General features: G+C 62.7%; 52 protein-coding genes, 1 tRNA gene and 1 pseudogene (1 of these 54 cut by a window edge). 35 read left to right on the top strand and 19 right to left on the bottom strand.

The window, feature by feature from the left end; genetic code table 11:
• Positions 1-33: 33 nt before the first annotated feature.
• The 3 genes from R0V12_RS04860 to R0V12_RS04850 all read right to left on the bottom strand — a co-directional run bounded on the left by R0V12_RS04860 (position 34) and on the right by R0V12_RS04850 (position 2,211).
• A complete protein-coding gene (locus R0V12_RS04860) occupies positions 34-705 on the bottom strand; it encodes a hypothetical protein (protein WP_320072953.1) in 672 nt (223 codons plus the stop codon).
• 426 nt (positions 706-1,131) lie between these two features.
• Positions 1,132-1,425, bottom strand: a complete 294-nt coding sequence (locus R0V12_RS04855) for a hypothetical protein (RefSeq protein WP_320072952.1) — start codon at positions 1,423-1,425, stop codon at positions 1,132-1,134.
• A gap of 60 nt (positions 1,426-1,485) precedes the next feature.
• Positions 1,486-2,211, bottom strand: a complete 726-nt coding sequence (locus R0V12_RS04850) for a hypothetical protein (RefSeq protein ID WP_320072951.1) — start codon at positions 2,209-2,211, stop codon at positions 1,486-1,488.
• Between R0V12_RS04850 and R0V12_RS04845 the strand changes: the two genes are divergently transcribed.
• The 7 genes from R0V12_RS04845 to R0V12_RS04815 all read left to right on the top strand — a co-directional run bounded on the left by R0V12_RS04845 (position 2,212) and on the right by R0V12_RS04815 (position 8,009).
• Positions 2,212-3,183, top strand: a complete 972-nt coding sequence (locus R0V12_RS04845) for an acyltransferase family protein (protein WP_256008339.1) — start codon at positions 2,212-2,214, stop codon at positions 3,181-3,183.
• Between the two features lie 64 nt (positions 3,184-3,247).
• Positions 3,248-4,432 carry an ABC transporter substrate-binding protein gene (locus tag R0V12_RS04840; RefSeq protein ID WP_311475549.1) on the top strand — a complete coding sequence of 395 codons (1,185 nt, stop codon included), beginning with the start codon at positions 3,248-3,250 and terminating at the stop codon, positions 4,430-4,432.
• Positions 4,433-4,439: 7 nt separating this feature from the next.
• Positions 4,440-5,489: a FecCD family ABC transporter permease gene (locus tag R0V12_RS04835; protein ID WP_071573041.1), complete on the top strand. Its 1,050-nt coding sequence runs from the start codon at positions 4,440-4,442 to the stop codon at positions 5,487-5,489.
• Positions 5,490-5,491: 2 nt separating this feature from the next.
• Positions 5,492-6,217 carry an ABC transporter ATP-binding protein gene (locus R0V12_RS04830; RefSeq protein ID WP_070975618.1) on the top strand — a complete coding sequence of 242 codons (726 nt, stop codon included), beginning with the start codon at positions 5,492-5,494 and terminating at the stop codon, positions 6,215-6,217.
• A gap of 222 nt (positions 6,218-6,439) precedes the next feature.
• Positions 6,440-6,775: a hypothetical protein gene (locus R0V12_RS04825; protein WP_311475550.1), complete on the top strand. Its 336-nt coding sequence runs from the start codon at positions 6,440-6,442 to the stop codon at positions 6,773-6,775.
• Positions 6,741-7,529 carry a trypsin-like serine peptidase gene (locus R0V12_RS04820; RefSeq protein WP_311475551.1) on the top strand — a complete coding sequence of 263 codons (789 nt, stop codon included), beginning with the start codon at positions 6,741-6,743 and terminating at the stop codon, positions 7,527-7,529. Before R0V12_RS04825 ends, R0V12_RS04820 begins: the two co-directional genes overlap by 35 nt.
• Positions 7,530-7,538: 9 nt before the next feature.
• On the top strand, positions 7,539-8,009 hold the full coding sequence (locus R0V12_RS04815) for a hypothetical protein (RefSeq protein ID WP_083433200.1): 471 nt from the start codon (positions 7,539-7,541) through the stop codon (positions 8,007-8,009).
• A gap of 242 nt (positions 8,010-8,251) precedes the next feature.
• Here R0V12_RS04815 and R0V12_RS04810 read toward each other — a convergent pair whose 3' ends face one another.
• From R0V12_RS04810 to R0V12_RS04800, 3 genes are all read right to left on the bottom strand, one after another.
• The gene (locus R0V12_RS04810) at positions 8,252-8,524 is read right to left on the bottom strand and encodes a hypothetical protein (RefSeq protein WP_070361796.1); all 273 of its coding nucleotides are present in this window, start codon (positions 8,522-8,524) and stop codon (positions 8,252-8,254) included.
• A gap of 498 nt (positions 8,525-9,022) precedes the next feature.
• A complete protein-coding gene (locus tag R0V12_RS04805) occupies positions 9,023-11,941 on the bottom strand; it encodes an alpha-(1->3)-arabinofuranosyltransferase domain-containing protein (RefSeq protein ID WP_320072950.1) in 2,919 nt (972 codons plus the stop codon).
• 22 nt (positions 11,942-11,963) lie between these two features.
• Positions 11,964-12,140, bottom strand: a complete 177-nt coding sequence (locus tag R0V12_RS04800) for a DUF2613 family protein (RefSeq protein ID WP_071565697.1) — start codon at positions 12,138-12,140, stop codon at positions 11,964-11,966.
• Between R0V12_RS04800 and R0V12_RS04795 the strand changes: the two genes are divergently transcribed.
• The 7 genes from R0V12_RS04795 to R0V12_RS04765 all read left to right on the top strand — a co-directional run bounded on the left by R0V12_RS04795 (position 12,141) and on the right by R0V12_RS04765 (position 22,098).
• The gene (locus R0V12_RS04795; protein WP_320072949.1) at positions 12,141-13,325 is read left to right on the top strand and encodes a glycoside hydrolase family 3 N-terminal domain-containing protein; all 1,185 of its coding nucleotides are present in this window, start codon (positions 12,141-12,143) and stop codon (positions 13,323-13,325) included.
• Positions 13,276-14,997, top strand: a complete 1,722-nt coding sequence (locus tag R0V12_RS04790) for a VanW family protein (RefSeq protein ID WP_399526509.1) — start codon at positions 13,276-13,278, stop codon at positions 14,995-14,997. The genes R0V12_RS04795 and R0V12_RS04790 overlap by 50 nt, the downstream gene beginning before the upstream one ends.
• 870 nt (positions 14,998-15,867) lie before the next feature.
• The gene (locus R0V12_RS04785) at positions 15,868-17,655 is read left to right on the top strand and encodes an ABC transporter ATP-binding protein (protein ID WP_070361799.1); all 1,788 of its coding nucleotides are present in this window, start codon (positions 15,868-15,870) and stop codon (positions 17,653-17,655) included.
• Complete coding sequence (locus R0V12_RS04780; protein WP_320072948.1) at positions 17,652-19,400, top strand: ABC transporter ATP-binding protein; 1,749 nt, start codon at positions 17,652-17,654, stop codon at positions 19,398-19,400. The genes R0V12_RS04785 and R0V12_RS04780 overlap by 4 nt, the downstream gene beginning before the upstream one ends.
• Positions 19,401-19,434: 34 nt before the next feature.
• Positions 19,435-20,031, top strand: coding sequence for an MptD family putative ECF transporter S component (locus R0V12_RS04775; protein ID WP_070361801.1), 597 nt, complete (start codon positions 19,435-19,437; stop codon positions 20,029-20,031).
• On the top strand, positions 20,024-20,710 hold the full coding sequence (locus tag R0V12_RS04770) for an energy-coupling factor transporter transmembrane component T family protein (RefSeq protein WP_256005628.1): 687 nt from the start codon (positions 20,024-20,026) through the stop codon (positions 20,708-20,710). The genes R0V12_RS04775 and R0V12_RS04770 overlap by 8 nt, the downstream gene beginning before the upstream one ends.
• Positions 20,707-22,098, top strand: a complete 1,392-nt coding sequence (locus R0V12_RS04765) for an ABC transporter ATP-binding protein (RefSeq protein WP_320072947.1) — start codon at positions 20,707-20,709, stop codon at positions 22,096-22,098. Before R0V12_RS04770 ends, R0V12_RS04765 begins: the two co-directional genes overlap by 4 nt.
• A gap of 151 nt (positions 22,099-22,249) precedes the next feature.
• On the opposite strand, the gene R0V12_RS04760 is transcribed toward R0V12_RS04765, so the two are convergent.
• Positions 22,250-22,320, bottom strand: a tRNA-Gly gene (locus tag R0V12_RS04760).
• Between the two features lie 57 nt (positions 22,321-22,377).
• Complete coding sequence (locus tag R0V12_RS04755; protein WP_320072946.1) at positions 22,378-23,277, bottom strand: esterase/lipase family protein; 900 nt, start codon at positions 23,275-23,277, stop codon at positions 22,378-22,380.
• A gap of 44 nt (positions 23,278-23,321) precedes the next feature.
• Between R0V12_RS04755 and dcd the strand changes: the two genes are divergently transcribed.
• Together dcd and R0V12_RS04745 are read left to right on the top strand one after the other, a co-directional pair.
• On the top strand, positions 23,322-23,885 hold the full coding sequence (dcd, locus tag R0V12_RS04750) for a dCTP deaminase (protein ID WP_070479603.1): 564 nt from the start codon (positions 23,322-23,324) through the stop codon (positions 23,883-23,885).
• 11 nt (positions 23,886-23,896) lie between these two features.
• The gene (locus tag R0V12_RS04745; RefSeq protein WP_320072945.1) at positions 23,897-25,165 is read left to right on the top strand and encodes a UDP-glucose dehydrogenase family protein; all 1,269 of its coding nucleotides are present in this window, start codon (positions 23,897-23,899) and stop codon (positions 25,163-25,165) included.
• On the opposite strand, the gene R0V12_RS04740 is transcribed toward R0V12_RS04745, so the two are convergent.
• The 6 genes from R0V12_RS04740 to R0V12_RS04715 all read right to left on the bottom strand — a co-directional run bounded on the left by R0V12_RS04740 (position 25,162) and on the right by R0V12_RS04715 (position 32,012).
• Positions 25,162-26,448, bottom strand: a complete 1,287-nt coding sequence (locus tag R0V12_RS04740) for a pyridoxal phosphate-dependent aminotransferase (RefSeq protein WP_320072944.1) — start codon at positions 26,446-26,448, stop codon at positions 25,162-25,164. The genes R0V12_RS04745 and R0V12_RS04740 overlap by 4 nt on opposite strands.
• Positions 26,449-26,470: 22 nt before the next feature.
• Positions 26,471-27,121, bottom strand: a complete 651-nt coding sequence (locus R0V12_RS04735) for a DUF1707 SHOCT-like domain-containing protein (RefSeq protein ID WP_256005620.1) — start codon at positions 27,119-27,121, stop codon at positions 26,471-26,473.
• A 139-nt stretch (positions 27,122-27,260) separates the two neighbouring features.
• Positions 27,261-28,484 carry a Na/Pi symporter gene (locus R0V12_RS04730; RefSeq protein ID WP_240492779.1) on the bottom strand — a complete coding sequence of 408 codons (1,224 nt, stop codon included), beginning with the start codon at positions 28,482-28,484 and terminating at the stop codon, positions 27,261-27,263.
• Positions 28,485-28,614: 130 nt separating this feature from the next.
• The gene (locus tag R0V12_RS04725; RefSeq protein WP_071573057.1) at positions 28,615-29,325 is read right to left on the bottom strand and encodes a chymotrypsin family serine protease; all 711 of its coding nucleotides are present in this window, start codon (positions 29,323-29,325) and stop codon (positions 28,615-28,617) included.
• Positions 29,326-29,335: 10 nt separating this feature from the next.
• Positions 29,336-30,691, bottom strand: a complete 1,356-nt coding sequence (locus R0V12_RS04720; protein ID WP_413774864.1) for an FAD-dependent oxidoreductase — start codon at positions 30,689-30,691, stop codon at positions 29,336-29,338.
• Between the two features lie 58 nt (positions 30,692-30,749).
• Entirely contained in the window at positions 30,750-32,012 is a 1,263-nt protein-coding gene (locus tag R0V12_RS04715) for an AI-2E family transporter (protein ID WP_320072943.1), read from the bottom strand.
• Between the two features lie 241 nt (positions 32,013-32,253).
• On the opposite strand from R0V12_RS04715, the gene dnaK reads away from it, so the two are divergent.
• The 6 genes from dnaK (at position 32,254) to R0V12_RS04685 (ending at position 38,961) form a co-directional block, all read left to right on the top strand.
• A complete protein-coding gene (gene dnaK, locus R0V12_RS04710) occupies positions 32,254-34,083 on the top strand; it encodes a molecular chaperone DnaK (protein WP_320072942.1) in 1,830 nt (609 codons plus the stop codon).
• 30 nt (positions 34,084-34,113) lie between these two features.
• Positions 34,114-34,701: a nucleotide exchange factor GrpE gene (grpE, locus tag R0V12_RS04705; protein WP_320072941.1), complete on the top strand. Its 588-nt coding sequence runs from the start codon at positions 34,114-34,116 to the stop codon at positions 34,699-34,701.
• Positions 34,702-34,804: 103 nt separating this feature from the next.
• Positions 34,805-36,010, top strand: a complete 1,206-nt coding sequence (dnaJ, locus tag R0V12_RS04700; protein ID WP_070479591.1) for a molecular chaperone DnaJ — start codon at positions 34,805-34,807, stop codon at positions 36,008-36,010.
• Between the two features lie 2 nt (positions 36,011-36,012).
• Positions 36,013-36,411, top strand: a complete 399-nt coding sequence (locus tag R0V12_RS04695) for a heat shock protein transcriptional repressor HspR (protein ID WP_070361811.1) — start codon at positions 36,013-36,015, stop codon at positions 36,409-36,411.
• Between the two features lie 685 nt (positions 36,412-37,096).
• Positions 37,097-38,041, top strand: a complete 945-nt coding sequence (locus R0V12_RS04690) for a type IV toxin-antitoxin system AbiEi family antitoxin domain-containing protein (RefSeq protein ID WP_320072940.1) — start codon at positions 37,097-37,099, stop codon at positions 38,039-38,041.
• Positions 38,041-38,961, top strand: a complete 921-nt coding sequence (locus R0V12_RS04685) for a nucleotidyl transferase AbiEii/AbiGii toxin family protein (RefSeq protein ID WP_084028531.1) — start codon at positions 38,041-38,043, stop codon at positions 38,959-38,961. Before R0V12_RS04690 ends, R0V12_RS04685 begins: the two co-directional genes overlap by 1 nt.
• Before the next feature lie 697 nt (positions 38,962-39,658).
• Here R0V12_RS04685 and R0V12_RS04680 read toward each other — a convergent pair.
• The 3 genes from R0V12_RS04680 to R0V12_RS04670 are packed head-to-tail and all read right to left on the bottom strand — an operon-like array spanning position 39,659 to position 42,892.
• Complete coding sequence (locus R0V12_RS04680; protein WP_070361814.1) at positions 39,659-41,422, bottom strand: pyruvate dehydrogenase; 1,764 nt, start codon at positions 41,420-41,422, stop codon at positions 39,659-39,661.
• 47 nt (positions 41,423-41,469) lie between these two features.
• Positions 41,470-42,654, bottom strand: a complete 1,185-nt coding sequence (locus R0V12_RS04675; RefSeq protein ID WP_256005610.1) for an alpha/beta hydrolase — start codon at positions 42,652-42,654, stop codon at positions 41,470-41,472.
• The gene (locus tag R0V12_RS04670; RefSeq protein WP_070479585.1) at positions 42,647-42,892 is read right to left on the bottom strand and encodes a hypothetical protein; all 246 of its coding nucleotides are present in this window, start codon (positions 42,890-42,892) and stop codon (positions 42,647-42,649) included. Before R0V12_RS04670 ends, R0V12_RS04675 begins: the two co-directional genes overlap by 8 nt.
• 89 nt (positions 42,893-42,981) lie before the next feature.
• Here R0V12_RS04670 and R0V12_RS04665 point away from each other — a divergent pair.
• Positions 42,982-43,650 (top strand): annotated as a pseudogene (locus R0V12_RS04665) (nitrilase-related carbon-nitrogen hydrolase); the annotation flags it as partial.
• A gap of 129 nt (positions 43,651-43,779) precedes the next feature.
• On the opposite strand, the gene R0V12_RS04660 reads toward R0V12_RS04665, so the two are convergent.
• Complete coding sequence (locus tag R0V12_RS04660) at positions 43,780-44,880, bottom strand: ferredoxin reductase domain-containing protein (protein ID WP_320073029.1); 1,101 nt, start codon at positions 44,878-44,880, stop codon at positions 43,780-43,782.
• 79 nt (positions 44,881-44,959) lie between these two features.
• Between R0V12_RS04660 and R0V12_RS04655 the strand changes: the two genes are divergently transcribed.
• The 12 genes from R0V12_RS04655 (at position 44,960) to R0V12_RS04600 (ending at position 57,349) form a co-directional block, all read left to right on the top strand.
• A complete protein-coding gene (locus R0V12_RS04655; RefSeq protein WP_070479579.1) occupies positions 44,960-46,312 on the top strand; it encodes a sodium/glutamate symporter in 1,353 nt (450 codons plus the stop codon).
• Between the two features lie 263 nt (positions 46,313-46,575).
• Positions 46,576-49,134 carry an ATP-dependent chaperone ClpB gene (gene clpB, locus R0V12_RS04650; RefSeq protein ID WP_320072939.1) on the top strand — a complete coding sequence of 853 codons (2,559 nt, stop codon included), beginning with the start codon at positions 46,576-46,578 and terminating at the stop codon, positions 49,132-49,134.
• A gap of 22 nt (positions 49,135-49,156) precedes the next feature.
• On the top strand, positions 49,157-49,570 hold the full coding sequence (locus tag R0V12_RS04645) for a DUF4265 domain-containing protein (protein WP_320072938.1): 414 nt from the start codon (positions 49,157-49,159) through the stop codon (positions 49,568-49,570).
• Between the two features lie 23 nt (positions 49,571-49,593).
• On the top strand, positions 49,594-50,436 hold the full coding sequence (locus tag R0V12_RS04640) for a sulfurtransferase (RefSeq protein WP_256000819.1): 843 nt from the start codon (positions 49,594-49,596) through the stop codon (positions 50,434-50,436).
• A gap of 12 nt (positions 50,437-50,448) precedes the next feature.
• Complete coding sequence (locus R0V12_RS04635) at positions 50,449-51,606, top strand: type III secretion system chaperone family protein (protein ID WP_240492780.1); 1,158 nt, start codon at positions 50,449-50,451, stop codon at positions 51,604-51,606.
• A complete protein-coding gene (pyrE, locus tag R0V12_RS04630; protein WP_256005602.1) occupies positions 51,596-52,129 on the top strand; it encodes an orotate phosphoribosyltransferase in 534 nt (177 codons plus the stop codon). Before R0V12_RS04635 ends, pyrE begins: the two co-directional genes overlap by 11 nt.
• Positions 52,116-52,781: a TrmH family RNA methyltransferase gene (locus R0V12_RS04625; protein WP_070361824.1), complete on the top strand. Its 666-nt coding sequence runs from the start codon at positions 52,116-52,118 to the stop codon at positions 52,779-52,781. The genes pyrE and R0V12_RS04625 overlap by 14 nt, the downstream gene beginning before the upstream one ends.
• Before the next feature lie 12 nt (positions 52,782-52,793).
• Positions 52,794-54,005, top strand: coding sequence for a glycoside hydrolase family 76 protein (locus tag R0V12_RS04620; protein WP_070479572.1), 1,212 nt, complete (start codon positions 52,794-52,796; stop codon positions 54,003-54,005).
• A gap of 51 nt (positions 54,006-54,056) precedes the next feature.
• Positions 54,057-55,091: a class II fructose-bisphosphate aldolase gene (fbaA, locus tag R0V12_RS04615; RefSeq protein ID WP_413774863.1), complete on the top strand. Its 1,035-nt coding sequence runs from the start codon at positions 54,057-54,059 to the stop codon at positions 55,089-55,091.
• Between the two features lie 412 nt (positions 55,092-55,503).
• The gene (relB, locus tag R0V12_RS04610) at positions 55,504-55,740 is read left to right on the top strand and encodes a type II toxin-antitoxin system RelB family antitoxin (RefSeq protein WP_070361826.1); all 237 of its coding nucleotides are present in this window, start codon (positions 55,504-55,506) and stop codon (positions 55,738-55,740) included.
• Complete coding sequence (locus tag R0V12_RS04605; RefSeq protein WP_070975596.1) at positions 55,724-55,987, top strand: type II toxin-antitoxin system RelE family toxin; 264 nt, start codon at positions 55,724-55,726, stop codon at positions 55,985-55,987. Before relB ends, R0V12_RS04605 begins: the two co-directional genes overlap by 17 nt.
• Before the next feature lie 189 nt (positions 55,988-56,176).
• Entirely contained in the window at positions 56,177-57,349 is a 1,173-nt protein-coding gene (locus R0V12_RS04600; protein WP_070361827.1) for an FUSC family protein, read from the top strand.
• Here R0V12_RS04600 and R0V12_RS04595 read toward each other — a convergent pair.
• Positions 57,346-57,671, bottom strand: partial view of a hypothetical protein gene (locus R0V12_RS04595; protein ID WP_320072937.1) — the final stretch only. It continues 559 nt past the right edge of the window; the window shows 326 of its 885 coding nt (coding positions 560-885); its start codon lies off the right edge, out of view; it ends in the stop codon at positions 57,346-57,348. The genes R0V12_RS04600 and R0V12_RS04595 overlap by 4 nt on opposite strands.

Genomic DNA, 57,671 nt, shown 5'->3' with positions numbered 1-57,671 from the left:
ACTGCAAATGCTCCAATAATGGGCGTGCCCCAACTATCTAATATGCCTGGTCAATACCGCAATCAAGGGCGAGACGCACCACAAACCGAACAGTCCGAGGCCAAGCGGCGGCAGGCCGACGGGCGCGGCCCCCGTGTTTACCGAGCGGCCATCTGGGTACACCACCACGCCGACGCCCATCGAGGCGGCAAGCCCCACATCCGCGTTAAGGGCGGACCAGCGTGGGGACGGCGGGTCGACTTCCACGTCGCCAACGCGCAGCGCGCCGGACTCGACGACGTTCATGATTTTGGGGGCGGGGTCGACGATGGTGGCGCCGTCGGCGCGTCGGGTGAGGGTGGGGCGGTCGACGAAGAAGACGTCGCGGCCCTGGTCGTCGACGTGCGGGATTGGGAGGGAGGAGGCCGGAACTGGGGTGAGGGCGGAGAGGGCGAAGGGGGCGTCGAGAAGCTGGAGGAGGGCGAAACTGCCCGCGAGCTGGGCGCGAAGCCCCGGCAGGTTGCCGGCGGCGGTGACGTAGGCGGGGATGGCGAGGATGAGGAGTTTGTGGGCGTCGCGAAGGAGGCCGCCGCCGGGAACGTGCTGGATGATGGGGGTGAGCCAGCCTGCCCACGACGCGAGCGCCAGTGCAAACCCGAGGCCCGCCAGCATGAGGAGGCGGCGCGGGACGTGGCGCCACGCCAGGCACAGTACGGCAAAAAGCAATACGCCGAAGATGGCGAAGCCGGAGGCGCGGGAGGCGGGTATGGCGTGGGCGTTCCAATCCCGCCCAGGCCGAGCAGTGCACCGAGGGTGCCGACGCTCCCCTCCGCACGCGGGGCGAACATGGCGGCGGCCTGCGCCGAGGATGTGCCCTGTCCGCCGCTAAAAGCGGCAACTGCACCGGCGACAATCCAGGGCGCGCAGGTCAGGGCGCTGAACAGCCAGCGCCGCGAGTGGAGGGCGGCCGCGATGGCGCCGGTTGGGGTCAGCGAACACACCCACTGGGCAGCGATGCTGCCGCGCGCGCCAAGTGCCACCAGCGGCAGCAGCCAGGCGGCCACCGCCACCGACCACTGCCCCTGCAACAGGCGCTCGACGACGAACGGGTTCCACACCGCGACCGTGATCGCCGCGAACCGGCCCCAGCCGTTACGCCCGAATCCGCCAGCCCGCCCAAGCGGCAGCGGCGGCGGCGCCGACCACGAGCGCGCGCATCGCCAGCACTGGGAAGGGGAGGACAGCGAGCAGCGCGTCCTGGGGGACGTTGCGGGCGGGCAAGTCCCCGAAGCCGAGGGCGGCGCGGGTCAGCGCCATGTCCGGCAGGACGAGCATGTCCCGGTAGGCGAGCGCCTCGCCCGGCGCGAGGAACGGCCAGGTCACGCCGAGGACCAGGGCCGCCGCGTAGGCGAACAGCAGCCAGGAGAGCAGACGCCCCTTAATCACGGCGGCGCCGCACCAGTAGGACGAAGGCGTAGAAGAGCGCGAGCGCGCTCACCAGGCGGGTTACAAACGCCATGACCTGGAGGGATTTGAGGATGTGGACGTCGTGAAGTGCGGCGGAGGCCGCGGTGGCCTTGGACTCGTCGCTGAGCGTGTAGAGGCCCTGCAGCGGGCCGCGCGTGATGGTCCACGACTCGTCGAGGAGGCGGCCGGTGCGGCGCTCGACGTCGATGGTGCGCTCGGCGTGGTACTCGGGCACGTCGATGGTGGCGGTGTACCTGTAGGTTTCCAGGCGGCGACCCAGCCGGCGCCGAGGTAGTCGAGAGGGACGACGAGGTCCGCAAGCGGGTCGTAGAACGGGTAGGAGCGGCGCTCCGGGTTGTACGGCAGAACGTAGCCGAGTCCCTGGCGCCCGCTGGTGGGGTAGGCGGAGGCTGGGTTGACCTCAAAGGAGTCCTCGGCGATGACGGCGCCGTCGTCGCGGACGGTGGCGGACATCGTCAGCGCCTTCTTCTTCGGGTGCTCCTCCGAGGGACCCTCCGTGATGAGGAGGGTGCGGGTGAGGGCGGAGGGGCCGTCGAAAAGGAGGGTGCTTTCGGTGGGGGCGAGCACCCGCTGGTGGTTGATGATGAGCGGGGACAGGAAGTTCAGCGCCACGCACACCGCGATGATGGCGGCGCAGATGCCCAGGCGCCGTTTGCTTACAATGTCCACATCAGAAACATTAACGTACTCCCGGAACTGGCGGGCCTGCGCGGTATCGCGGCGCTCGGCATTGTGGTGACGCACGTGGCGTTCCAGACGGCCACTGACTCGCCGGTGCTCGCGCGCTTCGACTACTTCGTGGCCGTCTTCTTCGCGCTGTCGGCGTTTTTGCTGGCGCGCGGCGAGCCCCGCCCGGCGCGCGAGTACTACTGGCGTCGCGTCGCCCGCATTGTGCCTGCGTACCTAGTGTCCGTGGCGATCATCGTGGTGACGTTGCCACCGCTCGCGGGGGTGCGTGCTGGCCCGCTTCTGGCCAACCTGACGCTTACGCAGCTCTATGTTCCCGGCGGGCTTATCGACGGCCTCACCCAGCACTGGTCCCTCTGTGTCGAGGTGGCGTTCTACCTGGTCCTGCCTGCGTACCTGGTGTGCGGGCGCCGGGGCCGCGCCGTGGTGCTGGCGGTGGCGGTGGCGGCCGCCCTGGTGTGGCCGCACCTGATCCCCAGCCCGGAGCAGACGCCGGGGGAGCTGAACCTGCAGATTTGGCCGATCTCCTTTGCGCCGTGGTTCGCGGTGGGCTTGCTGTGTGCGGAGGTGGAGCGCGCCGGGCACACGTGGCGGCTGCAGGTGCCGGGGCTGCGCTGGGTGTTTCCGGCGTTGTCGTTGCCTGTCGCGTGGGCGGGCGGGGTGCTTGGGCCTGCGGGTTTGGAGCACCCGAGTGCTGCTGAGTTCAACGTCCGCGTGCTGCTCGGCGCGCTGTTCGCGGCGCTTTGGATCGTGCCGTTCGCGCTCGCGCCGCGCCTGCACGGCACCGCGCTGTGCACGCGCTCGGCGCAGCTGCTGGGCCGGTGGTCCTACTCGCTGTTTTTGTGGCACATGGCGGTGCTCTACTTCGTGTTCCCAATCTTGGGGGTAGGGCTTTTCGACGCCCACTTCGTCCCCGTCCTCACCCTGACGGTGCTGTTGAGCCTGGTGGTGAGCTATCTGTCCTACTCGTGGGTGGAGGTGCCGGGGGCGAAGGGGGTGCACCAACTCCGCGCGGGAGTTGTTAGGTAAGGCTTGCCTGGCATATTGTTATTCCGCTCTATTGGAACAATCGTAATACGGCAAGGAAACCACTGTGAACATCCTGCGTAAAGCAATGACCGGCGCCGTCGCACTGTGCGCGGCCGCCTCACTCGCCGCGTGCTCGGGCGACAGCGCCGACACCACCCCATCCGCCGAGCCGACCCCGGCGGACAAGGCGCTGACCGTCACCGACGTCACCGGCCGCGAAGTCACCTTCGACCACGCGCCGGAGCGCATCGTCCTCGGCGAGGGCCGTGGCGTCTTCGCCACCGCGCTGCTCGGCGGGGACCCCTTCGACCACGTCGTGGCCTACGGCAACGACCTGACCAAGGCCGCCCCGGCGTTCAAGGACAAGGTCTTCGAAATCAGCGAGGGCGCCATGAAGGCGCAGGAGATCGGCAACATCGGCAAGGGCGACGTCTCCCTGGAGACCCTCATGGCGCAGGAGCCGGACGTCGTCGTGATGACGCTCGACCAGAAGAAAGTCGCCGAGGAATCCGGCCTCCTGGAAAAGATGGACCAGACCGGCATGAAGTACGTCTTCACCGACTTCCGCCAGTCCCCACTCGAGCACACCGTCAGCTCCGTGCAGCTGCTCGGCGACCTGCTGGGCAAGTCGGAACGCGCCAAGGAATACGGCGAGTTCTACGAATCGAAGGTCGAAGAGATCAAGGGTCGGGTCGAAGAGGCCGTCGCAAAGGACGGAGAGAAAGACGGCCTGATCTGGTCCGCCGCGGGCTTCGTTGACTGCTGCAGTACCCCCGGCAAGGCGAACCTCGGCCAGCTGCTCACCGCCGCGGGCGGCAACAACCTGGGCGAACAGCTCATCACCGCCGACTCTAAGCAGTTCAGCGCTGAGAAGATGATCGAGCTGCAGCCCGAAAACCTCATCGTCACCGGCGGCGAGTGGGCACGCAAGCCCGACCAGCCGGACACCTTCAGCCACGTCGAGCTCGGCTACCAGTCCAGCCCGCAGCGCGCCGCCGAAACCCTGAATAACCCGCTGGGCACTCCGGGCCTGGACCTGCTGCAGGCACCGAAGCAGGGCAAGTACTTCGCCGTCTACCACCAGTTCTACGACAACCCGTACAACGTGTTCGCACTTGAGGCGTTCGCGAAGTGGCTGCACCCAGAAGCCTTCGCTGACATGGACCCGGCAAAGGACTTCGAACAGTTCCACGCCGACTGGCTGCCATTCGACTACTCCGGCGCGTTCTTCGCCCAGGCACAGCAGTAGGGGAACCATGAACCAGCAAGATCAGGCGATCCGCGCCTACCACCAGCGAGGACGACGCAAACTCATCGCGATTAGCGCGCTGCTGCTCGTCGCGTTCATCAGCTTCGTCGTTGCCACGGTGGTCGGCCCGATCAACCTCAGCGCCTCCCAGCTTCTCGACGCCCTCCTCCACCCCAACACCGCACCCGAGCAAGCCTCCGTGGTGCTGTGGGACCTGCGCCTGCCGGCCTCGGTGATGGCGCTGCTCATCGGCGCGTCCCTGGGACTTGCGGGCGGGATGATGCAAACCATCCTGGACAACCCGCTCGCGGAGCCGTTCACGCTGGGCATCTCGGCGGCGGCCGCGTTCGGCGCCGCGATGTCGATCGTGCTGGGCATCAACCTGATCGCGCACCCCCAGTTCAACCTGGCGCTCGCCGCTGCGCTGGCCGCCCTGGTGGCGGTGGCCGTCGTCGCCGCAGCAGCCGTGTGGCGCGGCGCCGCCGCCGAAACCATGATCCTGCTCGGCATCGCCCTGTCCTTCTTCTTCCAGGCGCTGCTGTCGCTCATGCAGTACGGCGCAACGCTTGAGGCGCTGCAACAGATCGTCTTCTGGACGCTCGGCTCCATGCAGCGCGCCACCTGGCTCGCCGACGGCATCATCGGCGTCCTCCTTGCCGCCGCAATCCCGTTCGTGGTGTTCAACGCCTGGCGGCTCACCGCCCTCCGACTTGGCGACGCCCGCGCCGCCTCCCTCGGCATCAACGTCTCCCGCCTGCGCGTCACCACCCTGATCGTGGCATCCCTGCTGGCAGCAGCTTCGGTGGCCTTCGCCGGTGTCATCGGCTTCATCGGACTGGTCGGCCCCCACATCGCCCGCATGTTGGTCGGGGAGGACCAGAAGTTCTACCTCCCCGCCTCCGCCGCGGCCGGCGCGCTGCTGCTCACCGCCGCGCACGCCGTCTCCATCACCGTCAAACCAGGCCTGGTGATCCCGATCGGCATCATCACGGCCATCGTCGGCGTCCCATTCTTCGTCTTCCTGATCTTCTCCCGCTACCGCAAGGCAGGCCACTAACCATGATCGTCGCCACAGACCTCAACGTTGCCTACGGACGCACCCCTATCCTCCACGACATGACCTTTCGCCTGGGCACCCCCGGCGCCGTCACCGGCCTCCTCGGCCCCAACGCCGCCGGTAAGTCCACCCTGGTCAAAACTATCGCCGGGCTCAAAACCCCCACGTCCGGCACCGTCACCACCACCTGCGAGCCCCACGACGTCGGCTACGTCCCCCAAGACCTGCTGACCAGCGCGTCGCTGACCGCGTTCGAATCCATCGTCGTCGCCGCAAAAGCCGGAGGCGCCGTCACCAACCCACTCGAGGCCACCGCCGCGATGATGGACCGCCTCGGCATCCTCCATATCTCCGACCGGATGGTCTGCCACATGTCAGGCGGCCAGCGCCAACTCGTCGGCGTCGCCCAGATGCTGGTACGCGAACCCCAACTCCTCCTTCTCGACGAACCCACCTCCGCCCTCGACCTCCACCACCAAGTCAGCCTGCTCACCATCATCCGCAACATCGTCGCCGACACCGAACGCCAAGCCGTCGTCGCAATCCACGACCTCAACCTCGCCGCCCGCTACTGCGACGAACTCCTCGTCATGAAAGCCGGCCGCGTGGTCACGCACGGCGAACCCCTCGACGTACTCACCCCCGAACTCCTCGAAGAGGTCTACGGCATCGAAGCCCGGGTCCTGTACGACCCAGTCTCCGGCGCGCCCGTCATCTGCCCTGCGTAGGGGGTGGTAGGGGGTTGATCCGTTTTGGTATGGAACTGTTCTGGGTAGGCATTCAACAAGAGTCAGCGTAGGTGGGGTGCATATGTAACTTCGATGCCAGCCCCAGAGACAGATTGTGTTGCATATCACAGTATTGAAAAAGAGTAACATGCGTGATAATATCGACACCAATGTGTTTATCTCATACGAACGCAGCCTTCATCCCTACCTCAAGGAGCTGTCATGTATCTCAACTCCCATATCAGAAAGATCTTCAACCGGGCTACAGTCCTGGCATCATCGGCTTGTCTGGCCATGGCTGTGGCGCCAGTGGCAGTCCATGCTCAGGAATCATTCATCGGAGAAGAAGCTGAAACCACGGTCGGAGTAATTAACCCGAATGATCAGTCGACTAGATCAGTTTCCTCGGAGATGACACTGGATGAGTATTGGACACTGGATCGCATGTCGAGAGCCACTCCTGTTGATGCAACCCTCGACTTGCCATTTGCGGCGGACCGAGCAACGTCAAACAGCAAAGAGGTTGTCGTTTCCCCTGAAGTGCCAGAACGAACGTGAACAAGAAGCATCAGAACCTATTGAACCGTTCTCCTCATCTCAAACGGCCAGTGAGGCGCACTCTCGAATCGGCAATTCCGGTGCTGCGAATGGAAAAGTATTTTTCTCAAAGAAAGTCAATGGCCAATATGAAGATCACGTCTGCTCCGCATCTGCCGTAAACTCAGACAACAAAAGTACCGTAATTACTGCCGGTCACTGCGTTCATAGCGGGAGCGGAGGTGAGTTTCATAAAAACTGGGTATTCGTTCCAGAATATACGATCGGTGTTGCACCCCATGGGAGATTCAAGGCCAATTTTATGACCACAACTACTGACTGGGCCAACTATGGAGCTACACCTCGTGGGTTTGCTTCTGACTTCGGGTTTGTCACTGTCAACTCAGAAAGAGGGAAACGTCTCGTCGATGCGGTTGGAGGCCATGGACTGCGCTCCGGAAATGCAGGTTCGTTCAAAGCTGACATAATTGGATATCCCCGCAAACGTTTCCTGGGTTCCGCTATGTTTCGGTGTACGGTACCGGTGAAAAACGAAAATTGGTCGTCCTTCAATTTCTACATGTCATATGGGTGCAACTTTGGCGGTGGTGCATCCGGTGGCGCATGGCTAGAAGACTTCAACGGAACTCTGGGGCATATCCGCTCCGTGAGTTCGTTTGGTCCTGAAAACGGTGCGTCGTATCTCGGTTCGCCGATCATAACCTCCAAGATTTGGGACATGTTTGATTCAACGGCGAGTCGGCCAGTGAAGTAAGGAGTGAGAATGTCTGGCATACTATCTAAATTCGGCATAAACGCAGGTTTGAATGCGCAAACTGTACATTTGGTCGGCGTTATTTTAACTGTGTTTGCGATAGTGGGAAGTACCATAGGAATAGTCTCAGCCACACCTGTCGGCGACGAACTCAGCAGTGCAATGGGGATCGTCCACAAAACTCGACAAAAACCTTTCGACCGAGAGGCGCGCAACGATCTCAAAAATGAGCGTCAAGTCAAATGGGCAGGCTATCAAGTAATTAGTCCGACAGAAATTCGAGTGTTCTTCCCCGCCGGAACCGAAACTTGCTACGGATACCGCGCGGAGACATCGGAGACCGCGACATCAGTAAAAGTTAGAGTGTACGAAGGGAATATTCCAGGATCGCCTGATAAGTGCATCCTGATCGGTTCCACGGCCTCCATGAAGGTGACGTTGCAGTCGCCACTTGGGGCTCGCTTGCTCCAGAACTGGTAGATCACCCGCCTGTTGTGTGAGAGTTTTCCGACGTTTCTTTGGCCCGTGCCCTAATGGGAACGGGCCAATTTACGGGGTGGAGCCCAATAAATCTCAGATTCACCCCTCGTACTCCGCTATCGTCATCTAGCCTGCCTAGTCCGCGGTGGGCCCATCGCACGCTTGTAATCCCACGCTTTCAGCATCGTTGGGGCGTGATGGACTGAAGACGCGGTAAAGCTATCGCCTGCAACCCGAAGAATTCAGGCTGATTCACCCTTCTGCCAAGCAACGATTGCTTCAGAAAAAGAGAGATCTGGATTCTTCTCCCGATAGCTCTTTAACTCTGCTGCCGAAGGGATTGGCAGATCAGAAGCAATAACATCATCGAGTGCTGAGCGCCGATTATGCGACCGCAACCCCCACACGCCAATCGCCGCGACTACCGTCGCAAGCAGAAACTGGCCGGAAAGAAGCCCCAGTACCGCCGCGAATAGAGCCAAATATGATCCAATGATCGTCAGTTTCTCAGACATAACGACACCTTTCGCAATATCTCGGGCGTGCTATCTACTCAAAGCACTGGTCTTTGATTCCTGCAATTTTTGTCAGCTCTGCTGTGAGCACCGACTGCGATCATTCTAGTGATTGCTGCCGCACATCGCAGAGCGCTTGTATATGGAGTGACTTTGTCGCCTTGGGAAGTAGAAGCAGCGGGATGTCCCCGACACTGCGCTGAGGAGATGGCGCGCTGTCACTCGAATTCGTTCCGGGCGAGGTGTTAAAAGTGTGCGAGGCGAGGGGCGGCCGGGTGCGCACCAAATTCCTGCATGAGGTTTGCGCGACCTGGGGGTTTGCAAACGCACTCGCGGGAAACCCGGAATCTGGTGCGAAGAAGCAGCGGTCGTGGGAACTTTCTTCGTAGACAGACGACGCGACCTGGGGAAACGTCACGTCGGTCGACCGGAACCGGCCGAAAACCCAAAATTCCCGAGCGCGGGAACTTTTTCAGCAGGCGGCCGGGCAACCAAAATCTAGTCCGGCCAGGCGAGGCAGGCCACCGCGACGCACCCGGCCACGAGCATGAGGGCGGCGTCGCCGGCGTACCCGGCGGAAGGCCAGGGCGCGCGTGCCAGCCACAGTCCCATCACGGTGATGGCGCCGGCGGCAATGTAGCGTCTGGCCAGGAGGGTAAAGCGGCGCACCGCCCAGACTCCGATGGCGCTGACGATCCCGAGTACCGGGTTGATGCACAGCGCGGCTGCCAGCGGCAACGCTGCCACCATCCTGCCGGGGATGGGGCGGGCCGGAGTGCCAACAAACCGGCGTCGACACGCGAACCACAGCAACACCAGCGCGGTGACCAGGCTGAGCGCCGCCCCGCCGAATAGGCTGAGGCGGTAGGGGCGCTCGCCTGCGAAGGAGAACGTGAGGGTGCCACCGTGGCCTGCGGGGATGCGGAAGGCGAGCTGGCCGGCGTCGATGCGTTGGGCGGTGAGGGGTTCGCCGTCGAGGCTGGCTTGGAGCCCTGGGTTGAACGCGCGGGTGGTGATGAGCAGGCGGTCCTGGTCGGCGGGCACAACTGCGCCACCAATAACCGGCTCCCAAGAAACAGCAGGCGCAGGCCCGCGCCGCAGCGTGATCGTTTCGGCGTCCGTGACCAATTCGTGGCGCCCGGCGGGCAGGAAGACGGTGTTGGTGGCGGAGGAGCCGTCGATAAGGGCGGGGGAGGAGAGGTGCCATTCGGCGTCTTCGGCGGTGGTGAAGGCGCGCTGCAGTGTGGTGGTTTCGGGCATGAGGCGTTGGAAGAAGTAGGTGTCGGCTGTGCCGGGGACGTCGACGATGCGGTGGATGCCGGCGTCGATTTCGGTGATGCCGACGGGTTCGGTGAGCGTGAGGGTGGTTTCGCCGCGTACGCTGATGGTGCGGGGTTGGTCGGCGACGAGGCTGAGCGTGCGCTCGCCGGAAGCGTCCGTGACCTGCACTTTTGTGTTGGCGGTGGCGGTGATGGTGGCGGTGTCGGCGTTGGGGGTGAAGCGTAGCCACGGGTGGGGGTCTTGGGCGGCGGGCCACCAGGCGGTGTCGTCGAGGCCGTCGAATGCGGCGGTCAGTGACCGGGAGGCGCGGGCGCCGCCGAAGGCGGTGGCGTCGGCGGCGGAGGAAGAAGCTGAAGCGCTGCCTGCCATGGCTACGCCGACGGGTGTGCCCGCAGACGGGTAGTCTGGCACCCGGTTGCGCACGTCTTTGCCCTCCGAAGCGGTGGCCAGGTGCGCGGACTGCGCGCGCTGCACGGCGCCGTAGTTGCGCACCGCCAGCGCCGGGGTATCGGTCACGATGTCCGCATCGCCGCTGGTCAGGGTGGCGGGGAAGTAGCCGAACTCGCGCCACAACAGGGGCAGGGCCTCGCCGCCGGCGTCGACGCGGACGGGGGTGGCGCTGGTCAGCATCATGTCGCGCGTGGGCTCCAGCGCATAGATATCGACGTCCCCGAAGCGCACGGTCGGCTCGCCAAGATTAGGCACGCTTGTCGACGCCACCGCCTCCTCCAAATCGTGCCGGACCACGACGACGCCCACCCCGATGGCGCGCAGCGCCTCCGAGTCCACGGCGCGCACCTGGCCGTCGAGGCCCCGGATCGCCTCCGGGTCGACGAGGGGGATGGCGTCGCGCACGGCGAAGCGCGCCTGGCTGAGTGCCTGGATTGGTTCGTCGCGCGTCCAGCCCCAGGTCTGGCGGGCGAAGGGCGCGGCGGGGACGACGAGCGTGCGGGTGGCGGCGGCGTGTTCGTCGAGCCAGCGGGCCGCCGCGACCCAATCTGCGGATGGTTCCTGCCAGGTGCCCTGCGGCAACAGGCGTAGCGACCACGCCGGGGACACCGCGACCGCCACCAGCGTGACGGCGCCGACCAGCTGTGGGGTGCGCGCCCGGGACACCACCCACCCGGCCCCCAATACCAGCGGGAGGCGGACCAGTGGGTCGAACTTGTGCAGGTTGCGGAAGGCGGCGAGGGGGGCGTCGAAAAGTGAGGGGTGGGCGTGCGCGAAACACAGCATGCCGACGCCCACCGCGAAGACCGCGACGAGCGGGCCGCGGGCGGGCATGTCGCGCCGGGCCAGCCCCGCGATGCCGAGCGCCGCAACACCAGCCGTGATCAGCACGAACACCGGCTCGGTGACCAGAAGGTGCCCGGCGGCGCGCTCGGCGTCGACGAAGGGGGTCCAGCTGGTGGTGCCGCGCAGGACCTCGATCGGGTTGAGCCACGCGGTGGTCACTGAGGCGGACTCAATAAAGTCGGTGAACGGCGGGGAGTAGCGGCCGAGCACCACGAGCGGGCCGAGCCACCACGCGTTGACCAGTACCGCCCCCACCGGCCACAGTGCGGCGGCCCGCCACTGGCGCTGCGCGCACAGCACGAGCAGGGCGGGTAGGCAGGCTGCGATGGTGGCCGTCGCGTTGACCGCGCCCATGCACGCCACCGGCAGCAGCGCAGCGGCGAGCCGCGGCCCCCGGCGCTGCTCCCCGAGCAGCGGCAGCAGCGTCCACGGCACCAATGCCACAGGCCACGCCTCCGAAGAGATGGCGGTCAGCGTGGTCAGGATGCGCGGGCTGAACGCGTAGAGCGCCCCGGCCACCGCCGGGCCCGCCACCCCGCGCATCCCCAGCCGTCTGGCCAGCGCGTACGTCCCGGAGAACGCCAACCCGACCAGTAGCGTCCACCAGCAGCGCTGCAGCACCCAGGCGGGCAGCGGCAGCAGGAAGAACGCGCCCTGGGGGAAAAGGTAGCCGTACGCCTGGTTCTGCAGCTGCCCGAGCGTGAAGCGGTCCGTGTAGGCGTGCAGCGCCTGCGCGAGGAACCCGGCAGGGTTGGTAGTGAGGTCGAACTTGGTGTCCGCGGCGATCTGCCCCGGCGCCTGCGCCCACACAATCAGCGCGATGATGACCCACGCGACCAAGTGGGGAGTGCAGCTGCGGAGTTTAGCGCGCGCCATATTCCGGGCCGCCAAGCACGGCCTCGTCTGCCGGGACGGCGTTAGACACCGGCACGGAATTCTGCCCGGAGAACGCCGCTACCCCAATCACGCCCACCACGCCGAGCACAACACCGACGACGGCGCTAGCCACAACGGAAGGCAAGGTAGTACGGTTTGACATGTGCAAAAGCGTACCAGACGTGTATGGGGGCTCGCCGCGGTGACGGCGGGGCTCGTCGTCGTGCTTGCCGGGTGCGCGCCCGAGCCGGCCCACAAGGTGGCGACGCCCGCTCCGCTCCACGAACACATCCCACTCCTGCCCACCGACACGGTGCCGATCACCGAGATCGTCCCCAAAACGCCTGCTCAGCAGCGCGTCCCGGAGGACCTGCGGGCGCGCGTCGCATCCCTGATGGTCGTCGGAGTGAAGAACTACGACCAGGCCCGCGCGGCCCTCGACCAGGGCGTCGGCGGGCTCATCATCCCCAGCTGGGCCGACCCCAAGCTTCTCGACGACCCCGGCCACGACATCAATGCGCTGCGCGAGCAGTACCCGCGCGGGTTCACCGTCGCCATCGACTTCGAGGGTGGCCGCGTCCAGCGCCACACCGACGTCCTCGGGGACTTCCCCGCGCCGGGCCGCCTCGCCGCCGGCACACCCGCGGTGATCCAGGGCACCGGCTACGACATCGGCCGTTCACTTCGCGCCCACGGCATCAACGTGGACTACGCCCCCGTCGTCGACATCGACGCCGCCGACCTGCCCATCATCGGGGACCGCGCCTTCCACCCCGACCCCGCCGAAGTCGCCCGCATCGCCGCCCTCTTCTCCCAAGGCCTTCTCGACGCCGGCGTCACCCCCACCTTCAAACACTTCCCAGGGCACGGCCGCGCCTCCGGCGACACCCACAAGAAGCTCGCCACCACGCCACCCATCGGGGACCTGCACGCCTTGGACCTGGTCCCCTACGGCGAGCTCCTGCAGCGCTTCCCGCGCGCCAGCGTCATGGTCGGCCACATGATCGTGCCCGGCCTCGGCGCCGAAGGCGTGCCCAGCAGCCTCAACCCGGAGGCCTACCGCATCCTGCGCGAAGGCGACTACCCCGGCGGCGTCCCCTTCGAAGGCGTCGCCGTCACCGACGACCTCTCCGGCATGCGCGGCATCCTCGAATACGCCCCCACGCCCGACGCGGTCCGCCTCGCCATCAGCGCAGGTGCCGACCAAGCCCTCTGGTCCACCGGTCACGACATCGCGCGGATCATCGATGGTGTCGTAGCGGGCGTCGAAAAGGGCGAAATCCCCGAGACCCGCATCAATGAGGCCGCCACCCGCGTCCAACAACAACTCATTGACGTTGGGTTATAGCCCAAACTCGATTACCCTGGGGCGGGTGAATAGGGCAACAAAGATCTTCATCGGCTTCTCCGTGGGCGTGCTCGCGGTGCTGCTGGCCATCTACCTCGCCGACCTGGCGCTCAACCGCGGCCACGTGCCACGCGGCACCACCGTCGGCGGCGTCGCCATCGGTGGACTTACCCCGCAGGAGGCAGAAGCCGAGCTCAAAGCCCAACTTGGCGACGCCCCCTCACACCCCATCACCGTCACCTCCGGGCCAGAGCGCGCCGAGGTGGTGCCGCAGCGCGCCGGGCTCGGCATCGACTACTCGGCGACGGTGGAGGCGGCCGGGCTGCAGTCCGCAAGCCCGATTGAGCGCCTCAGCGGCCTGATCCGCGAGCACGAAGTGGCCGTCGTCCCCTCGGTCGACGACGCGAAACTCGCCCCCGAAATCACCCGCCTGCAAAAAGAACTGCACCGCGACCCAATCGACGCCGCCATCACCCTCGAAGGCGGCACCGCTCGCGAACGCACCCCCGAAGACGGCCAAGACGTGCCCGCCGATGCACTGCGCACCCAGCTGACCACCCACTGGCTCAACCCCGACGGCGTCACCGTTGAGCCAAAACCAATAGCGCCGCGCATCGGCGCATCTGCCCTGAAAGAAGCGATGGACGGCCCGGTCCACCGCGCCCTCTCCGGGCCACTCACCGTCAACGGCCGCGAAGACGTCACAGCAGTGATCCCCAAGGAACGCATCGGCGAAATCCTCCACTTCGATGAGGGGCTGAAACCCGTCGTCGACTACAAAGCAGCCGGCGCCATCCTCGGCGAACAGCTCGCCGAGTCCGAGGTAGAGGCCAAGAACGCCCGCGTGCTTACCAGCGGCGGCATCGAGCCCTCCGTCGACGGCATCAACGTCGACTGGGACGCCACCTTCAAACGTTTCGACGACCGCCTCCTCCACAACACCGACCGCACCTGGGACGCCACCTACAAAGACGTCCCCGCCACCTTCACCACCGCCGACGCCGAACAAGCCACCTTCAACGAAACCGTCGGCACCTTCACCACCGGCGGCTTTTCCGGCGCCTCCGGGGAAAACATCCGCATCGTTGCCAACACCGTCAACGGCGCCATCGTCAACCCCGGCGAAACGTTCTCCCTCAACGGCTACACCGGCCCCCGTGGCACCGCCCAGGGCTACGTCGAATCCGGCATCATCATCAACGGACGAGGCGGCACCGCCGTCGGCGGTGGCATCTCCCAGTTCGCCACCACCCTCTACAACGCTGCCTACTTCGCCGGCATGACCGACGTCGCATCCACCCCGCACTCCTACTACATCTCCCGCTACCCAGCCGGGCGCGAAGCCACCGTCTACGAAGGCGCCATCGACCTCGCCTTCCGCAACGACAGCAACCACCCCGTTAAAATTGTCACCAACTACGGCGGCGGCAACATCACCGTCAGCCTCCTCGGTGTCAAGACCGTCAACGTGCAGTCCATCAACGGCGGGCGCTGGGCCTATACCCAGCCGCAACCCCGCACCGTCACCGGCCCCGACTGCGCCCCATCCGGCGGCGCCCCCGGCTTCACCACCTCCGACACCCGCGTGATCACCGACCTCGCCGGCAACGAACTCAGCCGCGAAACCACCACCACGGTCTACGACCCGCAGCCCATCGTCCGCTGCGGGTAGGTGCCTGTTCCTCGTGCGCCAAATTCCCTCCCGCGAGGCGCGCTACCTGGGCGAAATGCTGGGACGCTCGCCGAAACGCCGGAATCTGGTGCGCGTCCCGTTGCGCCAGTGACAAAAGACGCATCTCTTATTGGCTATCCATTTTGTGACCTGCAGTTATGTCGACCCTACTTTTTCGGGTTGCGTCTTTTGTCACTCGCGTCTCCGCCCACCTCAAAAACGGCAAACGTAAACACCCCTGCAAAAGGGGTGTTAGTGGAGGCTTAGACGTCGAAAATGATAAAAGCCGCATGAGTCACTAAACCCCTGTTGAGCTGGGATTTAGCTGTTTTTGAGACTGCTCGCTACTTCGCTGGAGGTTCGGCGATCCGGCAGTCATCGCTGTAACGCCCACTGGGGGTGGCGTCCGTTTGAAGCCAAGGGGATCTGCGGGTGGGCTTGCGTTAGCGGGTATCTGGTTAGGGGGTGTCATCGCTTTCAGCTAGTGGTTGGAGGGCACGGAGTGTTTCAATACCGGCTTGATTGAGCGTTTCGAGAATTAACTCTGTGAGTGTTTCGTACTCTTGAGCAGTAGATGGACTTGCTTCAGGTTCGTGTTGGACAGTCCTGAAGTGCTTGATCGGTGCGAACCCATTTCGCGGGCGCAGCAAACTTCCAGCCCAAGAGCCTTCGTTCTTACAGATGTAGAGTGGAGCGCACTCATTGACCACGCCATCGTAGACGAGGATACGATCCGGTTGGTATTCCGCACCGGTGAACAGGTAAGCATGGCCTTGAAAGGGTGATGCTCGTATCGGTTGATGTGCACGGTTAGGTACACCTCCCAGAAAGTGAGTAAGGTTAGACTTACCTAATAAGGATGGTGTTTACGTGAACGATAGTGTAACGGATCAGGTTGTTGACGGTGAGTATGGGTCCGCGAAGGAAAAATCTGTCGCTGGCCAGAACGCGATCCGTCAGCTATCGCAGCCGGTGAAAGGCAAACTGTTTATCGCGCAGGTTTTGGCTTTTCTCTCAGGCGTGTTGGCTATTGCCCCGTATGTGGCTCTGGTGGAGCTTGGCAGAGAACTTATGCAAGACCAGGTGGACCCGGCGCGGGTGAACTGGATCGTCATGCTCCTCGTCAGCGCATACATGGCCCGGTTGACCTTATATTTTGTTGCATTGGGCGTGACGCATTTTATTGACCTGTCGTTGCGTAATCAGATGCGTCGGCAAATTGCCGCCCGAATGTCGACTGCTCCGCTGTCGTGGTTTACCCGCGAGGGTGAGGGGAAGATCCGCAAGACCATTCAGGATGATACGGCCACGGTGCATACAGTGATCGCGCACGGGCCGATTGAGAAACTGAACGCGATCGTATCCCCGCTCGCCTTGTTGGTGTATGCGTTTGTGGTGGATTGGCGGCTCGCTCTGCTGTCGATTGCGACGATTCCGATTTATGTGGGCATGTATGGCATGTCGATGCGTGGGATGAATGAGAAGACCGCACAAATGGACACCAAGCTCGCTCAGGTTTCGGCAACGATGGCCGAGTTCGTTGCCGGTATCTCAGTGGTGAAAGCATTCGGCAAGGTCGGCCAAGCACATAAAGCCTATTTAGATGCGGCTAACGAGTTTTCTAAGTTCTACCGGGCGTGGTGTATGCCGCTGGTGTCGATGTCGGTCGCCTCATTTTCGTGGGTGTCGATCCCGGTGTTGTTGATCGTGAACCTTGGCGGTGGCGCGTTGATGATGAACGCCGGTTGGGTGAGCATCTACGAGGTGATAACGACGACGTTGATCGCCTTGGTGCTGCCGGGAGCGTTGATGGCAGTCGCAACCATCGCCTGGTCGTACCAGCTCGCAGGGTCTGCGGCAGTGAGGCTGGTGAACGTCATGGAGCTACCAGCGTTGAGTCAGCCCGATGCGCCACAGACACCACACGGTCATGATATCGAGATTCGGGGTGTGTCGTATGCCTATGACGACACCCAGGCATTAGACGAGGTGAGCCTGAGCATTCCGGCAGGCACGGTGACCGCGCTGGTTGGCCCGTCGGGTGCGGGGAAGTCGACGTTGGCGAGTTTAATTGCCCGCTTCGATGACCCGGACGCTGGCACGATCACTATCGGCGGGGTTGATCTAAAGAGCATTTCCCAGGATTTGTTGTATTCGACGGTCGCGTTCGTCTTGCAAGATGCACAGCTTATTCGCGACACCATCCACAACAACATTGCCCTGGGCGCGCCAGACGCAACCTTGGATCAGGTGCGACAGGCGGCGAGAGCCGCGCAGATCGACGAGTTCATCATGAGCCTGCCAGATGGTTACGACACCGTGTTGGGGGAGGACACCCACGTTTCGGGCGGGCAGGCAGCCCGTATCGCGATCGCCCGGGCGCTCATGGTTGATGCCCCAGTGTTGGTGCTGGACGAGGCGACGGCGATGGCGGACCCGGAATCGGAATCGAAAATTCAACAAGCTCTCTCGACTCTTGCCAAAGGCAGAACCGTGATTGTGATCGCCCACCGGTTGGCCTCGATCAGGGGCGCGGATCAGATTGTCGTCATGGAACGCGGGCGCATTGCTGTGGTCGGTAAACACGACGAGCTGTTGGGTAATGCGCACTATCAGGCACTTCTTGCCCAAGGTGCATGTGAGGAGATGACACGATGAATCAACTATTGCTGCCACGCTTTAAGCGTTTGATGGAACCCGCCTCGTGGCGTGACCTCTCGGTCGGTCAAGCGTGGGGTGCGGTCTCAGGACTGTGTCACGGCTTTGCCCTGCTGATTCTGCTTCCCGCAGCAAGTGCCCTAGCGACCGGAATGCCGGTGTGGGGGTTATCGTTTTGGGGCTGGCTCATCGCCTTGGCGGTGATCTCGGTAGCGGGTGTAGGCATCGAGTTTTATGGCATGCGCACCGGCTATATTGGCGCGCTCGGGTTCATTCACGACGTCCACCACGCAATAGGTAACAAAGTAGCCCGCCTACCGTTGGGAGTGTTCGATTCGGGTAGCTCTGGCCGACTGTCGCGCATGGTCACCCAGGAAATGATGAACTTGGGCGAGTCGGCGGCGCACTTCATTTTCTCCCTCGTCCAAAAACTCTCAGCCGTGCTGGTGATCACTGTGGGAACCTGGTTCTGGGATTGGCGGCTGGGACTGACCTTGACGATCGCGTTCCCGATCATGCTCGCCTTCCTCCATATCTCCCGCGTGCTTCTTGATAAAGGTAAGCAGGTTTCCGAACCAGCTGAGTCAGAATTGGCGGCTCGCATGGTCGAATTCGCCACCTGCCAAGGCGCGCTGCGCTCCTGCCATGTCGCCGACGACTACCCGGCCCTTGATCGGGCATTCAAACAGGCTGACCGCAAAAGCCGCAAAGCATTGTGGATCGAAACATTAGCGAACCTGATTAATGGAATGTTCGTCCAAGCCCTCGTCGTGATAATGATCTGGCTGACCGCCCAACTCGCCCTCGGCGGGCAAATGAATGCGCTGAACGCCGTGGTCACAATCGGCATGTGCCTGCGGTTCACCACCATGCTCCAAGACATCGGTGGCTGCATGACCGGGCTGGAAGAACGCCGCCAGCAGATGAACCACGTCGACAAGGTCATGGATGCCCCCGAACTGTCCGAACCCGATGCCTCTACACCAGTGAGGGCACCTGGTGATGTTCGTTTCGAGGACGTCACCTTCAGCTACGATCCGGACACCCCGGTGCTGCACGATATGTCCTTCCATGTCCCGCAAGGCGGCATGTGTGCCCTGGTTGGTCCATCTGGGTGCGGGAAGACGACGATCGCCCGGATGGTTGCACGTTTCTGGGATGTGCAGTCCGGCAGCGTGCGCGTTGGCGGAGTGGACGTGCGCGAGCAGACCACCGAAGATTTGATGCGCCAGATATCTCTGGTCTTCCAAGACGTCTACTTATTCAACGACACTCTCGAAGCCAACATTCGCCTTGGCAATCCCGAAGCTACTGATGAAGAAATCAGGTGGGCCGCTGAGCTGTCGGGCGTGACGGAAATTGTCAACCGCCTCCCAGACGGCTGGAATTCATTGGCGGGTGCTGGCGGGCGTGCACTGTCAGGTGGGGAACGCCAACGAGTGTCCATCGCTCGCGCCTTGGTGAAGAAAGCCCCGATCGTGCTGTTCGATGAGGCCACCAGCGCGTTGGACGCGGAAAATGAAGCCAACATTGTTGCGGCGATGAACGAGCTGCGTAAGCACTCCACACTAATTGTCATCGCCCACAAACTTGAAACCATTCGCCAAGCTGACCAAATCATTGTGCTCTCCCACGATGGGCGTATCGCCCAGCGCGGGTGCCACGACGAGCTGGTCAACCAGCCGGGTCAATACCGCGATTTCTGGCAAGAACGCATCAACGCAGCTGGATGGCAACTCGTCTAAACACAGCACGTATAAGCACATGAAAGGAAAAACTATGTCTACGCCTACATCCTCGCGCCTCAACACGCGCGACTTCATCAACATTGGCGTCTTCACCGCCTTGATGTTCGTCATCGTGTTTGCATTCGGAATGCTCGGGTTCATCCCCGCCGCCATGTATGCCGGCTTCTTGCTTTCTATTCTCGTTAACGGCATCGTCTTTGCGCTGTTCACAGCACGCACTCCGAAGATGGGGGCATTGACAATCATGCTGATTATCATCGAAATCCTCTTCTTCGTGACCGGCCACTGGGTAGGGGGAATCGCGGTGGCCGCTGTATTCGGCCTGCTCGCCGACCTAGTCATTACCAAGGGGCCGAAGAGCGTGAAGGTTCGCGTTCCGCTGGCATACGCACTGTTTATTCTGCCGATCTATGTTTCCCCGTGGATGCCGCTATTTATGGACCAAGACGCATATATGTCGCAGATCGCCGAACAAATGGGCGCCGAGTATGCCGCGAAGATGGCGCAGGTTGTCACGATTCCGATTCTGTTGGGCTTCTTCGTTGTGATGCTCATCGTGGGCTGGCTTGCTGGTCTGTTGGGAACCAGGGTGGCGCGTAAGCACTTTGAACGGGCCGGTCTTGTCTAAACTTCCCGACCCGCGCACGATTATCGTAGCGCTCGTCATCGTCTCCACCACGATCTACAGTGCCTACTCGCCGTGGTTCGTGTGTGCTCTGGGCGGATTCGCCGCCGTGATGCTGGCGAGCGCTGCGATCAACCCCAACACGCTCGTGCGCCCGAGCTGGGTGGCCGTCTACCTGGCCACGTTTGCGGTCCTCGGCGGGCTCGTCTTCGTGATACCACTGGTGTGGAAGTCAACGGTCAGCGCGTTCCTCGTGCTGTTTTTGCAGTGGATGTGGCGATTCAGTGTCAGCGCAGGAATGGGAGCCTACGCGATCGGCGTGATCCGACCCGCCACCTTGCAAAAAGCACTCGCCAGCTCACGAATCCCAACCTGTTTCACGATCCCAATCTCGGTTGCCTTACGTGTGCTGCCTGTGATCGGCCACGAGGTTAAAGCGATCTCAGATGCGATGAAACTACGCGGCATGTCCGCGCTTTCCCTGCGCGCGGCCCAGTACTTCACAATCCCGCTGCTATCGACCGTGGTACGCAGTGGGGACGAACTGGCATCGGCCGCCCTCGTGCGCGGACTGGGCGGAACCGCAAAGCCCACCTCAGTCACGGTCGTGAAATTCCGTGTGATCGACGCAGTCATTCTGCTCATCGTTATCGGTTTCGCGATATGGAGAATCGTCCTATGACAATAGCCCAAGCCACCGGCGTCACCTTCACCTATCGGGGAGCAGACCACCCCTCAATCAATGACGCAACCATCACCATCACACCCGGAACCGTCACCTTGCTGTGTGGCGCTTCAGGGTCGGGGAAGACCACCGCGTTACGGCTGTTTAACGGGCTCATCCCACACTTTCACGACGGCGACCTTACCGGAAGCGTCACAGTCGACGACATTGACGTGGCACGAGTAGATCTATCAGAGCTTGCCCACCACTGTTCGACAGTGTTTCAAAACCCACGCACCCAGTTCTACACCACTCACGTGCGCCAAGAACTCGCCTTCGGCCCAGAAAATCTCGGCCGCGCCCCGCAGGAGATCTGTGCCCGCATTGACGAGGTTGCAGCCGAGTTAGGTATCGCCGACCTGTTGGAATCCCGCGTCACACAGCTGTCGGGCGGGCAGATGCAACGCGTGGCCTGCGCCGTCGCCATGTGCAACAACACGTCGCTGATCGTCTTTGACGAGCCGACCGCGAACCTATCAGCTGATCTTATCGGCCAACTCGCCACACTCATCGCCAGGCTCAAAGCTGATGGACACACGATCATCATTGCTGAACACCGGCTGAGTTTTCTTTCCGGGATCGCTGACCGTGTCTACTACTTCGATAAAGGCAACATCGTCCTCACCGCAACCGGCGAAGAGTTCTACGCTACCTCGGATGAGGAGCGCAAACAGCTTGGACTGCGATCCCTAGTAACTGTGCCTATGCCACAACTTCCGGAACCGGCAGGGGAGGGGCTGGAGATCAGCAACCTCACCTTTGCCTACCGCCACGGAAACACAGTCCTCAATATTAACCACGTGTTGTTTCCGGCAGGGAAAATCACAGCGCTCCTCGGCCCGTGCGGTTCAGGGAAATCAACCCTGGCACGCATTGTTTGCGGACTAGAAAAAGCCAAACACGCATCCATCACACTCAATGGACAAAAATTCCCCAGCCGTGACGCCTACCTTGTGATGCAAGACCCTACCCGACAGTTGTTCTCAGATACCGTCATCGACGAAGTCACGCTCGGCACGACCAAAGCCGAAAAGCAACACATCGATGCCCACGCGATCCTTGAAGAACTCGACCTTGCCGACCACGAGGCTGACCATCCCCAAGCACTCTCTGGCGGGCAGCGCCAACGCCTGGTTATTGCTACAGCGCTTGCTGCGAACAAGAAAGTTTACATCTTCGACGAACCCACGTCCGGTGTTGGCTACAAGCACCTTGTCGCGATTTCCCGAGTAATGCGTAAACTCGCTGACACTGGTGCCGTCGTCATTGTCATCACCCACGACGCTGAACTCGTTACCGAGGTCGCCGACCATAGCGTCCGCCTTGACCAGATCAACGCCTGCTAACGCAAACGCTCGCTCAGCCGAAAGAGAGGAAAGCGCTTCCGCAGGTCAGAGCTAATGCGCTATACACTCGCTAACGCAAGCGATTTTCTTGACCCCCTTGGGGCGTACGCGCTAACGCAAACGCCTACTTATCATTTTCGACGTCATAGTGAGCCGGCGACGGGAATCGAACCCGCACTCTCAGCTTGGGAAGCTGATGTTCTACCACTAAACTACGCCGGCAGCGCATGTAATGCAGCAGTGGGTAATTTTAGCACCACGCTGCTGCTTTACCAAACGCTAGCGGTCGGCGCCGGCGACCTCCGGGAGCGCGCTGAGTGAGCAGGCGCGCTGGTTGGGAGTGCGGTCGTCGGCGGTGCGCTCGAGTCCCCATCTGGTGAGGGCTGCGACGGTGAGGTCGGATTGCATGTTGGGGTGCAAGACTCGGCCTGAGTTCGGGCAGGATGCTTCGATGTTGATGTTGGCGACGTCCGCTCCGTCGACGGCCTGCAGGATTGAAGTGCTGTTTGGGGTGGCGGTGGTGTCGGATGGTGAGTAGAGCGAGGTGTATACGATTCCGGCTTGGGTGTCGGGAAGCGTGTTGAGCGCTTGGATGACGGGGGAGTCGTTGAGTTGTTGGACTGCGCCTGGTCCTGCAAAGAACGCTGCGAGACGCGGGAATGCGCGGGCGATGGGGGAGAGGATTTTGCCGGTGCCGTTGAGGTCGGTGCCGTGGAAGGTGGCGCCAACGGTGACTGCGCGCCGGACGTTGTCGCCACCGCCGAGCTCGGCGATGTACTTCTTCACCAGCAGGCCGCCTTGGGAGTGTGCGACGAGGTCGACCTGGTCGGCACCGGTTGCTTCCTTGACACGTTCGACGTTGCGCGCGAGTTCGCGCGCGGAGCTGTTGATGTCGGCGTTGCCGTAGGAACCGGGGAAGAGGGAGGGCAGTCCGCTGCCACGGCCGTAGTTGAAGCCCCATACGCAGTAGCCTGCGGCTTTGAGGGCGACGGCGTTTTGGGCCCACTTTTCGGTGTTTGCGGAGGTGCCGTGTACATAGAGCACGGGTGTTGTTTTGTCGGCGGCGGGGACGCAAGAGGCGTCGTTAAAGATGTCGCTGGTGTCGGTCGTGGCGGCGGAGGCCACTGGCGCACTGGCGAGTGCGGCGGTCAGGAGAATAGTCGAGAGGATTCGGTGCATGCGTTTACTTTAGCCCCGCGTGAAAGCAGGCTAGACTTGGCGCCGTGCTTCTTTCAGACCATGACATTCGTGACGCCGTTGATTCGGGACGCCTCGGTATTGCGCCGTATGACGCTGCGTTGGTGCAGCCGTCGTCGGTGGATGTGCGTTTGGATCGGTTCTTCCGCGTGTTCAATAACTCGCGCTATACCCATATTGATCCGCGTGAGGAGATGCCGAATCTGACCACGCTGGTTGAGGTCCCCGAGGGCGAGGGGTTTGTGCTGCACCCGGGCGAGTTTGTGTTGGCGTCGACGTTGGAGAAGTTTACGTTGCCGGCGGATTTGGCTGGGCGTCTGGAGGGCAAGAGCTCCCTGGGCAGGCTTGGCCTGTTGACGCACTCGACGGCCGGGTTTATCGATCCGGGGTTTTCGGGCTACATCACGCTTGAGTTATCGAATGTGGCGAATTTGCCGATTGTGTTGTGGCCGGAGATGAAGGTCGGCCAGTTGGCGTTGTTCGCGATGACGTCGCCTGCGGAGGTGCCGTACGGCAGTGGCGCGTTGGGTTCGAAGTATCAGGGGCAGCGGGGTCCGACGCCGTCGAAGGCGTATTTGAACTTCCGGTAGGGGCCTCGCGTATGCGGTTGTCGGTGGTCGGCGTGGGGTATTTGGGGGCGACGCACGCTGCGTGCATGGCTGAGCTGGGCCACGAGGTGCTGGCGGTGGACACGGATGCGCGCAAGGTTGCGGCCCTGCAGTCGGGGAGGGCGCCGTTGTTCGAGCCCGGCCTCGACACATTGCTGCAGCGCCACACGGCGTCGGGTCGCCTGCGCTTCACGACGGATCTGCGCGAGGTGGCGGGGTTCGCGCGGGTGCATTTTTTGGCCGTCGGCACGCCGCAGGTTGCTGGAGGGCTTGCCGCGGACACTTCATTTCTTGACGACGCCACCTCCCACCTCTCCGCAATCCTTGAGGGGGAGCACCTGGTGGTGGGGAAGTCGACGGTGCCGGTGGGCACGGCGCGCTGCCTGCAGGAGCGCTTCCCGGATTCGGTGGAGGTGGCGTGGAACCCGGAGTTTCTGCGTGAGGGCCACGCGGTGAAGGACACGTTGGCACCGGACCGGATCGTGGTGGGGCAGCGCCCGGGTGGGCGCGCGGAGCAGGTGCTGCGGGAGGTGTACGCCACTCCTATTGAGCAGGGCTCACCAATGTTGGTGACGGATTTTCCCACCGCTGAGCTGGTCAAGGTGGCGGCGAATGCGTTTCTGGCCACGAAGATTTCTTTCATCAACGCGGTCGCCGAGGTCTGCGACGCCGCAGGCGCGGACGTCACCCAGCTTGCGGACGCGATCGGGATGGACGCGCGCATCGGGCGCCAGTTCCTGAACGCCGGGCTCGGCTTCGGCGGCGGTTGCCTACCGAAGGACGTCCGTGCGTTCATCGCGCGCGCCGAAGAACTCGGCGCCGGGGATTCGGTGCGCTTCCTCCGGGAGGTCGACGCCATCAACCAAGGCCGCCGCGCCCGCATCGTTGACCTGGTGCGACGGGAGCTCGGCACGTTGGAGGGGCGCACCATCGCTGTGCTGGGTGCGGCGTTCAAACCGAACTCGGATGATATCCGGGATTCGCCGGCGCTCGACGTCGCGCAGCGCCTCCATGACGCCGGCGCTCGCGTGCGCGTCCACGACCCGAAGGCCCTCGACAACGCCCGCGCCGCCTACCCCGACCTTGACTTTCCCGGCACGCTCGCGCAGGCCACCGCTGGCGCGGACCTGTGCATCCTGGCGACCGAGTGGGATGCGTTCCTGGAGCCGCTGGTGGGCGTCGACAAGCGAGTAATTATCGACGCCCGCAACGCCCTCGATATCCCCACCTGGCACAAGGCGGGGTGGCGAGTCATCCGCTAGTGCTGGTGGTAATCCGAAAGGAAGTTGCCGAGGCGCTCGATGGCGTTCTCCAACTGTGACGCCCACGGCAGCGTGACCACGCGGAAGTGATCCGGGGTGGGGTAGTTGAAGCCGGTGCCCTGCACCATGAGGATCTTCTCGCTCTTGAGCAGATCCAGCATGAAACGCTCGTCGTCGTGGATGTGGTACATCTCCGTGTCGATCTTCGGGAAGGCGTACAGGGCGCCCTTCGGCTCCACAACGGAGATGCCCGGGATTTCGCGCAGCTTGCGCACGGCGACGTTACGCTGCTTGTGCAGGCGGCCGCCATCCGCGGTGAGCTCGTAAATCGACTGGCGTCCACCCAGGGCCACCTGGATCGCGTGCTGGCCAGGCACGTTCGCGCACAGGCGCGTGCCGGACAGCAGGTCCAGCCCCTCGATGAGGCCCTTCGCCCGGCGACGCGGCCCCGTAATCACCATCCAGCCAGCGCGGTACCCGCACACCCGGTACGCCTTCGACAAGCCGTTGAACGTCAGGGTGATCACGTCCGGGGCAACCTCCGCCATGGAGATATGCTGGGCACCGTCGTAAAGAATGCGGTCGTAGATCTCGTCGGCGAAGATCATCAGCTCGTGCTCGCGGGCAATGTCCGCGATGCCCTCGAGCGTCTCCCGCGAGTACACCGCACCCGTCGGGTTGTTCGGGTTAATCACCACGATCGCCTTGGTCTTGCTGGTCACCTTGGAGCGGATGTCCTCCAGCGAGGGGTTCCAGTCGTCCTCCTCGTCGCACTTGTAGTGCACCACCTTGCCGCCCGCAAGTGTCGACGCCGCCGTCCACAGCGGGTAATCCGGCGTCGGAATGAGGATCTCATCACCCTCGTTGAGGGAAGCCTGCGTGACCATGCTGATCAGCTCAGACACACCGTTGCCCAGGTAGACATCATCGATGTCGAACGCCGGGAAATCTGGGATCATCTCGTAGCGCGTCACAATCGCACGCCGCGCCGAAATAATGCCTTTCGACGTGGTGTAGCCCTGCGACGTCGGCAAATTAGCAATCATGTCGCGCATGATCACATCCGGCGCCTCAAACCCGAACACGGCCGGATTGCCCGTGTTCAGCTTCAGGATGGTGTGGCCGTCGCGCTCCATCTCCTCCGCAGTCGCGCTCACCGGGCCGCGAATGTCATAAAACACGTTCTTCAGCTTCTCGGCCTGGTCAAAGTGCCGGTGCCGCTTAAAAGGCGTGTGCTGCGGGGTTGTTTGTTCTGGTGCTTCTGATTGCTTCTTGTTGGCCATGTGCCAATACTAGCGCCCGAACCTAACCACGTTTGTTGAACCGCTGCATCGTCTGCTGCGCGATATTCAACGCATCGTTCTTCAGCTGGTCCATCTGCTGGCGCTGCTGCTGCTTCCGCATCGCGATCTCCGCCGCCTGATGCGACTGCAACTCCAACTGCTGCATCTTGACCGCCTGGCGCTGCGCCCGCTGAATCTGCCGCACCGAGGGCGCGTACCAGCTGTCCGGCCCGACCTTCATCACGTACAGCAGGATGAACACGGTCGGGATGATGAGCAGTGACAGTACGGCCAGGAAGTTTTCGCCCATCTCGGAAAAGACGACGATGAAAGCGAGGCTGGCGATCGTCGACAAGCCCATCAGACCACCGCGCACATTGCGACCCCTCCTGCGGGCCAGCTCAATGTCCTCACTCGTGTACACCGGGGAGTTCTGGACCTGCTGCGCCGGCACCTGACACTGGCCCGGCTTCTGCGGCAAATCCTGGAACAACGCCATCAAGTCCGGCGAGTACTCCGCTTTCGCGACAGCCGCACACCGCCTATCGAACTCGTCCATGGTCAGGCGCCCCTCACCGAACGCCACCGACAACGCCGTCACCGCGTCATTGCGGTCGGTGTCGCCGATGCGGTAATTGAACTGAAAATTCGGATTCGGTTGAGGCATGGTCATAGCTCCTAAGCATACTTGGCTGGTGTGGCCCGTCCTAGACCTGCAAAGTGTAGTAACAGGAATGTAGTAATCCTCGAAAGGGGCCCCCAAAATCCGGATTACTACATTCCTGTTACTACAGTTTGGGTTTTGTCGGGCCCTAGGACACCAAGTTGGTGATGAAGATCGCCAGCAGTGGCAGCGCGAAGAACACGCTGCCGACCCAGATAAAGATGTACACCTTGTTTTTATCGGCGAGTCCGGCGAGCCACTCGGCACCCTTCGGGGGAAGTGCGCGCAGGAACGGCACCGACATGATGATGATCGCTGCGAAGGTGTTGAAGAGGGTGTGTACCAGGGCGGTCTGCATGGCCACCTCGGCAACCTCGGGCGGCGCGGAAAACGCCGCGATCAACCCGGTGACCGTGGTACCGATGTTGGCGCCGACCACGAACGGGAACAGGTCGCGCATGTGGAACTTGCCCGACGCCGCCAGCGGCACCGTCAGCGACGTGGTGGTGGAGGAGGACTGTACCGCCGTGGTGATGACGGCGCCGGAAAGCACACCGGAGAGGGTGCCCTTGCCGAGTGCCGCGTGCAGGAACTCCTGCGCCCGGCCGACCAGCAGGGTGCCGAGCATGTTGCCGATGAACCCGATGACCACCATGATCAGGGCGATGCCGCCAATCGAGAGGATGATGCCGCCCCACACGTGGCTCAGCGGGCTGACGGCGGTTTCGGCGAGGGAGACGAGTGGTTCGGTGATGGCGTCGACAAAGTCGCCGATGCCGCTGAAGATTGTGTTGAGGATGCCGCCGGAACCACCGCTGGTGTAGTGCGCGATCGCGCCCGAGGTTTTCTGCAGGAAGCCGGTGGCGAGCTCGAGCGGCATGAAGATGGCCAGGGCGATCAGGTTGAAGAAGTCGTGCACAGTGGCCATCGCGAAGGCGCGGCGGAACTGCTCCTTGTTGCCCGAAAGCCCGAGCGCGACGAGGGTGGCGGTCACGGTGGTGCCCAGGTTGGCGCCGAAGAGCATCGGGATGGCGATTTCGATGGGCAGGCCACCCGCAACCATGCCGACAGTAATCGACGTGGTGGTGGAGGAGGACTGCATGATTGCCGTGGCGAGGATACCGATGCCCAGGCCCACGAACGGGTTCTGTGCAAACGAGAAGAGTTCCTCGGCGCGGTCGCCCGCGGCCATCTGGAAGCCGGCGCCGATCATGCTCACCGCGTTGAGCAGCAGCCACACCGCGACGACGACGGACATCCAGTCCACGAAGGTCTTGAAGGGGCCACCGAACGGCAGGAAACCCAGTGGGTCTTTCTTACCTGCGTCTGCTCCGTCGGGGTGGTGCGTGAACGTCGTTGTCGCGGTGTCCATGCTCATATGATGAAGCGCTTCCTGTCGTTGAAAAAACTCTCGCCAAAAAGGGCCCAAGGTGTGGGCCAACGTATCACCATAATGTGCGCACGTGCACGGTCGGTAACACCAAAGTAAACTTTAGGCGAACTTATCGCAGCTGCCGCGCGTACCAGCCCGGGATCGAGTTTGACGACGTCGTGGGCTGGTCAAGGTCCATAGAAACAGGAGACAGCAGTTCGGGTCCGAAGTACAGCTCCGGGTAGGAGCCGGTCATCCAGTACTTCTTGTCTTTCCATACCCCGCCCGAGGTGACGGCGACGAAGCCACGGCCCGGGATCCAGATGGGGCCGCCGGAGTCACCGTGGCGAGGCCCGGCGATGGAGGTTGCCACCATGTTGCCGCGCACCCCAGTGACGTGCCCGCAGAACTCGCGGCGCGTGGTGGCGCCGTAGGAGCAGACGCGTTCGCCCGGGCGCACCGCGTTGGGGTGGACTTTCGCGTTGCCGGAGAACCGGTTGGCGCCGGCGGTAGCGCCGGAGAGGGTGACGTAGGCGAAGTCGTTGGGGCCGTCGGCGGAAACGAGCCAGCCGGGGAAGGAGATCACCGTGCCGATGCGCCGGCCGCTGCCGTCAAGCACCTGCTGGAACGGGAACTTCACGCAGTGACGCGCGATGGCGATCTGGTTGCGCGCATGGTCCACGTAGCCGACGGTGCAGATACCGTAGGCGAGCCCCATGTCGAGGCGGACGCGGTCGCCCTGGTTCACCATCGGCCGCGCGTCGGCGGCGGGGGCGAGCAGGGAAGTGGCGGTGGCGACGCCCACGCATGCAACGGCGATCTTCTTCATAAACTGGCGCATAGCCAGCAGCTTACTGCTTGTGGTGGGCGTAGGAGACCATTTCGTCCCACTCGACGATCTTCTTACGCTCGCGGCTGTGGGTGCCACACTCTTCGCCGAGCTTGCGCTCCGCTTCGTCGAGGCGGTACCAGCCGTCCCACGTGGTGTAGTCGATGCTGCGCTCGTCGAGAAGTCCGAGGATGGCGTCCGGGTCCTCGTGGACCGGGGCAGTGAGCTTGCCGGCGTCAGCGTCGGCGATGAGCATGTCGGTCGTTTCCTTCGCGTCCGACTTCGTGTTGCCGATTAGGCCGACCGGGCCACGCTTGATCCAGCCGGTGACGTAGAGGGAGTCCTCGAAGCCGTCCTCGCCGAGGACGTGGCCACCGTCGTTCGGGATGACGTGGCGCTCAAGGTCGAACGGGACGCCCTCGACGGGTTCGGAGCGGTAGCCGATGGCGTGGTAGACTTGCTGGACTGGCCAGTCGGTGAACTTGCCGGTGCCTCGCAGTCCGCCCTCGCCGTCGAACTCGGTGCGCTCGGTGCGGATGCCGACGATGTCGTCGCCCTCGGTGAGCACCTCGACTGGGGACTCGAAGAAGTGAATGCGGATCTTGTGCGGGGCATCATCCGGCTCGCGCATCGCGTACTGCTCCAGGACCTGGCAGTTCAGGTCGATGGACTTGTCGGCGCGGCGCAGCTCCTCGGAGGGGCCGTCGTAATCAATGTCCTCTGGGTCGACGAGCACCTGGATGGTGTCGGATTCGTCGAGCTCGCGCAACTCCTTCGGCGTGAACTTCGCCTGCGCCGGGCCGCGACGGCCGAACATGTGGATGACCTCGGCCTTGTTGTTCTTCAGGGACTCGTAGACGTTGTCTGGGATCTCGGTGACCAGCAGCTCGTCGCCGGTCTTTGCAAGGATGCGGGAGATATCCAGCGCCACATTGCCGACGCCCACCACTGCGACCTCGCGTGCCTCCAGGTTCCAGGAGCGCTCGAAGCGCGGGTTGCCGTCGTAGAAGCCGACGAACTCGCCGGCGCCGATGGACTTGTCGCCGCCAGGGACGAGGAACTCGCGGTCGCGGACAGCGCCCGCGGAGATGATGATGGCGTCGTAGTACTCGCGCAGCTCATCAATGGTGATGTCGCGGCCGACGGTGATGTTGCCCAGGAAACGCAGGTTCGGCTTATCCATCACGTTGTGCAGCGACTTCACGATGCCCTTAATACGCGGGTGGTCCGGGGCGACACCGTAGCGGATGAGGCCGAACGGCGCAGGCATCTGCTCAAACAGGTCAACGTGAATCTCGTGCTCCTGATTGCGGATGAGCAGATCGGATGCGTAAATACCGGCTGGTCCGGCACCTACGACAGCGACGCGCAGACTCATAGAAATATGTCCTTTCGGTTTTTGAAGCTAGTTATCTTAACAATATAGCGCTACATGCTTAGTTCTTGGAGCGCCTGCCCATTTGCGCCATGTGTTCGCGCACGGCGTTGAAGGCCTCCTTGGAGTCCAACGTCTGGCTCTGTTGGGTGGCCATTTGGACCTCGTCGGGGGTGACTTCGCCAGTTCGGAGCGAGACCATCTCTGCCCAGTAGCGGAACCAGACAGCGAGGACCGCGGCGACCGGCACCGCGAGGAACGCGCCGACGATGCCGAACAGCGTGCCGCCGAGCGCCACGGAGAGCAGCACGATCGCTGCGTGCAGGCCCATTGCCTGGGACTGCAGGATCGGCTGGAGGATGTTGCTCTCCAGCTGCTGCACCACGATGATGAGCACGAGCACCAGGATGGCGTTGGTCAGGCCGTTGGAGACCAGCGCGATGATCACCGCCAACGCGCCCGCCGTGACCGCACCGATGATGGGGACGAAGCCCGCGAAGAACGTGATCACTGCCAGGACCGGCCACAGTGGCACGCCGAGTAGGAGCAGGCCGAGGCCGATGAAGATGGCGTCGACAGCCGAGACGACCGCCTGCGTGCGGATGAAGCCGGACAGCGTGTTCCAGGAACGCATGCAGACCTCGGTGAGGTGCCAACCGGCGCGCACGCCGACGTAACCCTTGAGCCACGGCAGGAACTTTGAGCCGTCCTTCAGGAAGAAGAAGGTGAGGATCAGGGTCAGCGCCAAGGTGGTGCCGACGGACGCGATCGCCCCGAGGCCTGAGAACACACCAGACGCGATGTTGGAGGCCTGGCCTCGCAGGACGTTCGTGACCTGGTCGATGACCTCTTGAACCTTGGTTGGATCGATGAGCTCGTTATCGACGTTGTCGCGCAGCCAGTGCGTGATCTGGTCAATACCCTGCTGCGCCTGGTCGACGAGCTGGGTGCCCTGGGTGCGAACGGTCGGGGCCATCGCGGCGAAAATGCCGCCGATGATGGCGAACGCCCCCACGAGCACGCCGGCCGCAGCGAGCGCAGGCGGCGCTTTCTTCTTGCGCAGCCAGTCCACTGGCGGCCACAGCACCGTGCACACGATGAGCGCTAGGAAGATCGGCAGCAGTCCCATCCAGACGTACTTCAGCAGGTACAGCAGGATGGCGGTGGCGGCGACGATGATGATGAATCTCGCCGCCCAAGCTGCCGCGGTGCGCCCGTCGGAGGCGATGACCGTGCTGCGGTCAACATTTTCTGAGGAAAGCTCCTGCGCGGCGTCGGCCGCGGTGGGCTGTGTTTCCTCCTGTGGTTCAACTTTGTTGCTCATACCAAGACATTGTGCCAGACCTGTCAGACATAACTTATTTACGCCATTTGAACTGGGAAAATCAACAAAGTTGAGTCTAGTGGGAATAACTTTCTGGATAGCATGTTGTAAGAATTGAGCGCGACAGGCTCAAGATTGGCGGAACTTCTGCTACAGTGGTTCCCGTCAAGTTGAGCCGAGGCGATTCAACTTCGGATTAACTTCAGAAAATACTTCGATAAACACAGGAGGAAATGTAGAAATGGGACGCGCAGTAGGTATTGACCTTGGTACGACGAACTCGGTTGTCTCTGTCCTTGAAGGTGGAGAGCCGGTAGTTATCGCAAACGCTGAGGGTTCGCGCACCACCCCGTCCGTCGTCGCATTTGCGAAGAACGGCGAGGTGCTGGTTGGCCAGTCCGCAAAGAACCAGGCGGTGACCAACGTTGACCGCACGATCCGCTCCGTCAAGCGCCACATGGGCGAGGACTGGACCGTCGAGATTGATGACAAGAAGTACACCCCGCAGGAGATTTCCGCACGTACGCTGCAGAAGCTGAAGAGGGACGCAGAGGCATACCTCGGCGACGAGGTTACCGACGCCGTCATTACCGTCCCGGCCTACTTCGAGGACGCACAGCGTCAGGCTACGAAGGAAGCCGGCCAGATCGCGGGCCTGAACGTCCTGCGTATCGTCAACGAGCCAACGGCAGCTGCACTGGCATACGGTCTTGAGAAGGCTGACAAGGAGCAGACCATCCTGGTCTTCGACCTTGGTGGCGGTACCTTCGACGTCTCCCTCCTGGAGATCGGCGACGGCGTCGTAGAGGTCCTGGCAACCGCGGGCGATAACGAGCTCGGTGGCGACGACTGGGACAACCGCATTGTTGAGTGGCTCGTCGATAAGTTTAAGTCCGCACAGGGCGTCGACCTGTCCAAGGACAAGATGGCGATGCAGCGTCTGCGTGAGGCCGCTGAGAAGGCAAAGATCGAGCTGTCTTCCTCCCAGCAGGCATCCATCAACCTGCCGTACATCACCGTCGACTCCGAGAAGAACCCACTGTTCCTCGACGAGACGCTGACGCGCACCGAGTTCCAGAAGATCACCTCTGACCTGCTCGACCGCACCAAGGCGCCGTTCAACCAGGTCATCAAGGATGCTGGCCTCTCCGTCGGCGAGATTGACCACGTTGTGTTGGTCGGTGGTTCCACCCGTATGCCGGCCGTGACCGACATGGTCAAGGAGCTCACCGGCGGCAAGGAGCCAAACAAGTCCGTGAACCCGGACGAGGTCGTGGCTCTGGGCGCTGCGCTGCAGGCAGGTGTCCTGCGCGGCGACGTCAAGGACGTCCTGCTTCTCGACGTCACCCCACTCTCCCTCGGCATCGAGACCAAGGGCGGCGTGATGACCAAGCTCATCGAGCGCAACACCACCATCCCGACGAAGCGTTCCGAGACCTTCACCACGGCTGAAGACAACCAGCCAAGCGTGCAGATCCAGGTCTTCCAGGGCGAGCGCGAGATGGCTTCCGCGAACAAGCTGCTCGGATCCTTCGAGCTGGCAGGTATCGCTCCGGCACCGCGCGGTGTTCCGCAGATTGAGGTCACCTTCGACATCGACGCCAACGGCATCGTGTCCGTCTCCGCGAAGGACAAGGCGACCGGCAAGGAGAACACGATCAAGATCCAGGACGGCTCCGGCCTGTCCCAGGAGGAGATCGACCGCATGATCAAGGACGCCGAGGCACACGCCGACGAGGACAAGAAGCGCCGCGAGGAGCAGGAAACCCGCAACGGTGCAGAGTCCGCGGCTTACCAGACGCGCAAGTTCATGGAAGACAACGCCGACAAGCTGCCGGAGGACCTCAAGACCCGCGTCACCGAGGCAGCCGACGCCGTCGACGAAGCACTCAAGGGAGATGACCTTGAAGCGGTGAAGTCGGCTGTCGAGAAGCTGAACACCGAGTCGCAGGAGCTGGGCAAGGTGCTCTACGAGGCACAGGCCAACGAGGGCGCAACCCAGGCCGAGGCAGCCGACGACAACGTTGTCGACGCCGAGGTAGTCGACGAAGACACCGACGAAACCAAGTAAACAACAGCAACACTGCAGAAGGAGGTCACCATGACGAACCCGAATACTCCGGAACCGGAGCAGGTTGAAGACCTGATCGAAGAAGCCGAGGCAGTAGCAGCAGAAGCTGCCGAACCCGAGGCTGAAGCTGAGGTCGACGCCGACGCTGCACCGGAAACGGACGAGGGCGAGCAGGATGACGTCGAAAAGCAGCTTGCTGAGCGGACCGAAGACCTGCAGCGTGTGAGCGCCGAGTATGCAAACTACCGGCGCCGCACCGAGCGGGAACGCGCGGCCATCGCCGAGCATGCGAAAGCAGCCTTCGCCACCGAACTGCTCCCGCTTCTCGACGACCTCGACCTCGCCGAACAACACGGAGACTTAAACGAAGGCCCACTGAAAGCCTTCGCCGACAAACTCCGTGGCGTGGCCACCGCGCAACGCGTCGAAGCCTTCGGCGCAGAAGGCGACGCCTTTGACCCCGAAACCCACGAGGCAGTCCAAGACCTGTCCTCCGGCGACAACAAGGTCATCGGCACCGTGCTGCGCAAGGGCTACCGCGTAGGCGATCGACTCGTGCGAAACGCAATGGTCATCATCGCCGATCCTGCGGAAGAGCCTGCTGAAGACAACGAGTAACAACAAAACCCAGGGCCGGGGCGTGAGGTGCGCGAAAAGCGGCCTTTACGCCCCGGTTTTGTACTTGAAATAACAAAATTCATCCGAGAAAGGAGGGTGCGAGATGGCTATGCAACAAGAGTGGGCCAACAAGGACTACTACGGCGACCTCGGCGTCTCCAAAGACGCGTCCACAGCTGACATTAAGAAGGCATACCGCAAGCTCGCACGCGAAAACCACCCCGACTCCAACCCCGGCAACAAAGCCGCCGAGGAGAAGTTTAAGAAGGTGGCAGAAGCGTACGACGTCGTCGGCGACGAAGAAAAACGCAAAGAATACGACCAGTTCAAAGCGATGATGAGCTCCGGCGGCTTCGGCGGCCGATTCGGAGGGGCAGGAGGTCCCGGCTTTCCGGGAGGGTTTCGCCAAACGGGGCAGAGCGACTTCAACTTCTCCGACCTCTCCGACATCTTCGGAGGAGCCGGGGGTGCTGGACAAGCTGGAGAAGGCGGCCTTGGTGATCTCTTCGGTGGCCTCTTTAACCGCGGCGGCGCTGCTGGCAGGAACGCTCGGCCGTCGCGGGGGGCGGACGTCGAGACGGAAATAACCCTCGACTTCCGCGAAGCCGCCAAAGGCACCACCTTCCCCGTCGAACTCACCGGCGACGCCCCATGCACCACATGCCACGGCTCCGGATCCAAATCCGGCCACGTCACCCAGTGCGAACAGTGCCACGGCTCCGGCTACGTCCGCGAGAACTCCGGCGCATTCGGCATGGCCCGCCCATGCTCCAACTGCGGTGGCACCGGCGACGTGATCAAGGACCCGTGCACCACGTGCCACGGCACCGGCACCGTCCGGCGCTCCCGCACCATCACGGTGCGCATCCCCGCCGGCGTCGTCGACGGCCAAAAAGTGCGCCTCGCAGGACAAGGCGAAGCAGGCCCCAACGGCAAACCAGCCGGCGACCTCTTCGTCACCGTCCACGTCCGCCCCGACAAAGTGTTCACCCGCACCGGCGATGACCTCGAAGTCACCGTCCCCGTCTCCTTCAGCGAACTTGCCCTCGGCGGCACCATCACCGTGCCCACCCTGGACAAACACGTCCGCGTGAAGGTCCCCGCAGGCACCCCCAACGGGCGCACCCTGCGAGTCAAGGGGCGCGGCGTGCCACGCAAATCCGGCAACGCCGGCGACCTGCTGGTCACCGTCGAAGTCGCAGTGCCCAAGGACCTGGACGCAGCCGCCACCAGCGCGCTGCGCGCCTACCAACAAGCCGAACGCGACTCCGGCTTCGACCCGCGCGCCGGGTGGGCAGGAGGTGCATAACCATGGCTGAGGAGTACTACGTCATCTCCGTCGCCGCCGAACTCACCGGCATGCACGCCCAAACCCTGCGCACCTACGACCGCATCGGCCTGGTCACACCGATGCGGACCAGCGGCGGCGGACGCCGCTACTCCCGACGCGACATCTCCATGCTGCGCCGGATCCAACAACTCTCCCAGGAAGACGGCGTCAACCTCGCCGGCATCAAAACCATCATCGAGCTCACCGAACACATCGACGAGCTCCAAGAAGAACTGGCGGCCAAACGCGAAGAAAACGCGCAACTGCGCCAACGCCTGGAATCACGCCCGCGCGGCGGGGAGCTCGTTCACGTCCCACGCTCAACCGCGCTGGTGACGTGGGAGCCATCCTCCGCCAGGTCGCGTCGCCGGGCGCGGTAATAGTGGAAAGCCTCTGCTTCGCTTTGATGCTTGGCGGGGGCTGTTTTCTTTTGTTTGGGGGTTCTTGGGAGCTGGTGCGTGCTGTGTTTTGCCCTCGCTGCGCTCGTGTCGAGGTGTTTAAGGAGTGCGATGCTGGTCGTCGAAAATCGGCCCGGTTGGGTGAGAAAGCGCGACCTGCATCGCACGCTTTAAAGCCCACGCTTTGAGTGGTTTGAGGGTGACAGGCAGGGGTGGATGCGCACCAAATTCCTACATCGGGTTTGTCCGACCCGGGTTTTTGTAAATCCGCTCGCTGAAAACCCGGAATCTGGTGCGAAGAAGCAGTGGTCGTGGGAACTTTCTTCGTAGACAGATGACGCGACCTGGGGAAACGCAAGTGCTGGTCGACGGGAACAGGCCTGAAACGCCAAATGGTTCCCGGGCGCGGGAACTATTTCAAGGATGCTGATTGATTGGCAGTCCCAGTTGAGTCGTGGATAGGCGGGTCGCCTCGTGGGGGCGTCGTGCTCAAGAAGTGAGGACACTGAGGGGTTGTTGAAGTGCTTGATCTGATGAATGTGTAGCGCAAGCCTGGGATGGAGAGGGTCTGGTCTTCATATCGCTGAATGTCCGTAAATGTTATGTTTGCTACATCTTTACTGTAGTAAACATAGCTTCCTAGTGTTGTATTTGATATGTTTGCTACATGAAGCTTTCTGAAGCTCAGACTATCTTGGCAGCGTATTCCTATCTGCAACATGGATTGGTTACCTCTGCCCAAGCGGCAAGGGAGGGGATTGATACCACGACGATGACACGATTGGCGCAGGGGGATTACATACGTCGTATCCGTCGAGGTGTGTACATCCTTTCTAGTGTGGCGGAAGATTCACTGACGGAGATCCGGGCGGCATGGTTGTCGACCAGGCCGGGGATTCTCGCTGAGGAACGTCTCCATGCAGAAAACCCGATCGTTGTCTCCCATGTCTCGGCTGCCAGCGTGCTTGAATTGGGTGATATCACCCCGGCAACGCATACTTTTACGTCCTCGAAACGGAAGCAATCATCCGCGACTGACATGTCTCATCGCACTGCTGATCTTCAGGATGAGGACTGGATGATAGTTCGTGGCCTTCCAGTGACGACCGTGGCGCGTACGATCCGCGACCTGGCGAAAGATCGCCTTGATGGGGACCAGCTTTACCACGTAATTGCGGACGGAATTCACGAACGGCGTCTTAGCCCCTCGGAGGTTGCGCGGGTAGTTGATCCCTATGCTGGTTCCTACGGCAGTAGCTCGGGCGATGAGATGGTGGCGGAATCTTTGCGACGCTTCCCTGAGCATGACAGCGCAACAGAAGCTAGGGCCTACAGTAGGAAATCGACCCCTGATGGTTGGGCCAACATGATGGAGGACGTTGGAGAAGCAGTAGCGTCAGCACTGATGCGCCAACTGTCGGATGAGTTGTTATCGAGAAAGCATACGACCCCTGGGCAGGAAGCGACGTTGATGCAGGGCGCGTCGCAGCAAACCCTCCGTTCGAAAGACTGGAAACTAGATCACGCCACGTTGGAAGCGATCCAGGCTCCAGTGAATGCTTTGTTTAAGAAACATCACCCTGCGTCAGACTCTGCTGATGGTGGTGAATAATGAGTGCGGTATCACCAGTCAGCCGTATTGTTCGCAAGCGGACGCAACTCTTGGCGAAGCTTCGTAACGAAGCCCGCCGACAGTCAGTGACAGTGGAGAATATCCAACACCAGTTCGCTTTCGATATGTTCCTGACCCGATTATTTGCTCATGATGACTGTGTGTGGGTCCTCAAAGGAGGGACGAGCCTTCTCTTACGGATCGGGTCTGGTCGACGCAGTCGCGACATCGACTTAGCGCGCCGGGAGCAAGTCCCTCCTGCAGAAGCGCTCCGAGAGCTGCAGGTGCTAGTTGATGAGCCTGGCCCGACAGATCCCGATTTCACTTTCGAGTTACAAGAGCCGGCAAGGGATAATCAGGACCCGATGGACCGGACCAGAGGATCATTCAAAGTCATTCTCAGGATCGGGGCGCAGCAGGTCGTATCCTTCAGCGTGGATATATCTACGCAGCAGCATCTCGACGCCCCGATTGACTCTGTGACGATCAATCCGGTCATTGAGTACGAGGGGCTTCCATCCGGTGCAGTTATCCGAATGGTTCCGGTTGAAAACGTTGCTGCCGACAAACTATGCGCCTGCTACGAATTGCACGGGGCAGAACCATCAACGCGGTACCACGATCTCATCGACTTGGTCCGGATTGTGACCAGCCAATCCATCGATGCGAAGCTCTTGCAAACACTCATGACAAAGGAAGCCACCCACCGCGGTCTTGATCTTCCAAAGGAGATGATTAGTCCTGGTCCGCAGTGGTCCCAGGCCTATCCGAAGCAGGCGCGGCAAGCAGCTGATTTCCCTGCGGAGTATCACGATCTTGCAACCGCACTTGGCGTCGTCGGAGGGTGCTTAAACCCGCTTCTTAGTGCGTCAATCGTGGCCGGGGTATGGAATCCGCAGAAGCAGACATGGGAATCCTGACAACATATAGGTCGCTGGTGCAGACCTCTCACTTACCCCACTCGCGCGCCTGAGTCACCTGTTCGCCGTCGGGGAGCTGGCTTTCGCGATCCCATTGGCCTGGTGTTCGCAGATGATTGCCCGCTCGAGTTTTACCACGTTACCGAGAAGGCCGAGCATGGTTTTGTATTTGGAGCCGAATCCCACGATTGGGTTGGTCCCGCTTTGATAAATCTCATCGGGCTTCTGCATTCGGCGAGATCTACGACTATGCGGTGTAAGTGCTTGTGCACCTCGTGGCCGAGTGGCGTTGGAGTTCGGTCGGGCTGCGGGATTTTGCTTGCAGTGCTCGTGTCGAGGTGTTTAAGGAGTGCGATGCTGGTCGCCGGAAATCGGCCCGGTTGAGTGAGAGAGCGCGACCTGCATCGCACGCTTTGAATCCCACGCTTTGAGTGGTTTGAGGGCGCCAGGCAGGGGAGGGTGCGCACCAAATTCCTACATCGGGTTTGTCCGACCTGGGTTTTTGTAAATCCGCTCGCTGAAAACCCGGAATCTGGTGTGAAGAAGCAGTGGTCGTGGGAACTTGCTTCGTGGACAGACGACGCGACCTGGGGAAACGCAAGTGCTGGTCGACGCGGGCGAGGCCGGCAACCCCCAAAACGCAAAGTGGCCCCGGACAAAAGCCCGAGGCCACAAAGCCGCAAAACCTAGCGCATCATTACTTGAACGTGATCGACGCTGCGCCGCCGATGTGGCGGAGGTTGGAGCGTGCCAGGTCGATCATGCGGCCGACGCCACCGTCGAGGACGGTCTTGGTTGCGGCGGCGGTGAAGCCCTTCATCATGTCCCAGGTGATGTTTGGTGGCATGGACAGGGCGTCCGGGTCGGTGACGATGTCGACGAGGACGGGGCCGTCGTAGGCGAGGGCCTCCTTGAGCTTCGGGCGCAGGTCGGCGGGGTCTTCGATGCGGAAGGACTTGATGCCGACGCCTTCGGCGATGTTGGCGTAGTTGACGCCGTCGTGGTCGGTTTCGTGCTCGGGGAAGCCTTGGACGAGCATTTCGAGTTTGACCATGCCGAGTGAGGAGTTATTGAACACGATGGTCTTCACTGGCAGGTTGTGCAGCTTGACGGTGAGCAGTTCGCCGAGCAGCATGCCGAGGCCGCCGTCGCCGGACCAGGAGATGACCTGGCGGTCGGGGAATGCGGCTTGGACGCCGATGGCCTGCGGGAGGGCGTTGGCCATGGTGCCGTGCAGGAAGGATGCGGATTCGTCGCGCTTGCCGTTGGGGGTGAGGTAGCGGGAGGACCACACGTTGCACATGCCGGTGTCGACGGTGAAGTAGGCGTCTTCGTCGGCGAGTTCGTCGAGGACGGAGGCGGCGAGCTCTGGGTGGATTGGGGTGCGGGCTTCGCGGGCTTCCGTCGTGTACTTGCCGACGACCGACTCCAGCAGCTCAGCGTGACGCTTCAGCATTGCGTCCAGGAAGGAGCGGTCCTTCTTCTCCTCGATGTGCGGGAGAATGTTTTCGATGACGCTCTTGACGTCGCCGATGACGGGGTAGTGCACCTTGGTGCGGCGGCCGATGTGGGCGCCGTCGATGTCGATCTGGGCGACGTTCTTGCTGGGCAGCCAGTCGGTGTATGGGAAGTCGGTGCCGACCATGATGAAGAGGTCTGCCTTGTCGGAGGCTTCGTGGCAGGCGCCATAGCCGAGGAGGCCGGACATGCCGACGTCGTATGGGTTGTCGTACTCGATGTACATCTTGCCGCGGAAGGAGTGGCCGACTGGTGCCTTGATCTTTTCGGCAAGTGCGAAGACTTCGTCACGGGCGTCCTTGGCGCCGTAGCCGCAGAAGAGTGTGACGGTGTCTGCCTCGTTGATGGCTTCGACCAGGCGGGCGGCTTCGGCTGGGTCTGGGTAGACGCGCTTGTTGCCGCCGGTGGCGTAGTTGCCGGACAGGGTTGGGGCGTCGGCGGTGACTTCTTGTGCGAAGACGTCACCTGGGACGACGACGACCGATACGCCGTTGCCGGACATGGTGTTCTGGATGGCGTTGTGGACGACGCGCATGCCCTGGTCGGCGGAGTTTGCCATCTCGCAGTAGGAGGAGCACTCCTGGAAGAGCATTTCTGGGTGGGTTTCCTGGAAGAAGGATGACCCGATGTGGAAGGACGGGATGTGTGAGGCAATCGCGAGGACCTTTGCGCCGTTGCGGTGCGCTTCGAAGAGTCCTTGGACGAAGTGGGTGTTGCCTGGGCCGCAGGATGCGCCGCACACTGCGAGTTCGTCGGTTGCGAGTGCGTCGGAGCCGGCGGCGAATGCGGCGGCTTCTTCGTTGCGGACGTGGACCCATTCGATGCCTTGGGTGCGGACGGCGTCGGAAAGCGGGTTGAGGGAGTCACCGACGAGGCCGTAGATGCGCTTGACGCCGAGCTCCTTCAGCTTGGCAACGAATGCCGAGGCGAAGTTCTGAGCCATTCCTAAAATCTCCTTTTATTTGAAGAATAAATTAACCGCTTATCATGTTACCTTTGTTCCTCCTGGAACTCGAAAGATTGTGTGAGATCTGACACAAAGGCCTCGTCTGTGAAGTAGGCGCTATGACCGCCCGTCACCCCAGGTAGGATGCGTGCGCCGTAGGCGGGATCAGTTGGCGACGCCCCCAGCACCGCCTGCGGACCGGACCTGGTCCACAGGATCGGATCGTCCGGAGAATCCACGGCGACCACCCGCGAGTCCGGCCCTGCCAGTCGTAGGTCGCTCACGTGGCTACCGGCGACGCCGGCGCTGCCGACGAGCCAGAGCTGGTCGGTAAGCAGGCCGTGGTGGACGGCGGCCTCGGTGGCTACGCGTGTGCCATAACTGTGGGCGAGGACCACCCGGTGGGCGTTGGGGAAGCGGTCGGTGAGCGCGAGTTGGAAGGCGGAGAGGTCGTCGGCGCCGCGGCGCGCCGGGCCGGGGTCCAGGCCATTGACCACGTTGGGTGGCGGGTCGTAGCCCTGCCAGAGGATCACTGTGGCGCCGGTGCGCTCGGCGAGGAACTGCGCACGGGCAAGCTCACCGCTCAAGCCTTCGGGGCGGCCGGTGGACACGCCGGCGACCATGGTGATCACACGCGCCGGGTCCACGACGTCACCGACCGCCAGCGTCGCCGACACGGGTCCGGCCTCGAGCACGGTCGCGCCCGCGGACTCAACGAGCTCGCGGCGCGCCGGGTCGAGCGTGGCCAGGTTTGTCCGGTGTACCTGGCCAAGGTCTATGCCGTGACGTGCGATGAGTGGCACGTGTCCGCGCGCCGCCTCCAGGTCCCGCTCGTGCGCCTTGCACAGGGCCTCGAGCTCGGCGGCGCACAGCGTGTCGAAGGTCCGCGAAACCCCGTTGAGCACCTGTACGGCCAGCGCGTAGACGGGGCTGCCGCGCAGGGATCGGGCCATCGCGTCGAGACGCGCCTGCCAGGTGGCGTAGCGGCGCAGCACCTTGGCGGCCTGGGTGAGGTCGTCGACAGGGTGGGCGAAGGTGGCGTCGACACGTTGGAGGCGCTGCAGGGCCGCGGTAGGTGCGGACCCGCGAAAACCCGCCCCTACCAGGTCGGACCGAGCTACGTGGCACGCCTGCGATCGCGCGCGGAACTCGGCGACGGCGCCCTCCAACACGCCCGCGGCGACCATCAGCTGCCCGGCGTCTAGGGCAGGGCGGTACGCATCAGACATGGCGCAACGCCTCCGCGAGGCGGGTGTCGCAGTGGATGCAGTCGTCCGCAAATGAGGCGATGGATTCTAAGTGCGTGTTGAGGGCGGTGGTGGAGGCGTCGAAAAGCGATTGGGCGCGATCCTCCAGCGAGCGTAACGCGGCGGCGCTGGCGCTGTCGCGCAGCTCAGCGCGGGGGAGCGACGTGCGGGCGACGCGGTGGGAGCGGGCGAGGGACGGGATAGTCGTTGAGAGATGCATGCACCCATCCTCGAAAACCCACCGAAACGGGGCAAGGAAAAACCCCGAAACCCTGTGGATAAAATTTCAGATTCGCTAAAGTTATCCACATGCGTATCGCATTGGCACAATTCACCAGCGGACCTGATAAAATGCGCAACCTTTCGCGCATAGAACCCCAGGTCAGGGAGGCCGCGCGCCGGGGCGCGACGCTCATCGTGCTGCCGGAAGCCGCCTCGCACGCGTTCGGGGCGGGTCGCCTCGACTACCAGGCCGAGGACACCGACGGGCCGTTCACGCAGGGGCTGTTTTCGCTGGCCAAGGAGCTGGGCGTGACCATCGTCGCGGGCTCGTTCCGCCCGGCGGACACCGTCGGCAACATCAACCGCGTCTACAACACCACCCTCATCCTCGACGGCCACAGCGACGCCCCACGCATCCTCACCTATGACAAGGTGCACCTTTACGACGCCCACAGCTACCACGAATCCCGCACCGTCAAAGCCGGCGACACCCTGCTCACGTTCCGGCACGGCGACGCCACCATCGGCGTCGCCACCTGCTTCGACATCCGCTTCCCGGAGCAGTTCAAGGAGCTGGCGGCGATGGGTGCGCACGTCATCGTGGTGCCCACGAGCTGGGCGGACGGCCCAGGCAAGCTCGAGGAGTGGCGCTTATTGACGCGCGCCCGCGCCCTCGACTCCGGCGCGTTCATCGCGGCGGCCGGGCAGTCCCGCCCGAACCACGAGACCGAGGCCGGCGAGAAGTCCGGCCCGACCGGCATCGGGTTCTCCACTGTTGTGGCGCCGGACGGGCACCGGATTGTGGAGGCCGGCTACGGCCCCAGCTCCTCGACGCCGACATCGACATCGCGCAGGTCGCGGCCGTGCAGGAGGACGTACCTCTTATTAGGCTGTCGGAAACTGGACCACTGCGTCAGTCGCGCATGTAAGGATCCCGCTAGCGCCAGCGGCCTCGAGGGCCTCGCGGTACTCCGCAACCTCGGCGCCCTTGCCACACAGCACGATCTGGTGGTCCCACCACGTGCCCGGCGCCGACACGAACGCCGGCCCCGGCACCCAAATGGCCTTCGCGGAACTCTCCCCAAACTCGCCCGGGGTCGGCGCGACGCGCGTGACCTGCAGCCACGGCTGCGAATCTGCGAGCGAGTTGATGGTGCGGGTGTCGTAAAGATCGTCCACGTCGTCCCCGCACAGCACCAGGTGCACCTCGGGGCGGATGCGCTCCTCGATGAGCCCGAACACCACCGACTTCGCCGCCGCCCAGCCCGTGCCCACGGCCACGAGCAGCATCTTCGGCCGGTTCGCCCGCACCGCCGGTCCCCGCGCGGACCCCAGCGTCAGGTAGTCGCCGACCTCCACATCCGGCCCGTCGAGGTGGAACTCCAGTTGCCCAAAGCGGTTCGGCGGCACCGCCGGGGCCAACGCCCACCACACGCCCTGGTTGCCCGCTCGCATCACCGGCAGCGCCTGCCCCGCCGCATAGCCCACCGCCGCGGAAGCCTCCGCCCGCACGACCCACGCCGACCCGTCCTGTACAACCGACGTCACCTGCGCCACCGACGCCGCGGCCATCCCGGCCTCGTCAGCCTCCCGCGACACCCGCTCCATCTCGCGGGCCGCCCGCACCAACACCTGCGTATCGACGCCCACAACCCCACCAACGATCTCCGCCACCGCCGGAAACTCCGACGCCGGAAACCCAGTGCGCCGCAGATCCAACGCCCACTCGCGCAGCGGGATAAGGGTTGCTTCAGGGATTGCTGCCCCCGCCGACTCGGACTCCTGGGTGGACGCGAGGGTGAACGAAGCGGCGTCGACAAGTACTTGGGGCACCTCCGTGGCACTTTCCGGGAAGACCATCGCTGCCTGCGGATACTGCTCCACAATCCGCTCAAACAGGGTGGCGCGCACCTCGGAATCCTGCTCCGCGAGCACCTGCAACGCGGCCGCATTCGGGCCATCCGCGACGGGGGCAAACTTTCTCATAGGGCCAGGGTACTGTTTCTCAGCCTCGGTGAGGTGGACTAGTGTGAGCGGGGAAACAATTAGAGAGAAAGGTGCCGCAGTGGACTACACGCCGTACACACTTCTGACGGATATCGGATGGATCTCCATCCTGCTCATCATCGGAAACGTGCTCCGAAACCGACTGAAAGTGTTACAGGCGCTGCTCCTGCCGGCACCGATCACCGCCGGGCTGCTCGGGCTCATCCTCGGGCAAGAGGTCCTCGGCGTCATTCACTGGTCCGACCAAGTCGGCACCTACACAACGCTGCTCATCGCCGTCGTGTTCGCCTCCATGGCCTACTCCATGAACCTCGGCGGCTCCGTCGCCTCAGGCGCCCGCAACATGTGGGGCTACTCGACGGCCATGTTCATGGGCCAGTGGGGCATCTTCATCCTCCTGGGGCTGTACTTCTTCGCGCCATTCTTCGGCACCGAACCATGGTTCGGCATGATGCTCCCGGTCGGCTTCGTCGGCGGCTTCGGCACCGCCGCCGCCGTCGGCTCTGCACTTGAGGACATCGGCATCGCCGAAGCGTCTTCCATCGGATTCACCTCCGCCACCGTGGGAACCCTCGTCGCTATCGTGGGTGGCGTCATCGTTGCAAACTGGGGTATCCGGAAAGGCAAGGCAACCGAACTCCGTGGCACCCTCCCCGAAGACCTGCGCACCGGCTACATCGCCGCTGAGTCCGAGCGCCCCTCCATCGGACGCGCAACCACAAACCCATCCTCCATCGAACCGCTGGCACTCCACGCCGGATTCATCCTCATCACCGTGCTGATCGCCTACACCGTCAACACCTGGATCAAGAGCATGTGGAGCAACGTCTCCATCCCACTGTTCGCCATGGCCTTCGTCATCGGCCTTATCGGCCGCGGCCTGCTCGTCGCCTTCAAGCGACCCAACTACCTCGATCGCGAAACCATCTCCACCGTCTCCGGCGCCGCCACCGACTTCATGATCGCCTTCGGCATCGCCTCCATCGTCCCCGCAGCACTCGCCGGGTACTGGCAGGCCCTGCTCATCATGTTCGTGCTCGGCACCGTCTTCTGCGTCGTATGGATGGCCTGGGCCGGCCCGCTCTTCTTCGGCGAAAACTGGCTCGAGCGCGGCATCTTCGGCTGGGGCTGGGCGACGGCCGCAGTCGCCACCGGTATCGCCCTGCTCAAGATGGTCGACCCCAAACTGAAGTCCGGCACTCTCAACGAATACGGTGTGGCCTACGTCGGCTTCGCCCCATTCGAGATCGGTATGACCATCCTCGCCCCAATCGCCATCATCGCCGGGTTCACCACCGCGTTCGGCTGGGTGTCGTTCCTGATCGCCGTTGCGGTGGTGGTCGTGGCGTTCGCGCTGAAGTGGGTGCCCGCCAAGAAACACGGCTCAGGGGCCGTGGCTGCCCAGGAATAGGGCCGGCATTTTCCTAGATGGTAGTAACAGGAATGTAGTAATCCGCTTTTTGGGGCCATTTTCGGGGATTACTACAATCCTGTTACTACCATTTGCGTTTTGACGTGCGCTTCCAGTGCGTTTCCAAGCGATTTGCGGAGCTTCAAAGTCAGCGCCACCCCCGAAAACGCCCCACATCCAACCTTGAGTGGAACAGACTCAACTTCTCGTGCGTTAGGGAGAGTGAACAACAAAACAAAACGCAAAGAGAAAGGAAAACGGACATGTCTTCGTTTAACCCAACTACGAAAACGCAGGAGGCGTTGCAACAGGCGCTGCAGCAGGCGTTGGCAAAGGGGAACCCGGATATTCGTCCGGCGCATTTACTTGAGGCGATCCTGAAGCAGGAGGACGGCATTGCAGCGCCGGTGTTGCAGGCGACGGGTGTGGACCCGCAGACGGTCGCGAAGGAGGCGGCTGAGCTGGTCGATTCCTACCCGAAGGCGGAGGGCCAGAATATGGCGAATCCGAACTTTAACCGTGACGGCCTGAATGCGTTGAACGCGGCGCAGGAGTTGGCGGGCGAACTCGGTGACGAGTTCGTCTCTACTGAGGTGCTGCTGGCGGGTATCGCGCGCGGGAATGATGACGCGGCGGAGCTGCTGAAGAAGCGCGGCGCCACGTTTGAGGCGATTAAGGCGGCGTTCCAGTCGGTTCGCGGCAATAAGAAGGTCACCACTGAGTCGCCGGAGGATCAGTTCCAGGCGCTGGAGAAGTATTCGACGGACCTGACGGCGCGTGCGCGCGAGGGCAAGATTGACCCGGTCATTGGTCGCGATTCGGAGATTCGACGCGTGGTGCAGGTGCTTTCCCGTCGTACGAAGAATAATCCGGTGTTGATTGGTGAGCCGGGCGTCGGTAAGACGGCGATCGTCGAGGGCCTTGCAAGGCGCATCGTGGCGGGCGACGTCCCAGAGTCGCTGAAGGGCAAGACGCTGATCTCCCTGGACCTCGGGTCGATGGTTGCGGGCGCGAAGTACCGTGGCGAATTCGAGGAGCGCCTGAAGGCGGTGTTGGACGAGATTAAGGAGTCCGACGGGCAGATCATCACGTTTATTGACGAGCTCCACACCATCGTCGGCGCTGGCGCCACGGGCGAGGGCGCGATGGATGCAGGCAACATGATTAAGCCGATGTTGGCGCGCGGCGAGCTGCGGCTGGTTGGTGCGACGACGTTGGATGAGTACCGCCAGTTCATCGAGAAGGATGCGGCGTTGGAGCGTCGGTTCCAGCAGGTGTACGTGGGCGAGCCGACTGTGGAGGACACGATCGGTATCCTGCGCGGCCTGAAGGAGCGCTACGAGGTGCACCACGGCGTGCGGATCCAGGACTCGGCGCTGGTGGCGGCGGCAGAGCTGTCGAACCGTTACATCACGAACAGGTTCTTGCCGGATAAGGCGATTGACCTGGTCGATGAGGCGGGTTCGCGGCTGCGGATGGAGATTGATTCTTCGCCGCAGGAGATTGATGAGCTGGAGCGTATCGTTCGCAGGCTTGAGATCGAGGAGATCGCGCTGCAGAAGGAGTCCGACGAGGCCTCGAAGGAGCGTCTGACGGATTTGCGCCAGGAGTTGGCGGATCAACGAGAGAAGCTTGGTGAGCTGAAGGCGCGTTGGTCGAATGAGAAGGCGGAGATCGATAAGGTGCAGGCTGCGAAGGAGGAGCTGGAGCACCTGCGCAACGAGTCCGAGATCGCGGAGCGCGAGGGCGATTACGCGAAGGTCTCGGAGCTGCGCTACGGCCGCATTCCGGAGCTGGAGCAGCAGGTCAAGGACGCTGAGGAGGCGGCGGGGGCGTCGTCAAGGACGATGCTCACGGAGGAGGTTTCTCCTGAGGTGATTGCTGAGGTTGTGTCGGCGTGGACGGGTATCCCTGCGGGCAAGATGATGCAGGGGGAGACCGAGAAGCTGCTGGACATGGAAGCAATCCTGGCTGGCCGCGTTGTGGGTCAGAAGGAAGCTGTCGTGGCTGTGTCCGATGCGGTGCGGCGTTCGCGTGCGGGCGTTGCGGATCCAAACCGTCCGATTGGTTCCTTCCTGTTCCTGGGCCCAACTGGCGTGGGTAAGACGGAGCTTGCGAAGGCGCTGTCGGAGTTCCTCTTCGATGACGAGGCGGCGATGGTGCGCATCGATATGTCGGAGTATGGCGAGAAGCACTCGGTTGCGCGTTTGGTCGGTGCCCCTCCGGGGTACGTCGGCTACGACGCTGGCGGCCAGCTCACTGAGGCTGTGCGCCGTCGCCCGTACTCGCTGGTGCTGTTCGATGAGGTTGAGAAGGCACACCAGGATGTGTTCGATGTGTTGCTGCAGGTCCTCGACGAGGGTCGCCTCACCGACGGCCAGGGCCGCACGGTGGACTTCCGCAACACGGTGATCATCCTGACGTCGAACTTGGGCGCGGGCGGCGACCGTGAGCAGATCATGAACGCGGTGAAGGCGCACTTCAAGCCGGAGTTCATCAACCGCCTCGATGATGTGGTGGTGTTCGAGCCGCTGACGAAGGAGCAGCTGGTGGGCATCGTCGATATTCAGCTGGGCACGCTCGCCGATCGCCTTGCTTCTCGACGCCTCCAGCTCCGCGTCTCCGACGCCGCGAAGGCCTGGCTCGCGGACCGCGGCTACGACCCGGCGTACGGTGCGCGTCCGCTGCGTCGTGTGATCCAGCAGGCGATCGGTGACCGGTTGGCGAAGGAGCTGCTGGCCGGCACGATCCGTGATGGTGATGCGGTGCAGGTTGACGTCGCGGAAGATGGTGAGGAGTTGGTGGTGTCGGCAGCGAAGTAGCGTTCGGGCTACACTGCTGTCCATGCAACCAACGACGACGATTTACACACGGGTGGCCGTGCCAGGCGTGGAGAATGAGCAACTTGAGGCTCACCAGCTTGGCGGCGGCCACTTCGTCGTTGCGTCGGTCCCGTTTGTGGATGTGTCGTTGGCGGTGGGGGACATCGTGGAGTGCGTGCGCGTTGGCGGCATGTTCCACGTGAATAAGGTCGTGGTGCGCGGGGGTGCGTCCACGGTGCGGATTTTGCCGCAGGGGGAGTTGCCGTTTTCGCTGGCGGAGACGTTGTTGGCGTTTGGTTGCCGGGTGGAGATGGGCCCGGGTGGGATGTTGGCGGCGTCGATAGGTGCGGATTGTCCGAAGGCCGGGATTGATGAATGGCTGGAGGGTTTGGCCGCTTCGGGAGTGATCCAGCTCGCACCTGGCTATACAGCGTGAGCCATACGCGTATGGTGTTATGTATGACTGTTTTTATTTCTCCGCAGGAGCTGTACGAACGTATTAAGTCCGGCAAGAAGCAGACGGTGCTCGATGTTTCTTGGGAGCCGGAGGCAGGCAAGGCCTGGCAGAAGTTCCAGTCCGAGCACATCCCGACTGCCGTCTACGGTGACCTGGAGGGCCACCTCGTGGGCATGCCGGGCCGCCGCGAGGGCCGCAACCCGCTGCCGTCGCTCGCCGTGATCGATGAGGCGCTCGAGGAGTGGGGCGTCGAGGCGAACCGCCCGGTCTTCATCTACGACCAGGGCTCCGGCGTCTTCGCCGCCCGGGCTTGGTGGATCATGCGCTGGGCAGGCCTGGAGCACGTCCACATTATCGACGGCGGCTTCCGCGAGTGGGAGGCCGAGGGCCTCAAGACCATCGCCGGCCCGGGCAACGTGGTTGTCCCGCGCGACCTGGAACTGGAGGGCAGCAAGCTTCCGGTGGCGACGCTGGAGGACGTACAGCAGTTCGAGGGCATCCTGATTGATGCGCGTGATGAGAAGCGCTTTGCGGGGCGTCGAGAAGTACTGGACTTGAAGGCGGGCCACATTCCGTCGGCGCTGAACCTGCCGGCGGCGGACCTGTTCTGCAAGGAGACCAGGAAGGTCAAGGAGACGGACTACATCCGCGACCGCTTCGCAAGCTTGGGAGTGACGCAGAATACGGACCCGGCGAAGATGATCACGTACTCGGGTTCGGGCAACCACTCCGCGCTGCTTATCGCGGCGATGGAGCACGCGGGCCTGCCGGTGGCCACGCATTATGTGGGTGGTTGGTCGCAGTGGAGTGCACGGTTGGGGAATAAGGTCGCCACGGCACTGTAGTATCAATCCTCGATGATTGCTTACGTGTTGTTTGGGCTGGCCGCGCTGCTCGTGGTCGCGGCTGTCTGGTTGTGGTTTGCACCTGCGTCTCCCTCCTTATCGACGCCCCCTCCGCCACCAGCCGAGCCCTCGCCTGAGGCCGAGCCGGACGTGGAGCCTGAGGTCGAAGAGGAGCCTGCGCTCGAGGTGGAAGAGGAACCGGAACCCGAACCGGAACCTGCGCCGGAGCCAGAGCCACAGCTAGAGCTGGAACAGGCCCCGGAGCCGGAGCCGGAGCCCGAGCCAACACCGGCGCCCGAGCCTGCCCCGAAGCGCCCGCACCGCATGTCGGGCCTGCAGCTGCCGGGCGCGTCGCGCCGGGAGCGCCGCCTGTGGGCGGAGCAGCACGGCTTCCGCTTCTCCAAGGTGGATGAGTACCTGGTCGACGAGTGGCACCGGGGTGCGGCGGCGTCCGGTGCGGAACCGCGCGATGTCGTGGCGGGCCAGGTCTACGGCCATGATGTTCGCGTGGTGGACCTTGGCGGTGTGACGGTGGTGGCCGTCGCAACGGGTGAGGTCAGCGACATCGTGGTGGATATGCGCCGCCCGCAGTTCCAGGCGGATTCCTCGGCGGATTTGGTGCTGGTGGAAACCGTCGAGGGCTTCGAGCTGTTCACGAATGAGCCCGGTCCCGTCCTGCGCTTCATCGATGTGCGCGTGCGCACCGCCCTGCGCGAGATGCCCGAAAGCGTGTGCGCGGTGTGGTGCGAACAAGACTGGGTGTTGGCCCAGCTGGAGCGCGGTTCGACGCCACAGGACTGGGAGGACACGTTCGCGCCGCTGGCGTTGCTGGCGGACGCGGCACGCACGCTGCCACCGCGCGAGGCGGCGGCGCTTGCGCCGGTGCTCGGTGCCGAGGAGGCACTTGAGCCGGAGACCCCGCAGGTGCAGCGCCCGGAGGAACCACTCGAGCTGCCGACCCGCGTCACCGGCGGAGGTTTCGGCGAGCTGGAGGACCACGAGATTGGGGCGGATTCTGTGGCGCCGATCGCGGACGGTTCACCTGCCGATGACGGCGCGCAGCTCTATGATTTGACCAGAGTGCGCCGCGAGCAGCAGCCCTCCACAATTTTCAACGACACGTCAGACACCCCGGACACCGAGAAGGAGCCAACCGATCATGAACGATAAAGCACGCCTCGCAGAGCTGGTGAAGGAACTGGCCGTGGTGCGCGGCAAGGTCACGCTTTCCTCCGGGAAGGAGGCGGACTACTACGTGGATCTGCGTCGTGCGACGTTGCACCATGAGGCTGCGCCGCTGATCGGCAAGCTGTTGCGTGAGATGACGGCGGACCTGGAGTTCGACGCGGTCGGTGGTCTGACGCTGGGTGCGGACCCGGTGGCCACGGCCGTGATGCACGCCGCCGGCCGCCCGATCGACGCGTTCGTGGTGCGCAAGGAGGCGAAGAAGCACGGGATGCAGCGCCGGATTGAGGGGCCGTCGATTGTTGGCAAGAAGGTCCTCGTGGTGGAGGACACCACCACGACGGGCAACTCGCCGCTGACCGCGGTGGAGGCCGTGCGCGCTGAGGGCGCGGAGGTCGTCGCGGTGGCCACCGTGGTGGACCGCGCAACCGGCGCCGCCGACGCCCTGCACGAGGCCGGCCTGGACTACCGATTCCTGCTGGGGCTCGAGGACCTTGGACTCAACTGAGCAGGCTGAGCAGGCCAAAGGACCGACGGAGTGGAATGAGGGCCGCCACGGCGTAGGCCCGTGGGAGGGCCCGTGGCCGGATGACCCCCGCCTGGATCCGCAGTTTTTGGAGGAGGGGGATCGTCGCAACGTAGTGGACGCTTACCGCTACTGGTCGCTGGAGGCGATCCGCGAGGAGCTGGATCAGCGGCGCCACCCGTTCCACGTTGCGATCGAGAACTTTGAGAACGACGCCAACATCGGCACCGTGGTGCGCACCGCGAATGCGTTTCTCGCCGAGGAAGTCCACATTATTGGGCGGCGGCGCTGGAACCGGCGCGGCGCGATGGTGACGGACCGCTACCAGCACATCCGCCACCACGCGACGATCGAGGATTTCGCGCAGTGGGCCAAGGAGCACGACCTGCCGATTGTGGCGATCGATAACACGCCCGGCTGCGTGCCGCTCGAAACGGCGGAACTTCCGCAGCGCTGCGTGTTAGTGTTCGGGCAGGAAGGTCCCGGCATTACGGACGAGACGCAGCGCGAGGCGTCGATGACGTGCTCGATTGCGCAGTTCGGCTCGACGCGCTCGATTAACGCGGGCGTTGCCGCGGGCATCGCGATGCACGCGTGGATACGCCAGCACGCCGACTTGAGTACTGCTTGGTGAAAGGTGAAGGTTGTGGAAGAAACCGCCGCGGAAACATGGTCGCACCGCGCTGACCTGGCTCAATCGGCCGTGCAGGAGCGGCACGCCTCCCGCCTGTGGGGGCTGCCGAAGACGAACCTCGCGGTGGTCACGTGGCCGCCGGGCTCGAAGGATCGCCTCTACTGGCACTGGCACTACTGGTGGCAGGCCCACTATTTGGACTGCCAGATCGACGCCGCTATTCGACGCCCCACCAAAACCCACAAGCGCCGCCTCAAAGACACCCTGCGTGGCATCCAGCGCCGCAACCTGGGCAAGCTGACGAAGAACAAGTACTACGACGATAAGGCCTGGCTGGCGCTGGCGTGGAACCGCGCTGTCGACGAGGGCTTGGCGCGCCGCACGAAGGCCCTCGACGCCCTGGAGTTCGACCTGCTCGCCGGTATCGACCCGGTGATGGGTGTGCTGCCGTGGCGCACGGAGGAAACCTTCTACAACGTGCCCTCAAACGGCCCGGCGGCGCTGCTGTTTGCACGCACTGGCCGCCTGGACAAGGCCCGCGAGCTGCTTGACTGGACGTTCGACAACCTGGTCACCGAATCCGGCCTGGTGCAGGACGGGATCCGAATGCGGATGCATGGCCCGGAGGTCGTCGACAAGCTGTATACGTACAACCAGGGCACGGTGCTCGGCGCGAGTCTAGAGATTGCGTTGGCGTTGCGCGCCGACGTCGGACTTCGCGATGACGAGCCAATCGACTCCTTCGCGTACTCAAAACGCGCCGACGATTCCGTGTTTTACATCACACATATCCGGGCAATTGTGGAAGCGATTGTCCTGCATATGGCTACCCCCCAGGGGGTGATTCTGAACAAGTCCTACGAATCTGGCGACGGCGACGGCGGCCTGTTCAAGGGAATTCTCGCGCGCTACCTCGCAGATGTTGCAGTCCGCCTCCCTGAAGATTCCCGCCAGAACATCGCGACCAAAAAGATAGCATCAAGGCTGATTATGGCCTCGGCGGAGTCCCTTTGGTCCCATCGTTTGGAGGTCGACGGGCTGCCGATCTTCTCCGCGCGGTGGACCGAAGACGCCCGCCTTCCCCACAATTACGGGCTTGGCCCGTCGTCCCTGAGCGAAGCCGTCGGGTTGGTCCGAATTGATGAGAGGGACCTTTCAGTACAGCTTTCCGGGTGGATGCTCTTAGAGGCGGCTGCTCGGGTGGCGGCTGCAAATAGTCAGTAAAGCAGGCATACTGGTTGGCGTACCTAAGAAGCTCTAGTGGAGGTTATCTTCATGCCAATTGCAACCCCTGAGGTCTACAACCAGATGCTCGACACTGCAAAGAAGGGCGGGTTCGCATACCCGGCCATCAACTGCACCTCGTCTGAGACCATCAACGCCGCAATTCGTGGTTTCGCAGAAGCCGAGTCTGACGGCATCATCCAGTTCTCGACCGGCGGCGCAGAGTTCGGCTCTGGCCTGTCCGTGAAGAACAAGGTTGCTGGTGCCCAGGCGCTTGCTGCGTTCGCACATGAGATCGCTAAGCACTACGACGTCAACATCGCGCTGCACACCGACCACTGCCAGCTCGAGGTTCTCGACGAGTACGTCCGCCCACTCATCGCGATCTCCCAGGAGCGCGTCGACCGCGGCGAGAACCCACTGTTCCAGTCCCACATGTGGGACGGCTCCGCCATCCCAATCGACCACAACCTTGAGGTCGCCCAGGAACTCCTGGAGAAGGCACACAAGGCCAACATCATCCTCGAGGTCGAGATCGGCGTCGTCGGTGGCGAAGAAGACGGCGTCCAGGCAAAGGCTGGCGCCAACCTGTACACCAGCGAAGAGGACTTTGAGAAGACCATCGACGCCCTCGGCACCGGCGAGAACGGCCGCTACCTGCTGGCCGCAACCTTCGGCAACGTCCACGGCGTATACAAGCCAGGCAACGTGAAGCTCCGCCCAGAGGTCCTGGACATGGGCCAAAAGGTTGCAGAGAAGAAGCTCGGCCTCGAAGCTGGCACCAACCCATTCGACTTCGTCTTCCACGGCGGCTCCGGCTCCGAGAAGGAGAAGATTGAGGAGTCCCTGCGTTACGGCGTCATCAAGATGAACGTTGACACCGACACCCAGTACGCCTTCACCCGCCCAGTGGTTTCCCACATGTTCGAGAACTACGACGGCGTCCTGAAGATCGACGGCGAAGTGGGTAACAAGAAGGTCTACGACCCACGCTCCTACATGAAGAAGGCTGAGCAGGGCATGGCCGACCGTGTCATCGAGGCCTGCCAGGACCTGCGCTCCGTTGGCACCTCCGTGTCCAAGTAGTCGTACTGCTTGCTTTTCCTGAAACCCCCTGGGATCCTCGCGGTCCTGGGGGTTTCTTCGTGTGTAGGTTGTTTGGGCCTTTTGGGGCCCTGTGGGGGCCTGCTGTGCACCAGATTCCTATTCGTGGCCGGGCGACCTGGGGTTTTACGAAGCCGCTTCTCCAAAAACCTGGAATCTGGTGTCGCGTCCTTTAGCGCCAGTGCCAAAGGACGCAATCCCTTCCGCCGAATTCGGCAAAAGCCCAGGTCGCGAAAAATGCGGTGCGTCTATTGGCACTGAAAGCGTCTGGAAGGTTCCAGCAGTTCACACTTCATGCGGTTAGGTGTCTTGAAATGTGACTATTTTGTATTTGCTGTCGAGGGACTGCTGGCCTGGGGTGACAGGCTTGGCAGGCTTGTGTATACATGTATACATGAGTGGATCGGTGATTAGTTTGCGAATGGACGAAGTCCAGAAGCGTCGGCTTGACGAGCTTGCTACAAAGACAGGTAGGCCAAAGGCGTTCTACATCCGTGAGGCAATTGAGGCCTATCTTGATGACGCTGAATACATCTACGAGCTTCAGGCTGAGGCGGAAGCTGTTCGTAGGGGCGAGCTGGAAACTGTTACCCTCGATGAGCTAAAGGCCGAGTGTGGCCTGGCAGATTGAGTTTTCGCCTAGGGCACGAAAGGCGGTGCGGCGGTTAGACAAGCAGGTACAGCGTCGGCTTTTTCAAGTCTTGGGTGATTTGTCGCGGTTGAATGATCCACGCGTCCGCGGTAAAGCCCTTGTAGGTGGAATGTCAGGGTTGTGGCGGTGGCGTATCGGGGACTATCGGGTAATTGCTGAGATTCAAGATGACATCGTGACGGTGTTGGTGGTTGATGTTGGGCACCGTGGAGAAATTTATAGGTAGTGGACCGCCCTCACCCGCGCCGCTCCCGTCGACCTCCTCCGGTCGACCAGCGCAGGTCACGGCATTTTGAGGCTTTTCGACGCCAAAATCCCGATTTCGCGCTGACCTGCATTGGTCAACGCTAAGAGGTCGACCAAAACGAAAAGCGAGCGAAAACGGCACGACCACCCGGGGCGCTATGGTTATGGCATGGCGAAAGAGAGAATGGGTACGCGTGCCCGGTTGGCGTCGGTGGATCAGTCGATTCAGGCGCGGTTGATGCGTGTGCGTAAGCGCCTGTTGCCGATTCTGCAGATGGGTATCGCGGCGGGTATTGCGTATTGGATCGCGGGGGACATTATTGGCAACGCGAAGCCATTTTTTGCCCCGATTTCGGTGGTGATCATTATTGGCATGTCGGGTGGGGAGCGTATTACGAAGGCGATTGACCTCTCGATTGGTTGTGCGCTCGGCGTGCTGGTGGGGGATTCGCTGTTTTACAGGTTGGGGGATGGGGGTTGGCAGATTGCGGCGATTGTGTCGGGCAGTTTGTTGATTGCGTCGTTCTTTTCGAAGTCGCAGTTGGTGAATAACCAGGTGGCGATTGGTTCGATTCTGATCGCGACGATTATGCCGCCCGGTGCGGAGGTGACGGGTTTTGACCGCACGATTGACGCGGCGGTGGGCTGCATGGTGGCGTTGGCCACGATTGCTCTGATTCCGCAGGGGCCGATGGAGCCGGTGCGCGCGGAGATTTCGAGCTTGATGGGGTTGATGAGTTCAGTGCTTGACGACGTCGCCTCCGGCCTCACCGACCGCGACCCCTTGGTGATCGATGATGCTTTGGAGGCGATTCGCGGGTCGCAGACGGATATTGACGATATGGCGTCGGCGGTGAACGCGGGCAAGGAAACAACGAAGATTTCTCCGTTTTTGTGGGGCGCGCGCCGCTACATTAATTCCCTGAGCTTGGTGATCCCGCCGGTGGATAACGCGGTGCGTTCGTGCCGAGTGCTGGCGCGTCGGGCGCTGGTGCTGTGTGAGGACGGGGACCACGTCTCGCCGAAGCAGATTGAGTTGATCGATGTGTTGGCTAAGGCGTGCCTGGACATTTCTGAGGTGTACGAGGTGAAGTCGCGGCGTGCGCAGGCAACGGTGATCCCGCAGATCGTGAACGAGTTGCGAGCGGTGGCGCAGGGCTCCTCGGTAGACATGCTGGAGAAGGACGCTGTGTTGTCGGAGTACGCGATTTTGGCGCAGACGCGCTCGCTGACGGTGGACCTGTTGCAGGTGTGCGGCATGTCGAGGGAGTCCGCGCTGGCGGCGCTGGCGCCGACGTCGGACACGCCAGCGTACCCGCCGGAGTCCTTCGATTTGGACTAACCGCGCACCGACTGGATGTCGCGAAGGTGGCGGTAGAACGTCACCCGCTGCAGCGGCCGCGGGTGGGCGACACCATCCACCACCAGCGTGATGTCCTCCCCGCCGGACTGTAGAGCCCGGCCAGTCAGAACGGTCGCCGGGTCCGTGAGGGCCGGGGCGACCGTTTTGCCTTTCACAAACATCCCACCCAGTGGCATGCCCGCCAACCCCTCGAGTCGCTGCGGGTCCACGCGGCGCCCCTCCGGCACCACCAGCGGCGTGACCAGCCGTGACGCCGCCAGGCCCGGCGCATCCGGTGTGGGCACCAGGCGTGCCCCGAACT

Origin of the sequence: Corynebacterium sp. UMB2355A (assembly GCF_033877495.1) — a bacterium.
Taxonomy (GTDB): Bacteria; Actinomycetota; Actinomycetes; order Mycobacteriales; family Mycobacteriaceae; genus Corynebacterium; species Corynebacterium pseudogenitalium.
The sequence above is the reverse complement of the archived record's forward strand: the minus strand, read 5'-3'. Positions and strand labels throughout refer to the sequence as shown.

Excerpts from the sequence above, each read along its gene's own strand:
- R0V12_RS04835 (WP_071573041.1), top strand. The coding sequence starts at position 4,440 with ATGAACCAGCAAGATCAGGCGATCCGCGCCTACCACCAGCGAGGACGA.
- R0V12_RS04830 (WP_070975618.1), top strand. The coding sequence starts at position 5,492 with ATGATCGTCGCCACAGACCTCAACGTTGCCTACGGACGCACCCCTATC.
- R0V12_RS04825 (WP_311475550.1), top strand. The coding sequence starts at position 6,440 with ATGTATCTCAACTCCCATATCAGAAAGATCTTCAACCGGGCTACAGTC.
- R0V12_RS04815 (WP_083433200.1), top strand. The coding sequence starts at position 7,539 with ATGTCTGGCATACTATCTAAATTCGGCATAAACGCAGGTTTGAATGCG.
- R0V12_RS04810 (WP_070361796.1), bottom strand. The coding sequence starts at position 8,524 with ATGTCTGAGAAACTGACGATCATTGGATCATATTTGGCTCTATTCGCG.
- R0V12_RS04800 (WP_071565697.1), bottom strand. The coding sequence starts at position 12,140 with ATGTCAAACCGTACTACCTTGCCTTCCGTTGTGGCTAGCGCCGTCGTC.
- R0V12_RS04790 (WP_399526509.1), top strand. The coding sequence starts at position 13,276 with ATGAGGCCGCCACCCGCGTCCAACAACAACTCATTGACGTTGGGTTAT.
- R0V12_RS04780 (WP_320072948.1), top strand. The coding sequence starts at position 17,652 with ATGAATCAACTATTGCTGCCACGCTTTAAGCGTTTGATGGAACCCGCC.
- R0V12_RS04775 (WP_070361801.1), top strand. The coding sequence starts at position 19,435 with ATGTCTACGCCTACATCCTCGCGCCTCAACACGCGCGACTTCATCAAC.
- R0V12_RS04765 (WP_320072947.1), top strand. The coding sequence starts at position 20,707 with ATGACAATAGCCCAAGCCACCGGCGTCACCTTCACCTATCGGGGAGCA.
- R0V12_RS04755 (WP_320072946.1), bottom strand. The coding sequence starts at position 23,277 with ATGCACCGAATCCTCTCGACTATTCTCCTGACCGCCGCACTCGCCAGT.
- R0V12_RS04745 (WP_320072945.1), top strand. The coding sequence starts at position 23,897 with ATGCGGTTGTCGGTGGTCGGCGTGGGGTATTTGGGGGCGACGCACGCT.
- R0V12_RS04740 (WP_320072944.1), bottom strand. The coding sequence starts at position 26,448 with ATGGCCAACAAGAAGCAATCAGAAGCACCAGAACAAACAACCCCGCAG.
- R0V12_RS04735 (WP_256005620.1), bottom strand. The coding sequence starts at position 27,121 with ATGACCATGCCTCAACCGAATCCGAATTTTCAGTTCAATTACCGCATC.
- R0V12_RS04730 (WP_240492779.1), bottom strand. The coding sequence starts at position 28,484 with ATGGACACCGCGACAACGACGTTCACGCACCACCCCGACGGAGCAGAC.
- R0V12_RS04725 (WP_071573057.1), bottom strand. The coding sequence starts at position 29,325 with ATGCGCCAGTTTATGAAGAAGATCGCCGTTGCATGCGTGGGCGTCGCC.
- R0V12_RS04720 (WP_413774864.1), bottom strand. The coding sequence starts at position 30,691 with ATGAGTCTGCGCGTCGCTGTCGTAGGTGCCGGACCAGCCGGTATTTAC.
- R0V12_RS04715 (WP_320072943.1), bottom strand. The coding sequence starts at position 32,012 with ATGAGCAACAAAGTTGAACCACAGGAGGAAACACAGCCCACCGCGGCC.
- dnaK (WP_320072942.1), top strand. The coding sequence starts at position 32,254 with ATGGGACGCGCAGTAGGTATTGACCTTGGTACGACGAACTCGGTTGTC.
- grpE (WP_320072941.1), top strand. The coding sequence starts at position 34,114 with ATGACGAACCCGAATACTCCGGAACCGGAGCAGGTTGAAGACCTGATC.
- dnaJ (WP_070479591.1), top strand. The coding sequence starts at position 34,805 with ATGGCTATGCAACAAGAGTGGGCCAACAAGGACTACTACGGCGACCTC.
- R0V12_RS04695 (WP_070361811.1), top strand. The coding sequence starts at position 36,013 with ATGGCTGAGGAGTACTACGTCATCTCCGTCGCCGCCGAACTCACCGGC.
- R0V12_RS04690 (WP_320072940.1), top strand. The coding sequence starts at position 37,097 with ATGAAGCTTTCTGAAGCTCAGACTATCTTGGCAGCGTATTCCTATCTG.
- R0V12_RS04685 (WP_084028531.1), top strand. The coding sequence starts at position 38,041 with ATGAGTGCGGTATCACCAGTCAGCCGTATTGTTCGCAAGCGGACGCAA.
- R0V12_RS04680 (WP_070361814.1), bottom strand. The coding sequence starts at position 41,422 with ATGGCTCAGAACTTCGCCTCGGCATTCGTTGCCAAGCTGAAGGAGCTC.
- R0V12_RS04675 (WP_256005610.1), bottom strand. The coding sequence starts at position 42,654 with ATGTCTGATGCGTACCGCCCTGCCCTAGACGCCGGGCAGCTGATGGTC.
- R0V12_RS04670 (WP_070479585.1), bottom strand. The coding sequence starts at position 42,892 with ATGCATCTCTCAACGACTATCCCGTCCCTCGCCCGCTCCCACCGCGTC.
- R0V12_RS04660 (WP_320073029.1), bottom strand. The coding sequence starts at position 44,880 with ATGAGAAAGTTTGCCCCCGTCGCGGATGGCCCGAATGCGGCCGCGTTG.
- clpB (WP_320072939.1), top strand. The coding sequence starts at position 46,576 with ATGTCTTCGTTTAACCCAACTACGAAAACGCAGGAGGCGTTGCAACAG.
- R0V12_RS04645 (WP_320072938.1), top strand. The coding sequence starts at position 49,157 with ATGCAACCAACGACGACGATTTACACACGGGTGGCCGTGCCAGGCGTG.
- R0V12_RS04640 (WP_256000819.1), top strand. The coding sequence starts at position 49,594 with ATGACTGTTTTTATTTCTCCGCAGGAGCTGTACGAACGTATTAAGTCC.
- R0V12_RS04635 (WP_240492780.1), top strand. The coding sequence starts at position 50,449 with ATGATTGCTTACGTGTTGTTTGGGCTGGCCGCGCTGCTCGTGGTCGCG.
- pyrE (WP_256005602.1), top strand. The coding sequence starts at position 51,596 with ATGAACGATAAAGCACGCCTCGCAGAGCTGGTGAAGGAACTGGCCGTG.
- fbaA (WP_413774863.1), top strand. The coding sequence starts at position 54,057 with ATGCCAATTGCAACCCCTGAGGTCTACAACCAGATGCTCGACACTGCA.
- relB (WP_070361826.1), top strand. The coding sequence starts at position 55,504 with ATGAGTGGATCGGTGATTAGTTTGCGAATGGACGAAGTCCAGAAGCGT.
- R0V12_RS04600 (WP_070361827.1), top strand. The coding sequence starts at position 56,177 with ATGGCGAAAGAGAGAATGGGTACGCGTGCCCGGTTGGCGTCGGTGGAT.